This is a genomic window from Bartonella florencae (assembly GCF_000312525.1).
In the GTDB taxonomy this organism is placed as follows: Bacteria; Pseudomonadota; Alphaproteobacteria; order Rhizobiales; family Rhizobiaceae; genus Bartonella; species Bartonella florencae.
In genome coordinates this window covers 1-48,736 of sequence record NZ_HE997453.1, presented here as the reverse complement: position 1 = coordinate 48,736, position 48,736 = coordinate 1, and the positions used below count along the sequence as shown (strand labels likewise).

Sequence of the window (48,736 nt, the reverse complement as noted above, 5' to 3'; positions counted from 1 at the left end):
AGGCGTTGGTTTAAGCAGTTTAGTCAGTGATCAATTAAGGGTTTATGCACAAGCACATTATGTCAAGGGATGTAAGATGAAACAATCGCTTCAGGGCGTTTTAGGTATACGCTATAGTTTCTAAGTAGGTATTTGTTTTTTTTTAGCATACGAGGTATTTGGTAAGCGAGACAGTATTGTTGAGATTTGATTTGAGAGAGGTTTGGCTGTTTAGAAAGGCTATATATTCTCTTCTGCTGAGCATCTTTCTTGTACCTTTCCTCTCATTGAATTGGTAATTTTAAAGAAAAATATTTAAGGTTATGTAAGGTGTTTAGCATTATCAGAGGGGGCTATGATGGGGTGGTCAGATGCTGCAGGTGTTTTTATGCTTTATGGTAACTTGCACAATTCCAATGCACCTTTTTGAAATTTGCTATGGATTTTTCCACAATCTCTTGGCAAAAGGCTTCTTGCTCGCTATAGAACGGCCAGATAATGTTATATAAAGGTGATGATATGGCTATAGAACGTACTTTTTCGATGATAAAACCAGATGCGACGCGTCGTAATTTGACAGGAGCAATTACCAAAATGCTTGAAGATGCAGGGCTGCGTGTTGTTGCATCTAAACGTGTATGGATGAGTCGGCGTGAAGCTGAAGGATTTTATGCTGTTCATCGGGAGCGTCCATTTTTTGCTGAATTGGTTGAATTTATGTCTTCTGGTCCAACAATTGTGCAAGTTTTAGAAGGTGAAAATGCAATAGCTAAAAACCGTGAAGTAATGGGTGCTACAAATCCTATGGACGCACAAGAAGGGACAATTCGTAAAATCCATGCTCTGTCAATTGGCGAAAATTCCGTTCATGGTTCAGATAGTCCTGAAACCGCGAAAATAGAAATTGCTTTTTGGTTTTCAGAATTGGAAATTGTTGGTTAATAAAAGCATGTATAAAAGGAAGAAAATCTCCAAATAACATATTTGGGGATTTTCTTATGGGGCTCATAGATTTTTTAGAATATGTAAGGCGGATAATTTTTCATGTGATAACATGTTTTAAGCCTGCGCGAAAATAATCCCATCCTGTCCATAATGTGAGAAGAGCAGAAATCCATAGCATTGTGATGCCAAATTCTACTGTATAAGGGAAGACTTTATCACCAGCGGGCCCTGCTAAGAGAAGAACAATTGCGATCATTTGAACAAAAGTTTTCCATTTTGCAAGACGCGAAACAGGCACGCTGACTTTCAATTCAGCCAAATATTCACGTAATCCTGATACCAGAATTTCCCGACAAAGGATAATAATAGCTGCCCATAATGTCCATCCAGCAATTGTACTGTCTGCAGCAAGCAAGAGCAAACAGGCAGAGACGAGAAGCTTATCTGCTATGGGATCTAACATGCGACCAATATTAGAGGTTTGTTCCCAAATACGGGCAAGATAACCATCAAGAAAGTCCGTAATAGAAGCAATAACAAAAATAGAAACAGCAATCCAACGTGTAATATCACTTGATTGGAGTCGTCCTTCTAAAAAAAAGCAGGCAACAACCATTGGCACCGCGATGATCCGTGCATAAGTGAGAATATTTGGAAAAGAAAAAGTATGATTTTTCATAGAGCAATTTTCAATTCTTTGTAAGATATGATTTATTTTATTATAAAGGTAACAAGGCAAATATAATGAAACAAGCTTATTTTTCATTAAAATGGTTATGAATTTTTTGTGCAATGCTAACAGAAATTCCTATCACTTTTGTTAAATCTTCAAGTGAAGCATCGGCTACGGCTTTTGCGCTTCCAAAATGATGAAGCAATGCACGCTTTCTTGTTGGGCCGATATTTTCGATTTCATCAAGCGGATTTTTGAATGTTGCTTTTTTTCGTTTTGCTCTATGTGTTCCAATTGCAAAACGGTGTGCTTCATCCCGGAGACGTTGTAAAAAATAAAGGATAGGATCATGTGGGGAAAGTGTAAAGGGTATTTTGCCTTTGATAAAAAAACGTTCACGTCCCGCATTACGCTCTATGCCTTTAGCAATTCCAACGACCGTGATGAGATCATCTAATTTTAATTCAGAGAGTATTGTATGTACACTACTGATTTGTCCTTCGCCACCATCGATTAAGATAAGATCAGGCCAAAGGGGACAAGAATCATCGTTTTGATTTTTTATAGCATTGCTTTTATCAGGCAGGTCATATTCCTTAATGAGACGTGAAAATCTTCGTTTAATGACTTCCTTCATCATAGCAAAATCATCACCAGGTGTGATATTGTTGGAGCGAATATTGAATTTGCGATATTGATTTTTAACAAACCCTCGTTCATCTGCGACAATCATTGCCCCTACTGCATTGGTTCCCATAATATGTGAATTGTCATAGACCTCTATACGGCGCGGGATATGGGGCATTTGGAATATTTCAGCGAGGCCTTGCAGTAATTTTCTATGTGTAGCTGTTTCAGAAAGTTTGCGCCCAAGGGCTTCATGTGCATTGATAGAGGCATGATTGACAAGAGTTTTTCGTTCACCTTGCTTAGGTAAAGAGAGAAGGATTTTACGGTTTGCTTTTAGACTGAATGCTTCCATAAGTAGTGCTTTTTCTTCGATTGATTCAGATAAAAGGATAAGTTTTGGCAGTGGTTTGTCATCGTAAAATTGGGCAAGAAAGCTTGCTAAAATTTCACTACGAGAAAAAGATGGATCTGCTTTAGGGAAATAGGCACGATTTCCCCAATTTTGTCCCATGCGGAAAAAAAATACTTGAATGCAGGTTGCTCCTTCCTGTTGCGCAATTGCAAAGACATCTGCCTCTTGTATCGTTTGAGGATTAATGCCTTGATGGCTTTGTATGTGAGAGAGAGCTGATAAGCGGTCACGATAGGCAGCAGCCTGTTCAAAATCAAGGTTTTCTGCCGCTTTATGCATGGCTTGGACCATATCATTTTTAATAGATTGGCTTTTTCCTGAAAGGAAAGCTTTTGCTTCTTTTACCAATCTTGCGTAGTCACTAACACGAATTTCATCTGTACAGGGTGCAGAACATCGCTTAATTTGATAAAGCAAACAGGGGCGTGTACGATTTTCAAAAACGGAGTCGCTACAGGTTCGCAAGAGAAAGGCACGTTGTAAAACATTGATTGTTTGTGTTACCGCACTTGAAGAGGCAAAAGGACCAAAATAATGGGCTTTTCTTGTCCGAGCGCCCCGATGTTTGTAAAGTGCAGGTGCTTGGTGGTCATCAGTAATAATAATATAAGGGAAACTTTTATCATCACGCAATAACACATTAAAACGTGGATGTAATCTTTTAATGAGGTTAGCTTCTAGAAGGAGTGCTTCTGTTTCTGTATGGGTGACGACAAACTCCATATGATAGGTTTCACGAATCATACGAGTAATACGGTTATTGTGCCCTTGTTCACGTGTATAGTTTGAAACACGTTTTTTGAGATTACGTGCTTTGCCAACATAGAGAACTTCACCATTTTCATCCACCATTCGATAAACTCCCGGCTTATGCGGAAGATATTTGGCAAATTCTTGGATGAGTTTGGCACCTTTAAATTGATTTTTATCATTTTCTTGATTGCCATTATCCCATGTAATAGACGAAAGAAAAGAGAGCTTTTCTCTTTCATTCTGGCAATAAGCTATGTTATTTTTCAGGACCATTCATTTTATCCAAAAACATTTTATGTTTTGCATGTAAAATGCTCTTATTTATAAAATACTACTATTTATGTAATGAGAGTTATTTTTTTCCTATAAATGATGTATTGCTGTATAAAAGCATTCAATTTTAGAGTTATTACTTTACATCAAAAATAAGGATCATTTTTAAAAACATTTTTATGTGTTCGCCAATGCCATATATTGCTGATAAAGATTATTTTAAGAGCGGTTTTATTTAAAAAATAAAATTTGCACGACTAACGATGATGTGTATTCAAAGCTAATATGTTTCTAAAGTCAAGGAAACCAAGAGCTTTAGTAATGTTTTGAAGTACTTTAAAACCTTCGATTTTAATCAAAAAGATTTAAGCTTAAGGCAAATCTTAAATAAAAAAGTTAACATATTAAATGTTCCTTTTGTATCCATTTATGCGTTATTTGTGCATTTTCATCTTGTCCAAGACGATTGATAAGAAACGGTTCTAGTTTTTTCATTTCCTCTTCCAAAAGATAGGGAGGATTAATAAGAATCATCCCACTTCCACACATTGTAGGTGGTATTGAACTTTTCCGAACACGCATTTCGAGTTGTAAGATTTTCGGAATCTTTGTTTGGTAAAGTTTATGAAGAAAAATTTCAATTTCTTTGTCATATTTAACAGGATACCATAAAGCATAAATTCCTCTAGGAAAACGCTGATATGCTTTCATCAACCCTTCAATAAGGCGAGAAAATTCTCCAGTTTTTTCAAAGGGAGGATCAACGAGAATAAATCCACGTTTCTCCTTTGGTGGCAAATGCGCGTTTAAAGAAAGCCAACCATCCAAATGCAAGACTTTTGTTTGATAATCGCCGGTAAAATTTTTCGCTAAAATGTGATAATCTTCATCATGGAGTTCAATTGCGGTAAGCCGGTCTTGTTTACGCAATAATTGACGAACAACCATAGGAGAGCCAGGATAGAAGAGGATTTCTTTTTCTCCTTCATTGAGTGAGTTAATAATATTACACCAAGGAGAAAGGAGTGTTATTAAATCTTCTGGGATAGGAGCTGAAAAAAGCCGTTGAACGCCTTCACACCATTCTCCCGTTTTGTTTGCCTCAAAAGAAGAGAGGTCATATATGCCGATGCCAGCATGCGTATCTATAACACGAAAAGCTTTTTCCTTGCGTTTGAGATATTCGACAATACGAGTGACAATAATGTGTTTAAAAACATCAGCAAAATTGCCAGCATGATAAATATGCCGATAATTCATGGATAAATTCTACCGTATATAACTGCTTACGAAACTTCTTTACTTAACATAGAATAATGGTTTTATATCAACAAAAATCTTTTTTTAGAGATCAAACAATCAAAAAAGCATAGCCACTATTTAGAAAATACTAATGTGATAGCTTTGCAATGATTTGCTATACTTTGATCATTCATACAATGTGTATGAATGAGATAAATACCCAAGACTTTGAATCTTTTATCAGAATATGGATATGAAAAAAGAAAAGGTTTCAAGCATTTATTACTTATCTTTGTGAGAGATTTTTTTATTATTGCAGCCATAAACAAAGAAAATTATGGAGGATATAAGTTAGCTGAAGCAGCAGTAAAAACAACCGAAACTTTTAAGACACATTGATCAATGAACTTATCAACGATTTGAAGATTAATGCATTTTAAATGTCTGATAAAAAGACTACTAGCTTGCTTTAATAAAGTTTCTATAACACTTTGAGAAAAAAACAAAAACACGATTGAGATATGTAGAAAATTATCCCATATAGGCATTTAATTTAGTGAGAGTACAAATTTTATTTTTATGTATGATAAATAATGAGATTATATATGATATTGAGATATAGCTTTTAAAAAGGATCAATAAAATAAGAGATTGTTGATCAAAAGAGAGCAGCAAGATATTGCGATTATGTCAGAAATAAAAGCTATGATTGTTGGTATTTCCGGTATTGTTTTAAGCGATGTAGAAAAAACTTTTGGAACCTAAGCCTTAGGCTTTTATTTTTATTGATCAGGAGGGAGGAAGAGTACAATGTTTGCTTCCACCTCTAGCTCCCACTATACAGCTGCTGCAACATTGCGACAATTTTATAAGAGGGATTAAGAAAAGGGAAGTCTTCCTACATGGGTGATGTCTCGACTTGATGCGTTTGATTTAATAAAATTTGCCATTAATGCTAATTATCTTCCTGTTTTAGATATTCCTATAAGAGGAGCACATGATGTAATCGGAACACGTGCTTATGCAAGGGAGAAAGAAACAGTTATAGCTTTAAGACGAGAAGCGGCTCAAGGGCTGATTGATAGGGGTGTTCTACCAGTGATGAAACATATTCTAGGACACGGACGCGCATTTTCTGATACGCATTTTGAGTCAGCACATGTTAATGGACCGCTTGATATCTTAGAAAAATACGATTTTATGCCTTTTAAAAATTTGGTTGGTTTACCAGCTATAATAACTGCACATATTGCCTATGAAGCAATTGATGGTAAAGTTTCTGCAACATTGTCTAAAAAAGTGATTGAAAATGTTATTCGTAAGAAGAGAGGTTTTGATGGGCTTTTAATATTAGATGATGTATCAATGAAAGCTCTTTCAAAGTTCACTTTTTCGGAAAAATTTTCAGATTTAATATGTAAGATTTTTGCAACAGGTTGAGATATTGTTCTTCATTTGTAATAGTAATTTGCAAAAGATGCGCATGACTGCACAGATAACTCCATTTTCAAAGGGGAAAGCATTGGAGCACACATGTAGTGTTTACACAAAGATTTTGCAATCTAATAAATCGGATGAGATTGCTTTAAGGGAAGAATTTTCAAACCTTTTGAATTTTGTTTGAAGCGGCTTATTATTTAAACTTATCTAGGTTTGTTATAATACATTGAGCAAAAGAAAAGAGAGGCTAAAAAGTAGGTTTACAATAAAAAGTGTACGATTGCCTTTAACTGGAGAAGAAAATATACAAGTAAGATATGGTTATATTTGATTACATTTTTTCAGAATAAGCATAAAGAAGTGAATTTAAATTAAAAAGCAGTGAGAGAGAATGATGGGTAATATTTTATCACCAACGCATTTAATTGTCATTTTATTGGTTATTCTTGTTCTTTTCGGACGTGGCAAAGTTTCTGAATTAATGGGCGATGTTGCTAAGGGGATTAAAGCTTTCAAAAAGAATATGAAGGAAGAAGAGGATGGTATCGAGAATAAGTGTGAGATAGCTGATAGCCCTGAAACAATGGATGCTCAAGCTCAACAATCTGAACCATTATTGGTAAAACGTGCAGCAGTACGCCGAAAAACTTCTTCTTCCTCAACAAAAAGGAAAATGTCTACCACTAAAGAACAACAGATAAAATGACAAAGACGCCGTCATAATTGTACATTATTTTTAATGAGAAAGTTGAGTATAAGCGATGTTTGGGATTGATGGATCAGAGTTTTTCGTGATCTTACTTGTTTTCATCGTCGTTGTTGGACCAAAAGATTTACCTAAAATGTTAAAGACAATGGCAAGGGCAATCGCTTATGTACGTTCGACAGCGAATGAATTTCGTCACCAATTTGATGATGCAATAAAACAAGTTGAGCTTGATGATTTAAAAAAGACATTGTCAGACATTAATGATATTAATCTAAACAAGGAGCTGACAGAGACTTTTAATCCTCTTCATGAGTCAGGTAGAAGCTTCTGCGATCATTCTAATATAAAGACACCACATCATAAATCAGAAAAAAATAAAAAAAATTGGGGTGTACTCAATACAAAGCCAATGAAGATTTAACTGTATCCATTGATACTGAGAAATTGGGGAATATTTCTAAAGATAGAGACAGTATGTCATGAATGTTAAGAAAGATGACCTTGATGCCAATATGGCTCCACTTTTAGAACATTTGATTGAACTTCGTCAGCGAATTATTGCTGCTCTTGTCGCATTTTTGATAGCTTTTTTTCTCTGCTTTCTGATCAAAGATTATATCTTAAATTTTTTAATATGGCCTTATCAATGGGCAATGAAAATATCAGGTGGCAATCCTGAGAATGTTCGTTTGCAATCAACACAAGTATGGGAAACTTTTTTAACAAAAATGAAACTTGCTGCTTTTGGAGCAGCTATTTTATCTTTTCCCTATACAGCTTTTCAATTTTACAGTTTTATAGCACCAGGATTGTATAAAAATGAGCGTATGGCTTTTTTGCCATTCCTCATTGGTGGGCCGATTTTATTTTGTATGGGTGGAGCATTTGTTTATGCTCTTTTAGCGCCAATAATGCTTTGGTTTAGCCTTTCTCAGCAATTTCTTCCAGATGTTCATTTAAGAATAGAGTTTATTGTCCGTATTTCTGATTATTTGAGCTTTATGACATCATTTATTCTTATTTTTGGTTTGATTTTTCAATTACCTCTTGTAACCAGTCTTTTAACGAAGGTTGGACTTTTAACTTCTCATAGTTTAGTATCTAAACGAAAGTGGGCTATCCTCATTTCTTTTATAGTTGCGGCGATAGTAACTCCATCAGATTTTTTTACTATGTTTGCAGTGGCTTTACCAACAATAGTTCTTTACGAGATTTCAATTTTAATTGCTTACTGTATAGAAAAGAGAAAAAAGCCTTCTTAAAGAGAAATTTATATCTTCTCTTAAGAGGAAATGAATAGAAACGATGCAAATGAGGAATTTTGATGCTTGATATTAAGTGGATTCGTGAACATCCTGAAAAACTAGATAAAGCACTGGAGAATAGAGGTATTGAACCGCAAGCAGAAAGATTAATAAAACTTGATCTTGAACGCCGAGGCTATGTAGCAAAAGTGCAATCAGCACAAGAGCGTCGCAATGCAGCTTCAAAAGAAATAGGACAAGCTTTAGCAGCGTGTGATCAGGAAATGGCTGAAGGTCTTAAAGCTGAAGTCGAAGAGATCAAAGACTTTCTTTCTTCTGCTACAGCGGAAGAAAAGCGATTGACAGAAAGCATTGAGAAGGCTCTTTCAGCACTTCCGAACATTCCACTAGATGATGTTCCAAAAGGTAAAGATGAAAGCGATAATGTTGTTATTCGACATTTTGGTACACCGCCAACATTTGATTTCACACCAAAGGAACACTTTGATCTTGGTCAAAATCTTAAACAGATGGATTTTGAGCGCGCAAGCCGTTTGTCAGGAGCGCGTTTTACAGTACTTTCAGGAGCATTGGCACGGCTTGAACGCGCATTGGGTCAATTTATGTTGGATGTGCATGTTGAGGAGCATGGTTATACAGAAGTTTCAACACCTCTCCTTGTTCGTGATGAGATTGTTTACGGAGCAGCACAGCTGCCAAAGTTTGCTGAGGACCTTTTTCGCACAACAGATGGACGATGGCTTATTTCCACAGCAGAAGTACCATTAACCAATTTGGTAAACAATGAAATTCTTGAGATATCAGATTTGCCGCTGCGATTTTCCTCTTTAACGCCTTGTTTTCGCTCCGAGGCGGGATCTGCAGGCCGTGATACGCGCGGGATGTTACGTCAGCACCAATTTTGGAAGGTAGAAATGGTATCCATTACTACTGAAGAGCAGTCTTTAATGGAATTAGAACGTATGACAGAGTGTGCAGAAGATGTCTTGAAACGTCTTGGTTTGCCTTTTCGCACAGTCGTTCTTTCTACAGGTGATATGGGATTTGCGGCACGCAAAACCTATGACATTGAAGTTTGGCTTCCAGGTCAAGGATGTTATCGTGAAATTTCTAGCTGTTCAATTTGTGGAGATTTTCAAGGGCGACGCATGAATGCACGATATCGTAAAGAAGGTGATAAAACATTGCATTTTATTCATAGTCTTAACGGTTCTGGTACAGCTGTTGGGCGTTGTCTCATTGCTATTCTTGAGAATTATCAGCAAGCTGATGGATCAATTATTATTCCAGAGGTCTTACAGCCTTATATGAAGGGTGTAAGTTGTATTACTCCCTAATTTTATAAAAGGAGAGAAGCGATATATGTTTATTACTAAGTGGTGGTGACGTACAAACACAAAGCTTCGCCATTTTAAAAAATGCGTTGTATGTATGAGTAAGGAGGCCTCTTCATTGGAGAACAAATAACGCTATGGAGCAAAAGGGTATTTTACGATTTCGTGAGGAATTGGCTGGTCTTGTACTGAAAATGCGCAGCAAAGGGATTGATGATGTTCGCTTTTTTTCGGCATTCGAGAAAATTCCACGTCAACAATTTGTTGCATCTTCTTGGTTCAACAGTGCTTATGATAATAAAGTGATTCCCATTGAGTGTGGTGAATATATTGAACGTTTGGAAGAGCAGCTTTTGATTCTTTCTGCGTTATCGTTGAAAAAAAAACATCGTGTTTTAGAGATTGGTACAGGATCTGGTTTTTGTGCGGCTCTTATGGCGTGTCTGAGTGATCGTGTGACAACAGTTGATCGTTATAAAACACTTGTTGATTTGGCACGCCAGAAATTTCAGAGCTTGGGGCTTGAAAATATTGTTGTTCGGCAGATGGATGGCAGCAGTGCGGTTACGGGCTTGGGATCATTTGATCGTATTCTTATTTGGCCATCACGTTCTGATGAACCAAAAGAATTTTTAGATCTTTTAGCTGAAAATGGGATTCTCATTCAAGCTATAGGGCCTGATGAAGGGGTACAAACGGTGACGCGCTATACGAAAATTGGCAGTCAATTTGAGTGTTTAGAAATGTTTCAAGTGCGCTATCAACCTTTTATTAAAGGCATTGCAGAAATACTTTAATTTTTGAGATTAAGGTATGCTATTTTATGATAAATTCATTTTGGTCTCATTATAAAGATATTTATGAATAAAATACCTTATTTTAACTCTTAGGTAATATTAAAAAGCTTTAATAGAGCGAGTTTAGTATTGGTAAGTGAGCAAAACTATGTGTTTAAAAGTTTTGAGTAATATTTTTCTTTGTAAATTTCAGAGAATAGCTTTTTTAGCGATGATAACAATTTTTGCGGGGTGTAGTTCCGGTACACAACGCTTTACGAATATTTTTTCTCATCGTACGGCATCATCTCATTCCAATACATCTACAACTATGCCTGCAGATCCGCAAATGTTATCGTATGGTGGCGTAATACAAAGCACTGAATTGCCACCTATGGATTCGAATGATGATTCATGGACGAGCAATGACACTGCTTATAATTCTCCACAACAAGGTGGATCGTCTTATGATAGTCGCGTTATGGGAACACCACCACGCAATCTTGGAACGCTTTCCCGTTCACAAATGGATAATACCCCCATTTTTCGGCGGAATTCTTATATTGTCCAAAGTGGAGATACATTGTTAAGCATTGCACGGCAAATAGGAGTGAGTGTTGAAGCATTAAAATTAGCAAATGGTATAAGCAATAATTCCATTTATATTGGTCAGGTGCTTAGGATTCCTCAAAAGGGTACACTAACAGCTTCAAATAGTTATAATGGTAATAGGAAGACATCAGCGCCAGAACCTTCATTTCCATCTCAAGTTACGTCTTCCACAAGTTACAAGAAGACTCCACCTATATATAAAGCTCCTATAAAAACTCTTCCCTCTGCAAAGACGAACAGTTCAACTTTGGAGAAGAATTCTTCTAGACAGATGAAACAATTAAATCATGAAACTGGTTTGTCAGAGACTTTTACAAATACAGATAATATTGTTACTCCGCAAGCCACGGGAATTTCTAAGATGCGTTGGCCGGTGCGCGGGCGTTTATTAAGTTTGTTCGGCCAAAAAAAAGGAACAGCGACTAATCGAGGAATAGATATTGCTGTACCTGAAGGTTCATCAGTAAAGGCAGCGGAAAATGGTATCGTTATCTATGCAAGTGATGGATTAAAAGAGCTTGGCAATGTTGTTATGATTCGGCATGAAAACAATATTATTACTATTTATGGATGCAATAGTAAGCTTGTTGTCAGCAAGGGACAGAGGATAGGGCGTGGAGATGAGATTGCCAAATCTGGTGTTTCCGGAAATGTTAAAACACCACGCGTTTATTTTGAAGTGCGTAAGAATTCATTACCCGTCGATCCTATCAAATATTTAGAAAATTAATTCATGATAAACGTTTATTTTCAAAATTTATAATTTACATAAATTTCGAGCACAACAATCAATTTTTCTAAATGATGACATTCCAAAAAACTCATATACTTAAAAAGAGCAGTGGGTTTGGTTTGCTGGAAGGGAATAAAATGTCTTTTTATCCTTAATTTTCTAGTTAGTAAGATTTTTTATGTTTATGATGTAGAGAAAAAGAGAAGCAAAATGTTTTTTGAAAGTTTTTTCTCGTTGTCTTCTGCCTTTTAAGGATTTATTTCCTTTCTATGGAGTTATGATTACATTGTGTTTTTAGGGCTTTGTATGATAGGGCCTCTGGGGAGGTTTTTTCTAAGCAAAAAGTTTATTTTAGTAGAGTGAGAAATACCTGAAGTTTAATCGATAGGAGATAAAAATGTTTATTACGAACGCTTATGCTCAAGTTACAGGCGGTGTTTCCAATGGGAATACACTTGTTGGCTTTGTTCCGTTGATTTTGATTTTTGTAATTATGTATTTTTTTATAATCCGCCCACAGCGTGCGCAAATGAAAAAGCGGCAGGAGATGCTTAATGCTGTACGCCGTGGTGATACAGTTATAACAGGCGGTGGTGTTATCGGCAGAGTTACGAAAGTTTACGATGAGAGTGGCGAATTGGAGGTTGAAATTGGCGATGATATGCGTATTCGTGTGCTCCGTTCAACGTTAACCGATGTTCGCGTTAAAGGAGAGCCTATTGCGGAAAAAAAATCAAAAGTTCATACGAAACCAAAAGCACTACAAAAGTCTAAGTCTAAAATTAAAACAAAGGAAAATGTGAATATATCTGAAGAGAAAAAAGCTGTATCAAAGGAAAACAAATCTTAAAATATCATTGCATTATGTGATGTTATTTTCAGCGTATTTTGATAAAAATGGAGAGCTCTTTAAAAAATATCCAGTGTAGAGGCAGCTTCATAGTTGATAAACTAACATAATTTTTTGTTTTCTATGGATTATTAAAAAGTGCTTACTTTATTTCTGGCATATTGTAGCAAAGCCTTCACTTCTCTGAAGTGGCTCTTTTTTTCAAAGTATGAGGGGTTGCTTATTTTCGAGAACATAGGCTGAAATTTTTCAGCCAATAAATATGTTTAAATAAATGTGGCATTTGATGGCATCCTATCACAAATTCTTCCGCAATATTTAAAATAACTTTCCCTTATTAATTGCACTGTTAGGGTAGGATTACATAGAGGGCTTGGGATCAATATTGCTATCTGCATTATATTAATATATCAATCTTTATTATAGCTTTTTTGCTTTTTGGGGGGGAGAGGGACAATCCAATTGGGCTATCAAAAGTAAAGGATATTTATTGATGTCTCATGCAATTCAAATCCGTGAAGCACATTTTCCAAGGCGAGCCCCTATTGATGCTTATGGAAATGGTGGATTTCGTTTTGCTGATATGTCCCATAAAGGATCTATTATTTGTATACCATCAGGTATTTATGGTATTGATATGGTAGGGCCTATTCCCAATCAAGAGAATATATCTCGTATTTTAGAAGAGTCATCTGAGATTGAAGTTTTACTGATAGGGACTGGTGTTGAATTATTGCGATTACCTGAAGATTTACGAGTACTTTTATGGGAAAAGCATATTGCATCAGATACAATGAGTACTGGAGCAGCAGTACGTACATTTAATGTTTTGTTGGCTGAAGATCGCGCCGTTGCTGCGGTATTGTTTGCTGTAGAATGATTGATTCTCTTCCTTATTATCTTGATATTTTACGTGCTACAGATCGTGATCGCTATATATCGGTTTTATTCGCACCTAAAAAAAAGCGCAGAGCATTAGCGGCCCTTTATGCTTTTAATGTAGAACTTTCTCGTATTCGCGAAATTGTACATGATCCACTTATCGGTGAAATACGATTACGCTGGTGGTATGATTCTATCGCGCATGGTGAAATGCAAGAAAATAAAAATAATCCGATTTTGAATGATTTATTTTCCGCAATAACGCTTTTTAATCTACCTAAAACAGCTTTTTTACGTTATTGCGATGCACAGATTTTAGATCTTTATCACCATCCAATAGAAATGCTTCATGATCTTGAGTGCTATTGGAATGAAACAGCGAGTATAATTTTACAGCTTTCTTGTCAGATATTAAATCCTGATGGTGCACAAGATTTTACAGATGCCTGTAAACATGGGGGGATTGCTCAAGGATTAAGTGGTGTGTTGCGTCTTTTATCATTCATGCAATCACGATATCAATATTATTTGCCTACTGATATGCTAAAAGCTATCGGAGTGCATAGAGAGGATTTAGAGTCTCATCGTATCAATAACGAACAACAATGCCACATTATTGAAGCTATGCTTGCATTAGCACGAGATCATTATAGCAAATTTTACGAATGCTCCACTACTTTGCCTAGAATGCTTAAGCCAGCATTTCTTCCCTTAGCAATTATACCAGCATCTCTTCAAAGAGCACAACAGTTGGGAGCTGCAGTTTTTCAAGAAAATGCGACTTTATCACTGATTCATCGCTATTGGTTGATCACAAGGACAGCAATAGGCGGTAATTTTCCAAAGATATTATAAAAATAAAAGAATGTTCTCTAAGAACAACAGAGTGAGTAAATTTATTGATGGTAAACCTGTGTTATAGATTTAAATTTCTTTCTTATCATTTGGCAGATACTGCAAGTAACATGAATAAAGATGATCTTCAAACGTTTAGATATTAAATTTATAAAGTTAAAGATGTCGTTTATTCTTTTCAGTCGTGTTAATTTTATTTAGATTGTCTATCACTTGATGACGTAGAGAACAGTGTAAATTCGAATTTATGAAATAGATCAATTAAACTTTTCGTAAGATTGGAATTTTGATATGCGGCGCTTGAAATATATTGAACACGTATCATTTTTTGATGAGACAATATCAGGACTACAGAAAAATCTGACGTTGATGGTAGATATTGTATGTAAAAATTACAGAACTATAAATGATCATCATTTGCTATGAGAATATTTATAGAGCGATTTTTATAGATTATATTTTTATTGTACGGAAAAACTATCCTTAAAAATACATAGAATCCTTTTCTGCAAACTTGCGAGATTGCAGAAAATACTATTCTTTTACAGAAGTTACGCATTCTGATATTATAGAAAAAGAAATTTATCTCACTTTTTTAAAAAGAGAAGAGCTTTTGAATACAATTTCTTCACCTAAGTATTAAAAATCATTTGCAACCCTTTTATTGGAGAACATTGAAAATTTGATGATAGTTTGTACTATTAATTTTCAAAGGGTGTTCTTTATTGGCAACTTGGAGCATTTCCAACTTAAGATCTTCTCTCATGATCATATCAATGTTGGCACGGACATCAGGTGAAAGAGTCTGAGATGTGATGTCTTTAGGGATGGTTACAGCCTTTATTTGATAAACGATGCGGTTTGTTATAATCGGACCTTTTAGTATGCCGTAATGATCTTTAGGCACAGAAAATAACACTTTAACACCTTCATCTCCAAGAATTTCAGATGAGTCTTGGCGTCGTAGGGCTGGTGTGGTTTGTTTTGTGATACCAAGTGTATGGGCAAGAGAAATAAGGCTTTTTCCTTCATTGAGTTGTTTGAGAGTATTTTGGGCTTTTTCATCAAGAAGACGTTGAACTTCTTCACTTTTCCATTGAGAAAGTGCATCTTCCTTAGCTTCTTCAAGTGTTCTATCGCGGGCAGGAATAATTTTATCCACTTTATACCAGAGATATCCACCTTCTGGAAGAGAGAGGGGATCAAGATCAATGCCTTCATTTGCTTGATAAATAGCTTTCAATAAAATGTCTTTTTGGGGTAAATTCGTGAGTACTTCCCCTTCAATTGTCTTCCCTGTTTTATCAAGAGTGATTGCACGAAGAGGTAATTTATATTGGTCAGCAAGCTCTTTGAGAGATGCTCCCTCAAAACGAGCATTTTCGATTGCTGTATAGTTATTACGTAGAGCATCCATTGCACGACTTTGGGCGAGTTTTTGTCGAATATTTTTTTCTACCTTTTCAAAAGGGAGAGAGCCTGCAGGATCAATATGTGTTACGCGAATGATAACAGGACCTTGTAAATCATTGATTACATTACTTATTTGCCCTTGTTTGAGTTCGAAAATCTCGGATGCTAGATGATTAGGCAGTTCACTTTCTGTGAGAGGCCCTTTTGTTATGCTCTTAAGAGTTTTGTTTTCGGCTTTAACCAACGCATCAAAACTCAATCCATCAGCTATTTTTTTTGCAGCATTATCAGCAGCTTCGCGTGTAGAGAATCGCAATTCCTCAATCGTGCGCTTTTCAGGTATCATAAAATGTGAGGTGTTTTGGGTGTAATAGGCTTTCACCTCATCTGCTGAAATATCTTCGGTTTTTACAATTTCCCCAAGAGTCATAGATAATAAAGAAATGGTACGGTATTCAGGGGTCCGAAACTCGTTTCTATGCATTTCAAACCACTTTTGCAATGTTTCTTGATCGGGGTTAGAAATTGTTTCCTTTCCTTTTAAATCAATAACAAGATAATCGGCACTACGGGTTTCCCCTTGATAAAGCGCAAGCGCTTTATAAAAGAGATCTGGTGCTTTCATCCCCGATAGCGAAGCTGAAATGAGCTGATTACGCTTCTCTTTTTGGGTATAGTACTCAAAGAAATTACTTTCGCTAATATGTAAACGCTGAAGATAGTTATGAAACAAAGTTTGATCAAAGACACTGTTTACTTGAAACATATTATCAGAACTCAGAATATGAGCTATAGTATCTTTTGAAAGACTAATTTTCATTTTACGCGCTTGCTCATCAAATAGTGCGTCTTGTTGTAACTGATTAAATACAAAAGCGGGAATTTTATATTGCTGCATTTCATTTGCTGTGAACATTCGTCCAAGGTGAGATGCGAGTGCTAAACGTGCACTTTGATCGGCCAGTGCAAGGCGATAACCATCGACAGTTATGGTAGACTTTCCAGAAGAAATAAGATCTCTTTCACTCGTTGTTCGCAAATGGGGGATTCCCCATAAAAGGATGAAACATAAGAGCAAAATAGCAAGGAAAATCCTAGAAACCCAAGAATTTGTAGCATTTCTTATGATGTCAAGCATCGTTTAATTCCATTTTTATATATGAGTTATTATCAAAGCAGTAACAGAATTTGCAATAAAGAAGTAAAAGATGCAAGCTTAAAGACTTGCTTTCGTTTTATAATTTGATACCTAGAAAGCAAACAATGTGTTGTGATAGCTTTTGAGGTAAGATATGTCGCCAAATATTCGGCCTTTTATTGCTGGAAATTGGAAAATGAACGGAACCGGTGAATCACTTGGAGAGTTGCGTGCCATTGCCGCTGGCGTGAGTTCTGATTTAGGCCGTTTTTTTGAAGCACTGATTTGTGTTCCAGCAACACTTTTATCGCGTGCTTCTGATACATTGGGTGGTGGAAACCTTTTATTAGGAGGACAAAATTGTCATTTTGATGATCATGGCCCTTATACTGGAGAGATTTCAGCCTTTATGCTTAAAGAAGCAGGGGCAAGTCATGTCATTATTGGGCATTCAGAGCGCCGCACAATTTATCAAGAAAGTGATGCAATTGTTTGCGCTAAAGTGCAAGCAGCTTGGCGAGGAGGTCTTGTTACGATTGTTTGTATTGGCGAGACATTGGAAGAGCGCCAAAATAATAAAGTATTGGATGTGCTCACACGACAGCTTGAAAGATCTTTGCCAGATGATGCAACAGCAGAGAATGTTATTATCGCTTATGAACCTATATGGGCCATAGGCACAGGCAATATGGCGACTTTAGAAGATATTGCAAGGGTGCATAACTTTATTCGCGATGAAATTCGCTCTCGTTTTGGTAATGAAGGGAATAAGATGCGATTGCTTTATGGTGGATCAGTAAAGCCATCCAATGCCTTTGAACTTTTGAGTACGGACCATGTTAATGGTGCTCTGATAGGGGGAGCCAGCTTAAACGCAGTTGATTTTTTAACTATCTGCGATGTTTATCGTAACTTATAACAGGGGAATTTTGGTTTTTCCCTTGGATTATATGTTATTTACGTGTAAATAGCCATGAAAAGTTATTTAAAGAGCAGGTTTTATGCAAACAGTACTTATTATTATCCATTTTTTGGTCGTTATTACTTTGGTTGCTGTTATATTAATTCAACCTTCAGAAGGCGGCGGGCTTGGTGCAAGTAGTGGTTCTGGATTAATGAGAACGCGTGGGTCTAGAAATCCGTTAACACGTTTAACCGCTATTTTGGCATGTTGTTTTTTTGCGGTCTCCATTGGCCTTACCGTTGTGGCGAATATATCAAATTCTAGTTCTGACATTCTTAAGCGTATTCCAGTTAATTTAGAACAAAACTCTACAAATAAAGGGATACCAGAAGCAGCTCCGTCATCAGATGTTAAGTCTCAACCTTCGATTCTGGAACAGTTGAGAGGAGATTCAGTTTCACCTAAGGAGCAGAAACAGCCTACAAATCCTGCAACTGAAAGTCCTGTTCCACCGGCACTTGAAAATCCCGTTCCGGATAATGGTAAAAAATAGTTTCTTTAACAGAATATAGATTTTAAAAAAGGTGATTTTTTCACCTTTTTTATTTTATGGAAGAAAAAGAGCTCATTTTTGCATTTTTTACTGGAAAAATCATCATAAACTGCTTATCACCATAAGCCCATGGCACGTTATATTTTTATTACTGGTGGTGTGGTTTCTTCTCTTGGAAAGGGCATCGCTGCAGCAGCGTTAGCTGCGTTGTTACAAGCACGTGGTTACCGTGTACGGCTTCGCAAACTTGATCCTTATTTGAATGTTGACCCAGGTACGATGTCACCTTATCAACATGGTGAGGTCTTTGTAACCGATGATGGAGCAGAAACGGATCTTGATCTTGGCCATTATGAACGTTTTACGGGGCGTTCTGCAAATAGCCAAGATAATATCACAACAGGACGTATTTATCGCAATATCATTGAATGCGAACGACGTGGCGGTTATTTGGGAGCTACAGTTCAAGTCATTCCTCATGTTACCGATGAAATTAAGAGATTTATTACAACTGGAAACGAAGAATTTGATTTTGTTTTGTGTGAAATAGGTGGAACGGTTGGTGACATTGAAGCAATGCCTTTTCTAGAAGCGATTCGTCAGCTTCACAATGAGTTACCAAGGCATAATGTTGTTTATGTACATCTTACATTAATGCCTTATATTCCCTCTGCCGGTGAATTAAAAACCAAACCAACACAACATTCCGTTAAAGAATTACAATCAATTGGTATTGCTCCCGATATTTTGTTGGTGCGTGCAGATCGGCCTATTCCAGAAACAGAGCGAAGCAAACTTTCCCTTTTTTGTAATGTCCGCCGGAGTGCCGTTATTCAAGCATTGGATATGCCAACGATTTATGATGTTCCCGTAGCATATCATAAAGAGGGATTAGATTCAGAAGTTCTTTCTGCTTTTGGAATAGAATCGGTGCCTAAACCCAAAATGGAGCATTGGGAAGATATTACACATCGAATTCACCATCCAGAAGGGGAAGTCACAATTGCTGTTGTTGGGAAATATACGGGGTTAAAAGATGCTTATAAATCTCTTACCGAAGCGATAATCCATGGCGGTTTAGCCAATAAAGTAAAGGTTAATATTGAATGGATTGATGCAGAACTTTTTGAAAGAGAAGATCCTACGTCTACTTTACAGAAAGTGCATGGAGTTTTGGTTCCTGGTGCTTTTGGGGTACGTGGTGCAGAGGGTAAAATTCGAGCCATTCAATTTGCACGGGAGCATAAAATTCCATTTTTCGGCATTTGTTTTGGCATGCAATTGGCTTGTATAGAAGCTGCACGCAATATTGCGCAGATTGAGAATGCTTCATCAAGTGAATTTTGTGAAACCGAAAATCCTATTGTAGATTTGATGAAAGAATGGCGCAAAGGGGATATACTTGAGAAACGTACACAATTTAGCAATCTTGGTGGATCGATGCGTCTTGGTGCCTTTACTGCTGAATTAAAAGAAGAGAGTCATATTGCAAGAATTTATGGGATGACAAGGATTAGTGAACGACATCGTCATCGTTATGAGGTAAATATTGATTACAAAGACAAGTTAGAACAGTGTGGTTTAATTTTTTCTGGTATGTCTCCTGACGGTATTTTGCCAGAAGCAATAGAATATACAGATCATCCATGGTTTATCGGTGTTCAATATCATCCAGAACTGAAATCACGTCCATTTGATCCACATCCACTTTTTTCTTCTTTTATTGAAGCCACTGTAGAACAAAGTCGATTGGTTTAGTTGATAAATTGCGCTATTTGCTTTTTGAGGGATAAATGTCTGAACCAAATGCTGTTATAAAAGTTGGAAATGTTGTTTTTTCAAATGAAACACCTTTTTCATTAATCGCAGGGCCGTGTCAAATAGAAAGTAGGGATCACGCTTTTGAGATGGCTGGTCGAATTAAGGCAATTACCGATCAAGTTGGTATCGGGTTTGTCTATAAATCGAGTTACGATAAAGCTAACAGAACTTCTTTGAATGCAGCACGTGGTATTGGGCTTGAAAAAGCAATGGCTATTTTTTCTGATTTGAAGAAGGAATTTAGTTGCCCAGTGTTGACAGATGTACATACAGAAGAACAATGCGCGATTATTGCCTCCACTGTAGATATTTTGCAAATCCCTGCTTTTTTGTGTCGTCAAACGGATCTTTTGATAGCAGCAGCCAAAACGGGACGTATTATCAATATAAAAAAAGGTCAGTTTTTAGCTCCATGGGATATGAAGAATGTTTTAAAAAAGGTCACACAAAGCGGTAATCCGAATGTTATGCTTTGTGAGCGAGGAACTTCATTTGGTTACAACAGGCTTATTTCTGATATGCGTTCATTGCCTATTTTGCGTTCGTTTGGTGCTCCTGTTATCTTTGATGCAACGCATTCTGTTCAGGAGCCAGGTGGTCAAGGTAATTCATCTGGTGGCCAGCGTCAATTTGTTGAAGTTTTAGCACGTGCAGCTGTTGCTGTTGGGGTGGCAGGCATTTTTTTAGAAACACATCAAGACCCCGATAATGCGCCTTCTGATGGACCTAATATGGTTAAAATTGATCATTTACAGAAGTTACTTGATACTTTAATGGAGTTTGATTATTTATCCAAAAGGATTAATTGAATATAAAGTTATAAAGAATAATATATCATTATGGCGTTAAAAATAAATCAAGAATTTTGTTGGGTAAGGAAGCATATATGGCTATAATTGTTGATATAATTGGGCGTGAAGTGCTTGATAGCCGAGGAAATCCAACGGTAGAAGTTGATGTTCATTTAGAGAATGGAGCTTTTGGTCGTGCTCTTGTCCCCTCAGGGGCTTCAACAGGAGCTCATGAAGCTGTTGAACTTCGTGATGGTGGCATGCGCTATCAAGGAAAAGGTGTTGAAAAGGCAGTTGCTGCAATAAATGGCGAAATTCTTGAGGAGCTAGGTGGGCGAGATGCAAGAGATCAAATTGCTATTGATCAAGCAATGATTACTTTGGATGGAACAGCAAACAAAGCACGTCTTGGTGCCAATGCTATCTTGGGTGTTTCATTGGCTGTCGCAAAAGCAGCTGCAGATTCATTAGGTTTGCCTTTATACCGTTATATTGGTGGTACTCAAGCACATATTCTTCCCACACCTATGATGAATATTATTAATGGTGGTGTTCATGCTGATAACTCAATTGATTTTCAAGAATTTATGATTATTCCTGTAGGAGCATCTACAGTGAAAGAAGCGGTCCGCTATGGTGCTGAAATTTTTCATACGTTAAAAAAACGTTTAAAAGATTCAGGTTATAATACCAATATTGGTGACGAAGGTGGTTTTGCACCACAATTCAAAAGCGCGGATCAGGCGATTGATTTTATTATAGAATCTATCATAGCCTCTGGATATAAACCAGGTGAACAGATTGCACTTGGTTTAGATTGTGCTTCAACAGGACTTTATAAAAATGGTTCGTATTTTTATAAAGGTGAAGATAAATGTCGTGATATGGGGGAACAGGTAGATTATTTAGCGCGACTTGTTGAAACTTACCCCATTATTTCAATTGAAGATGGGATGGCTGAGGATGATTGGGAAGGCTGGAAGTTACTCACTGATTCGATTGGTAAAAAATGTCAGCTGGTTGGCGATGATTTGTTTGTAACAAATTCTGCGCGTTTGCACGATGGTATCAAAATGGGAGCAGCCAATTCTATTCTTATTAAAGTGAATCAAATTGGCACACTGAGTGAGACGCTTGATGCTGTAGAAACAGCGCACAAAGCAGGTTATCGTGCCATTATATCTCACCGTTCAGGTGAAACTGAAGATTCGTTTATTGCAGATCTTGCCGTTGCAACAAATTGTGGACAGATTAAAACAGGTTCTCTTGCGCGTTCGGATAGATTAGCAAAATATAATCAACTCATTCGTATTGAAGAAATGCTAGGAAATCAAGCATGTTACGCTGGTGATTTGCGCCGTTAGTAGTCATGAGTATAAAATTTTAGACTGTGGTGTCATTGATTGTATTTTAAACTGTAAGAGATAGGGGGGCAAAGATTTTATAGGTGTAGAAAAATGAGAGGTATAATTATTAATCAGGATCAGGGGGCTTATCTTGTCTCCGGTGATGATGGTAAGCGTTATCAATTTGCGACTTGGGATTGGTTAGGAAAAAATCCGCCAAGAGTGGGTGATTCTGTTGATTTTGTCTGTGAAGAGGATAGTGTTCATTCTGTTTATCCATTATTGCAACAGAATTCAGAGCCTTCAAAATCAATGTTAGCAATGATTTGTTGGTTTACTGGTGTATTTGGTGTGCACCGTTTTATGGTTGGAAAGACGAGAACTGGTGCTTTAATGCTTGCTCTCTCTTTATCGGTTGCTGGATTAATGATTACAGGGGTTTGGTCAATTGTTGATTTTATAGTTATTGCTGCGGGGAAGTTTACTGATAAAGATGGAAAACAAATTATACGTTGGTAAAAATCTTACATTACAAATAAAATATGAAGATTGTATAATATTATTTACTTTTTCTGCAGAAAACATATTAAGTGTGCAATAAAAAGCTGCGGGATTGTGTATATTTATTAAAATATTGAAAAATTCATGCACAGTTTTCTTAAGAGTAGAAAGAAACTGTGCATATTTTATGTGAACAAAGCAACCGTGCAAATCAGTGAGTATGTTTTGTATTGCTATTTATCGTGGTGGGGAATTTTAAATCATTGCGGAATTTCAAATTATTTTAATTATCAGATTTATTATGGTGAGTAGGGCTTGTATTCATGCTAGGCGCTTCATCGTCTTATAAAGAGAGCAAAATTTATTTTATAAAGAACAATTTTAGAGGAGGAAAAAATGAGAGGTAGAATTATTGGCCAAGATCAAAGTGCTTATTTCGTATCTGGTGATGATGGTAAGCGCTATCAATTTTCGAGTTGGGAGTGGTTAGGAAAAAATCCACCGAAGATTGGTGATTCCGTTGATTTTGTCTGTCAAGGAGATATCATAAAATCTGTTGTTCCTCTTTTGGATCAGCAGCCATCAGAACACTCACAAGTGATAGTAGCAATTGTTTGTTGGTTTTTGGGTCTTTTAGGAATTCATCGCTTTGTGGTTGGTAAAGTTGGAACGGGCATTCTAATGCTTCTTCTCTCTTTATCAGTTATTGGGTTGGTGGCGAGTCTGATTTGGCGCACCGTTGATCTTATATTTATTCTAACAGGAAAATTTACTGATAAAAATGGAAATAGAGTTACAAATTAGTAATTACCGAATATTTGAAAGTAGATAATATGGCATAGTTTTGTTACAGTATAGCTGTTCGGCATATAATAGCAAATTCTTTGCGTGTGTAGATTTGGTAATGAGGTATTAATCAAAATTATGCATAGTTGGCAAAATATTAAAATTATTATGTTGTAAAGACTGTGCTATTTTATGTGGACAAAGCAGAAACGCAGATCAATAAAAGTACGATTTGTGCTCCCACTTATGACGGTGGGAGTTTTGAGCTATTTCAGTTATCACATTTATCATGGTGAGTATGGATTGTATTCACGCGGTGAAGTTAATCAACATATTGTTGAATTAGAAGAGGAACTCCATAAAGTAGAATCTGAGCGGACATCCATTGAAAAGCGTATTTCTCTTTTACGTAGCGGGCATATTGAAAAAGATATGTTGGATGAGTACGTTCGAAGAAATTTGAATTTTTCCAAGCCAAATGAACTGACAATCCTAACGCCTTGTAAAGAATATTAAAAGTGAACAAGAGATCATTTAATTTCAAAGAATATTTTGAAACAACTGCTTGTGATAGCGTTTGAGCTGATTGATAATACTTGTAACTTTTGTGCGTAAAGGTTATTCCTAGACAATCAGAAAAGGGAGTTTAGTATGGCAGAAAGATCTAAAAAAGGTTCTGCATCGGTGCTGCACACTACATTATCGAATACCACAAAAAGGGCGCCAATAGCTGATTTTACAAAACAAGAAGAAATTGATGCTTATCGTGAGATGCTTTTAATTCGCCGTTTTGAAGAAAAAGCGGGACAACTTTATGGTATGGGGCTGATCGGTGGATTTTGTCATCTCTATATTGGACAGGAAGCTGTTGTTATTGGAACATTGCAGGCAGCAAAAGAGGGTGATCAAGTTATCACATCTTACCGTGATCATGGTCATATGTTGGCAGTTGGGATGAGTCCGCGTGGTGTTATGGCAGAATTAACGGGGCGTCAAGGCGGCTTTTCTAAAGGGAAAGGGGGCTCGATGCATATGTTTTCTAAAGAAAAAAATTTTTATGGTGGGCATGGCATTGTTGGAGCACAGGTTCCAATAGGTTCTGGTTTAGCATTTTCGAATCAGTATCTTGGTAAAGACAATGTGACATTAGTATATTTTGGTGATGGTGCTGCCAATCAGGGGCAAGTTTACGAAAGCTTTAATATGGCTTCGCTTTGGAAACTCCCTGTTATTTATATTATTGAAAATAATCAGTATGCAATGGGAACATCTGTTGCGCGTGCATCGGCAGAGACTGATTTTTCTCGTCGTGGTCTTTCTTTTGAGATTCCAGGCATTGTTGTTGATGGTATGGATGTTCGCGCAGTAAAAGGGGCTGCTGATGAGGCAATATCTTGGACTCGTTCGGGTAAAGGACCGATCATTCTAGATATGCAAACTTATCGCTATCGTGGCCACTCCATGTCTGATCCAGCAAAATATCGCTCAAAAGAAGAGGTTCAAAAAATAAAAGAGGAGCACGATCCCATTGATCAAGTCAAGAATCGAATCCTTCAACAAGGCTTTGCCAGTGAGGACGATTTAAAAGCTATTGATAAAGAGGTACGTGCAATCGTTGCGGATGCTGCAGATTTTGCACAACGTGATCAAGAGCCAGATGCTTCTGAGCTCTATACTGATGTTTTAGTTTGATACGAGGGAAGCGAGTATGTCTATTGATATTTTGATGCCTGCCCTTTCGCCAACAATGGAAGAGGGTAAATTGTCTAAATGGCTCAAAAAAGAAGGCGATAAAGTGAGCTCTGGTGATATTATTGCTGAAATTGAGACAGATAAAGCAATGATGGAAGTAGAGGCTATTGATGAAGGCACGCTTGGTAAAATTTGTGTGCTTGAAGGTTCTGAAGGTGTAAAGGTTAACAGGGTTATTGCGGTATTATTGGAGGATGGTGAAACTGTTGAAGATATTTCACAAACTACCGATTCTTTAAATATACATAAAAAAACTGAAAACAACACTTCCTCTTTTTCTTCATCAGTACCACAATCTCCTATTTTGAATACTCTTCCTGATTTTGATATTCCAGCGGAGACACAAATGGTTACGATGACGGTGCGCGAAGCGCTTAATCAGGCTATGTCTGAAGAGATGCGGCGTGATGAAATGGTTTTTCTCATGGGAGAAGAAGTAGCACAATATCAAGGTGCTTATAAAGTGAGTCAAGGTTTATTAGAAGAATTTGGTGCGCGTCGCGTTATTGATACACCAATTACAGAACATGGTTTTGCAGGATTGGCTGTTGGTGCAGCGTTTGGAGGGTTACGTCCCATTGTTGAATTTATGACATTTAATTTTGCTATGCAGGCCATTGATCAGATTATCAATTCTGCAGCGAAAACCCGTTACATGTCTGGTGGACAAATGACTGCTCCTATGGTTTTTCGTGGTCCTAATGGGGCCGCGGCACGTGTTGGCGCTCAGCATTCTCAGTGTTATGCTGCTTGGTATAGCCATATTCCAGGTCTTAAAGTCGTCATGCCTTATAGTGCTGCGGACGCAAAAGGTTTGCTAAAAGCGGCGATTCGTGATGAAAATCCTGTTATTTTTCTTGAAAATGAGATCTTATATGGTCATCAATTTGAGGTTCCTCAGATAGATGATTTTGTCTTACCTATAGGGAAAGCACGTATTCATAAATCTGGACAAGATGTCACAATTGTTGCCTTTGGGATTGGTATGCACTATGCAGTTCAAGCGTTGCCAGAAATTGAAAAACTTGGTATTGATGCTGAATTGATTGATTTACGGACTATTCGTCCGATGGATCTTCCAACGATTATTTCTTCAGTCAAAAAAACGGGTCGTTTGGTAACAATTGAGGAGGGGTATCCCCAGTCATCTGTTGGAACGGAAATAGCAACGCGTGTTATGCAGCAGGCTTTTGACTATCTTGATGCTCCGGTTGCAACAATTTCTGGTAAAGATGTTCCGATGCCTTATGCTGCTAATCTTGAAAAGTTGGCTTTGCCAAGTATTGCTGAGATTGTTGAAGCCATTAAGGCTGTGACTTATAAAGCATAACGGAGGAAAGCACTATGCCCATTAAAATTACAATGCCAGCGCTTTCCCCTACGATGGAAGAGGGAAATTTAACAAAATGGAATGTTAAAGTAGGCGATAAGGTTTCCTCTGGTGATGTTATTGCTGAAATTGAGACAGATAAGGCAACAATGGAAGTCGAGGCTGTTGATGAGGGAACTGTTGCTAAAATCGTTGTTCCTGCTGGAACGCAAGGCGTTAAAGTAAATAGTTTAATTGTCATTTTAGCAGAAGAAGGTGAAGATTTAGCTGAGGCTGCAGAGATTGCAGAAGAAACTCCATCCTCTTTTTCAAGCAAAGAATCAGAGGATGCAAAACAGACAGCCTCCAAGTCAGTATCAATATCTCACATCTCGTCAGTGCAGCAAGATAAAGAGAATAGTAGACGTTTTTTTGCTTCCCCCTTAGCACGGCGATTAGCAGCACAAGTTGGGCTTGATTTATCACTTGTTTCTGGTAGCGGTCCCCATGGACGTATCATCAAACGTGATGTCGAAAAAGCTATGAATGGTAGTGTTTTTACGGCTTCTCATTCATTACACATTGGACAGCAGGTAGCAGCAGGTGCGTCTGATAAACAAGTATTGCAACTCTTCAAAGAGGGTGAATATACATTCACACCTCATAATAATATGCGTAAAACAATTGCTAAGCGTTTGGTTGAATCGAAACAAACAATACCACATTTCTATGTAACGGTGGATTGTGAACTCAATGCTTTATTAGAGCTTCGTACACAATTGAATGCTGCGGCACCAATGGTTGAGACACAAGAAGGACCAAAGTCCGCTTATAAGCTTTCCGTTAATGATATGGTTATTAAAGCTGTAGCACTTTCTTTGAAAGCTGTTCCCGATGCTAATGTTTCTTGGTTGGAAGGTGGAATACTTCATCACAAACACTGTGATGTTGGAGTGGCTGTTTCTGTCCCAGATGGGTTAATTACCCCCATTGTTCGCCATGCAGAGGAAAAATCTTTATCGATTATTTCTAATGAGATGAAGGATTTTGCAAAGCGTGCACGTGAGCGCAAATTAAAAATGGAAGAATATCAGGGTGGAACAACAGCTGTATCAAATATGGGTATGTATGGAGTGAAAAATTTTTCTGCTATTCTTAATCCACCGCATGCAACTATTTTTGCTGTGGGTGCAGGTGAACAACGTGCCATTGTTAAAAACGGTGCATTAGCGGTTGCGACAGTTATGTCTATGACACTTTCTGTTGATCATCGTGCTGTTGATGGTGCACTAGCAGCAAAGCTTGCACTGACTTTTAAGAAGATGATTGAGAATCCATTAGGAATGCTTATTTGAGCTTTTTAAAAGTACTTTACGTAAATTATTTATGGGTATGGCGTGTTAATATGGAAAAAGCGACTAAGGGTTTGGATGGCGATATTTTTTCTCCATCTGATGTGGTTAACGCTGTTTATGTAAAAATGAGAATGAGAGACACAAAAAGTTCTACTCTATTTTTTCTGTCTTAAGTTCAAAAAGTACATATCTATTTTGTGTATGTCCATGGAGGGATTACTGTGGCGAATCTTTATGATGTAATTGTGATTGGATCTGGACCTGGCGGATATGTGACCGCAATTCGTGCAGCGCAATGTGGCTTCAAGACTGCGGTTGTTGAACGTGAACATTTGGGTGGGATTTGCTTGAATTGGGGATGTATTCCAACAAAGGCGCTTTTGCGTTCAGCAGAAATGAAGCATTTCGCGGAACATGCAAAAGATTATGGTTTAAAGCTTAATGGCTCAATTGAAGCAAATATAAAAGATATTGTGGCTCGTTCGCGCGCAGTTTCAGCGCGTTTGAATGCTGGTGTTGGTTTTTTGATGAAAAAAAATAAAATCGATATTATTTGGGGTGAAGCGAAGCTTACGAAGGCAGCAAAAGGAAGTCAACTTGCAGAAATTGTTGTTTCTGCATCATCCAAACCGGCCATTCAACCGCAGAATCCAGTGCCTAAAGGAACATTAGGAGAAGGAACTTATCAAGCAAAGCATATTATTATTGCAACGGGTGCACGTCCTCGTATCCTTCCCGGTATTGAGCCAGATGGAAAATGCATTTGGAGTTATTTTGAAGCTATGGTTCCTCCTACAATGCCAAAATCACTTGTGGTTATGGGATCTGGAGCAATTGGCATTGAATTTGCCTCTTTTTATCATGATATGGGAGCAAAGGTTACAGTTATTGAAATGATGCCTCACATTATGCCAGCTGAGGATGTTGAAATTTCGACATTTGCTCGTAAACAGTTAGAGAAAAAGGGTATCCGCATTCTTAACCAAGCAAAAGTAACAAAGGTGAAAAAAGCTGCCGATTCCATTATTGCTCATATTGATGTAAAGGGTAAGATAGAAATGATCACAGCTGATCGATTGATTTCTGCTGTTGGAGTTCAGGGCAATGTTGAGAATCTAGGATTAGAAGCATTAGGTATAAAAACGGAACGTGGATGCATTATAACCGATGAATGGAGTTGGACAGGTGTAGAGGGTATCTATGCTATTGGTGATGTTGCTGGTCCACCTATGTTGGCACATAAAGCAGAAGAAGAAGGTGTGATATGCGTTGAACGTCTCGCGGGGTTAGAGAATGTTCATCCGCTTGATAAGAGAAAAATTCCAGGTTGTACATATTGCACACCGCAAGTCGCCTCTGTAGGACTTTCAGAATCCGCAGCAAAGGAAGCAGGCTATGACATACGTATTGGCCGTTATTCTTTTTCAGCGAATGGCAAGGCTATTGCTTTGGGTGAAGATCAAGGATTGGTCAAAACCATTTTTGATAAAAAAACAGGACAGCTTCTTGGTGCACATATGGTAGGGGCGGAGGTCACCGAGCTGATTCAAGGTTTTGTCATTGCTATGAATCTTGAAACAACCGAAGAAGAATTGATGCACACTGTCTTTCCACATCCGACCTTATCGGAAATGATGAAAGAAAGTGTATTGGATGCTTATGGTCAAGTTTTAAATGCTTGATGACAGGAGTGTATGAAAAATTTATATTTCATTGGCATTCCATATTGATAAGGCAAAGGCTTAAATGGTTACGGTTGTTGATAGAGTTACGAATAGACGTTTGCGCCATCCTGAAAAAGCGTATCGTCCAGATACGAGCATTCAAAAAAAACCGGATTGGATTCGTGTCAAAGCACCAACATCACCGATCTATAAAGAAACCCATGGTATTGTTCGCGCTCATAAATTAGTAACCGTATGTGAAGAAGCAGGCTGCCCAAATATTGGTGAATGTTGGAGCAAGCGTCATGCCAGCTTTATGATTTTGGGTGAAATATGTACGCGGGCTTGTGCATTTTGCAATGTTACAACAGGTATTCCGCTTGCTGTTGATCGGAACGAGCCAGAACGTGTAGCAAATGCTGTTGCACGAATGGAATTAGAGCATGTCGTCATTACATCGGTTGATCGTGATGATCTTGCGGATGGTGGTGCTGAGCATTTTGCGAAAGTTATTTACGCTATTCGACAAAAAGCTCCCAAGACAACGATTGAAGTTCTCACACCTGATTTTCGCCATAAGGATGGAGCCTTAGAAATTGTTGTTGCTGCTAAACCTGATGTTTTTAATCATAATCTAGAAACCGTTCCTTCTAAATATTTAAAGGTTCGTCCAGGGGCGCGTTATTTTCATTCAATTCGTCTCTTACAACGCGTTAAAGAACTTGATCCGACAATCTTTACAAAATCGGGAATTATGGTTGGACTTGGGGAAGAACGAAATGAAATTCTTCAATTGATGGATGATTTGCGTTCTGCGGATGTTGACTTTATGACAATTGGGCAATATTTGCAGCCTACACGAAAGCATCATCCGGTTATTCGTTTTGTACCTCCTGAAGAATTTGAGTCTTTTGCCAAGATTGGTAAAGTGAAGGGCTTTTTACATATGGCTTCCAATCCTCTGACTCGTTCATCTCATCATGCCGGCGATGATTTTGCAATTTTGCGAAAGGCGCGTGATGAAAAATTTGCTTTACAGAGATAATTATGCCAACTTTTACAACACATCGGCAGATTGCTCACAGTGCCAGTGAAATGTTTGATCTGGTTTCAGATATTGAGCGTTATCCTGAATTTTTACCAATGTGTGAGGCTTTAATAGTTCTTTCTCGCAAAGAGTATGAAGAAAAGACATTACTTCTTGCTGACATGATTGTTGGTTATAAGTTTATTCGAGAAATTTTCACGACTCAAGTATTTCTTCAGCCGAAGAAAAATCTGATAGAGGTTAAATATATTGATGGCCCATTTAAGTATCTTGAAAATCGTTGGGCATTTCATGATATTGAGAACACTAATGCGTGTAATGTAGAGTTTTTTATTGATTATGAATTTAAAAGCAAAATGCTTAAACTAGTAATGGGATCAATGTTTGATATTGCTTTTCACAAATTTACCGATGCTTTTGAAATGCGTGCGCATCAAATTTATGGCTCTCCAGTAACATAATTTATTCATTAACATTTTTGCATAACACCCATTGTAAGTTATACAATATGGGCTGTGGTTACCGTTGATAAGCAGTCCCAAATCAGATATGAAAAATTTCATTGGAGAGATTTCAAGACCATTTTCAAAGCGTGTTCAACAGTTTTGTGACGTATGGTATCACGATCCAGGTTTCCAAAGCGCATCTCTTGGTGCAAAGTTTTATGATTTTTGTAAGCAACGGCAAAATGCACCAGCCCCACAGGTTTTTCAAAACATGCTCCTCTAGGGCCTGCAATTCCTGTTACAGAAACGGCAATTTCTGCCTGTGAATGTTTTAATCCACCCTCGGCCATCACAAGAGCAACTTCTTTTGAAACAGCTCCATAGTTTTTTATAAGTTCAGCGCATACGCCAACGAGGCGTGTCTTTGCTTCATTTGAATAAACAACAAACCCACAATCAAGTACATCGGATGATCCTGCAATATTGGTAAGATTTGCAGCAATGAGACCTCCTGTACAGGACTCAACAGTTGCTAAAAGTAAACTTTTTTGGCGACAAATTGTAAGGACTTCACGTGCTTGTTTTTCACAAAAATATGTCATTTGGGAACTTCTCCTGAGTAAAGGACGCTTGCTGTTGCAAAAGCCGCAATGCCCTCGCCACGACCAATAAATCCAAGCTTTTCGTTTGTTGTTGCTTTGATGGAGATTCGATCGGATGAAATTGTAAGAATATGCATAAGATTTTCTATCATTGTTTGACGATAAGGGCCGATTTTAGGTTCTTCAGCAATTAAGGTGATATCCACATTGGCGATACGACCACCTGCTTGTGTAACGATATCAAGAGCATGACGGAGAAAAATTTCTGATGATGCATTTTTCCATTGAGGATCAGAGGGAGGAAAATGTGTGCCAATATCTCCTGCTCCTCGGGTAGCGAGAAGGGCATCTGTTAATGCATGAAGAGCGACATCAGCATCAGAGTGTCCATTTAACTTTTTATGAAAAGGAATTTTTATACCACATAATGTAAGAAAAGTTCCCTTTTCAAAAGAATGAACATCATAACCATTGCCGGTGCGGATATCAGGATATATTTGCATTTTTTTCTGGAGATATAAATGTGCCATATTAAAATCTTCGTGCCATGTAATTTTTATGTTGTGAGGATCTCCAAGAACGGTACGCATAGGAATTCCAAACCATTCTGCAATTGCACAATCATCAGTGAAGTCTTCTTTACCATCTTGTTTTGCTTTTTCATGGGCAGCTAAGATGAGGTCAAAGGGAAAACACTGTGGAGTTTGTGCACTATAAAGATGGGTGCGTGGAATTGTTTCTAAAACATGGTGAAGGTTATTTACGCGTTTGAGGGTATCAGAGACAGCAAGAACGGGAAGAACACCTTCTTGATGGTTGATGCTGCTATGGATTCTTTCGAGGAGTTGCTTTTCAATAAAGGGGCGTGCACCATCATGAATATGCACATATTTTGGTTTAAAATTTTTAAGTGCATGAAGTCCGTGTAAGGTGGAGATTTGACGTGTCTCACCTCCCTCAATGATAATGAGGCGCTCTTTAAAATCGGCGAGTGCTTGTTCACAGATTTGATGGTCTTCTGGATGAACAACAAGAACAATTTTTGTAATAGCAGGGTGCTGTACAAAACAGCGCACAGTATGACAAATGACTGGCTCTTCTCCTAAAAGCCGATATTGTTTTGGAATTTTTTGTGGAGATCCTGCTCTTTTGCCGCGTCCAGCAGCTAATATAATTGCTGCAATAGAAATATTTAATCTCCTTTTAATTTTTTAGTTTCTTGTTTATGATAGTTAGTTTTTAATTGTTTTTGAAAAGTTGGTCGTTGCAGATCAGCAAGAGATATGACTGATAATACGTCAAAAAAAGCATTTAATGCTTTTTGGAGTGCAGTATTTAAGCCGCAAAAATTGATTAATGGACAAAGAGATTCTTCAGTGTCGAAACATTCTGCCATGGAAAAATTATCTTCTGTTACTTTCACAACATCAGCGATCGAGATTTCTGCTGCGGGTTTGGCCAATTTGACACCACCATTGCGTCCCCGTACTGTCTGTATAAACCCAGCTTCAACAAGAGGGTGAAGGATTTTGAATAAAAAAAGTTCGGAAACGGCATAGGTTTTTGAAATTTCTGAAATACGACTGAGTGATCCCTGATTATCTGCACAGTACATGAGCATTCGGAGTGCATAATTTGTTTGTTTAGTTAACCGCATCTTATCTCCTCTATAAACGATTACCGAACGCATTTTATTTTAAAGATATTTTGCGCAATATAGAAGCTCTTTCTCTCTTTGAGAGATTAGCTCTCTATTTTAAATGTACGAATGATCTTGTCAATTTTTGTTACAAGAGGTTATATGGGCAAATGGGATAAGGATATGTAAGCTAGTTATGAATACAGTATCTGTAACGAATCTCCAAGAGGGAGATAAAAATGCTTATAACGATGAGTTATATCGCTTAAGTAAGGTTTATGTTTTTTTAGGCATCACCATTATTCTGTTGGCTTTGCTCACAGCATCTGTTTCGTTTATCATTCTTATTGGATTAACGCCTGTTGTTCCCAGTAGAGCTGTAACCCTTGTTCTTATAGGGATTAATAGTGTTTGGGTTTTAGGACTTGTGATCATTGTTTTTTACGAGATGATTCCCATCATTCGTGCGTGGCGCTCTAGGCGTGCAGGGGCCCGACTTCATGTGCGTCTTATTTCATTGTTTGCACTTGTTGCAACAATGCCAGCTGTTGCTGTGGCTCTTGTATCAGGGCCTGCGCTGAATTTAGGACTCGACCGATGGTTTGATACGACAACACGGCAAATTGTTGGTTCTTCTATTGATTTAGCGAATGCTTATGCGGATGAAATGCTACAAAATTTGAAAAATTTGTCCTATGCTATGACCTTTGCACTTGATAACAAAAAGCTTTTAGAACGTAATCCAGCTGAATATAGGATGCAATTGACGCGTCATGCTATAGGGCGCAATCTGCGTGGTGCATTTTTGTTAAGTTCAAGCGGAACTGTTTTTATATCGAGCAATCTTGGTGATGAGGATAAACTGCCGATACCTCCTTCGCATCTTATCGAGCGTGCAACGAGTGCTAGACCTTTTTCTTTTCAACCGGGAGTTCATGATTATTTTGGCATTATTTTAAAATTTACCAATATTCCAAATACATTTTTGTATTTGGTCCGCGATGTTGATAAAGAAGTTTTATCTGCTTTGCGTTTGACAGAAGTCAATACAGATCGTTACCGCGATTTAAATGAAAATCGTCTACTAACGCAAATCGCATTTGGTATGCTTTATCTGTGCCTTTTTTTTAGTTTATTCTTATCAGCCATTTGGTCTGGTATTGCTGTTGCTGATCGTTTGGTGCGTCCTATTCGTCTTCTTATTAGCGCTGCTGATGAGGTAGCTTCTGGGGATATGGAAGTTTTTGTGCCGGTACGAGCAAAAGATGGAGATATTGGGCAGCTATCAAAAACATTTAATTACATGGTGAGTGAATTAAAAAGTCGGCGTAATGAGTTGATTGCAGTTCGCGATCAAATTGATGAAAGGCGACGTTTTTCTGAAGCTGTTTTGTCTGGTGTAACAGCGGGGGTGGCTGGCATTGATGATAATGGTGATATTACAATTATCAATCGCTCTATGGAAACAATGTTTGATATTTGTTCTCAACAAGTTATAGGGCACAGTTTGTTATCATTAAGTACTGAAATTTGGCAGGTTTTTCAATTTGCACGTTCGCTAGAACGTAAAAACCACCGTGAGCAAGTCACTTTAAGTGTGGCAGGACAAGAACGCGTTTGTAATGTGCAAATCACCATGGAAGAGGATGATGGACAGGGGCAATCTTGGGTTATAACGATTGATGATATTACAGATCTTGTTGCAGCGCAACGTACATCGGCGTGGGCAGATATTGCACGCCGTATTGCACATGAAATTAAAAATCCACTTACACCTATTCAGTTATCAGCTGAACGGATTCGTAAACGTTACAACAAAGTTATAACCCAAGATCGAGAGGTCTTTGAACGCTGTATTGATACGATTATTCGCCAAGTTGGAGATATTGGGCGTATGGTTGATGAGTTTTCTTCTTTTGCACGTATGCCAAAACCGCAAATGAATGTTTTAGATATACGCGGATTGTTGCGAGAAGCATGTTTCTTGATAGAAGTGACACGCCATGATATTCATTTTGAGCAAGATTTCGGTAATGTACCACTTTTGGGTGCATTTGATAATCGTCTCATTGTACAAGCTTTTTGCAATGTTATCAAAAATGCAAGCGAATCTATAGATTCTGTTATGCGAGAAGAAAATGTTCACGGACATATTCTTGTGCGTTCTTATTGTAAGAAAGGGTGTGTAGTTGTAGATGTTATTGATAACGGTAAAGGACTTCCTAAAGAGCAAAGGCAAAAATTACTAGAACCTTATATCACAACGCGAGAAAAAGGAACAGGGCTTGGGTTAGCTATTGTGCGCAAAGTTATTGAAGATCATGGTGGTACGATGGAGTTACATGATGCACCGAAGAGTTTTTATGATGGTCGTGGTGCAATGATCCGTTTGATATTTCCCTCAGATGGGGTTAAGCAGGGTAATATTACACAGGCCACAAGTCGTAAGATAGGGGAATAGAATGGTATCAGATATCTTAATTGTTGATGATGAAGCAGATATTCGTGAGCTTGTTGCTGGTATTTTAGACGATGAAGGTTATGAAACACGTGTTGCCTGTAACTCTGATGAAGCCTTAGCACAAATTAGTGAACGTATTCCAAAGCTTATTTTTTTAGATATTTGGTTACAAGGAAGTCGTCTTGATGGGTTAGCACTGCTTGATGAAATTAAAACGCGCTATCCTGCTCTTCCAGTGGTTATGATCTCTGGTCATGGTAATATTGAAACGGCTGTTTCTGCTATAAAACGAGGGGCATATGACTTCATTGAAAAACCTTTTAAAGCTGATCGACTTGTTTTGGTTGCGGAACGGACCCTTGAAAACTCAAGCTTAAAACGTGAGCTTTTAGAATTACGAAAGCGCTCAAACGATACATTGGAACTTCTCGGAACATCAACTGTTATAAAGAATTTGCGCCAAATCATAGAAAAAGTAGCACCAACAAATAGTCGCATTATGATTACAGGTCCCTCAGGTGCGGGCAAAGAGATGGTTGCACGTGCTATTCATGCACTTTCAACGCGTTCGAATGGGCCATTTGTTACAATAAATGCTGCAACGATTACTCCAGAAAGAATGGAAATAGAATTATTTGGTAACGAAATGGAAGGAGGAGAACGAAAGATAGGTGCATTAGAAGAAGCACATGGTGGGATACTCTATCTTGATGAAATTGCTGATATGCCACGTGAGACTCAAGGAAAGATACTTCGGGTTTTAACGGGGCAAACATTTGAAAGAGTTGGTGGTACAAAACGTGTTAAGGTGGATGTGCGTATCATATCTTCAACGGCACAAAACCTTGAAAACCTCATATCAGATGGGCGCTTTAGAGAGGATCTCTTTCATCGTCTTTCGGTTGTTCCTATTTCTGTTCCACCACTATCGGCGCGTCGTGAAGACATTCCAGAACTTGTACGCCATTTTGTGAAAACAATATCGCAACAAGTCGGTATTAAGCCGCGTGAGATTAGTGAAGATGTGATGACTATTTTACAAACACATTCTTGGCCAGGTAATGTAAGGCAATTACGCAATAATATTGAGCGTCTTCTCATTCTTGTGCGTGACGGTGATGGCCCGATAACAGCGGAGCTTCTCCCTAGCGAAGTAAGCGATTCTTTGCCACGTATTCAAATGGATACAGATGAGGGTATAATGGATTTACCGCTGCGTGAAGCACGAGAATTATTTGAAAAGAGGTATTTGGTCGCCCAAATTGGGCGTTTGGGTGGCAATATATCCCGTACAGCTGAATTTATAGGTATGGAGCGTTCAGCTTTGCACCGTAAGCTTAAAGCGCTTGGAGTTTCTTAAGGTTATGCGTATTATTATTTGTGGTGCAGGACAGGTTGGTTATGGGATAGCAGAGCGTCTTGCTGCTGAAAATCATGATATTACTGTTATTGATATTGAAACAAGACTGATTGAAAAAATTCGTGATACATTGGATGTAAGAGGTTTTGTTGGTCACGGTTCACGTCCTGAGGTTCTTTTGGCTGCTGATGCAGACAAAGCAGATATGTTGATTGCCGTGACTTTATTTGATGAAGTTAATATGGTGGCTTGCCAAGTGGCACATTCCTTATTTAATGTTCCGACAAAAATAGCCCGTATTCGTTCACAATCTTATTTAGAACCGCGTTATAAAACGCTTTTTTCTAGAGAGAATATTCCCATTGATGTGGTTATTTCCCCAGAAGTTGAAGTTGGAGAAATGGTTTTGCGTCGTATTGCTTTACCTGGGGCAATAGATGTTCTTTATTTTTGTAATGATGATATTGTTGCGTTAGCCTTGGAATGCATGGAAGATTGTCCAGTTATTAATACGCCTTTGCGTCAATTAACGGAGCTTTTTCCAGATCTTCATACGACAGTGACTGCGATTAAGCGTGGTTCAGAATTGTTGATTGCGCATTCAGAGACGCAATTGCGTGTTGGTGATATAACCTATCTCGTTGCTGCTCGTGATCAGATGCGCCGCGCGGTTGGTCTTTTTGGTCATAAAGAGCAAGATGCTCACCGCATGATTATTGCAGGAGGTGGTCACATTGGTCTTTATGTTGCACAGGCTATTGAAAAACGCCTTCATAAATTAAGATTGAAGATTATAGAATCGCATAGAGAGAGAGCACTTACAATTGCTGATCAACTCGAAAAAACAACTGTTTTATATGGGAACGTATTAGATCCAGTGATTCTTCAGGACGCTGGAATTGATCAGGCCGATTTAATGATTACATTGACCAATCAGGATCAGGTAAATCTCTTAAGTGCCATTATCGCTAAAAGATTAGGCTGCAGAGCCAATATGGTATTGATCAATAATGTTGCTTATCAAGAATTTAGCCGTGCCGTTGGTGTGGATGCCTATCTTAATCCACATAGTGTTACGATATCAAGAATTTTGCAGCAAATGCGTCGTGGTCGTATTCGTGCGGTTCACTCAGTTTTTAATGGGCAGGCAGAAATTATTGAGGCTGAGGTAATGCAAACCTCTTCATTGGTTGGTAAGTCATTGTCAGAGCTAGCTTTACCAGAGGGTTTGAGAATTGGTGCAATTTATCGCAATAAGAAAATAATACAGCTTTCAGCAGATACGCGTATTTTATCTGGCGATCGGATAGTGATTTTCGCTCTTGTCGAGTGTGTTCGTGATGTGGAACAACTTTTCCGCGTAAGTTTAGAATATTTTTGATATATTGCCTATGGATATTTGCACATTTTGGTATAGTGGAAAATTAAGACTTGTTGATAGGCTTTGTTTATCCTCCATGGTTAAAACTGGACAACGCGTTAAACTTTTCAGTTATGACAAAAAAATAGACAACCTCCCTGCCGGCGTTGAATTGCATGCTGCTGAATCGATTTTACCACGCTCAGCAATTTACCGCCTTGATCCCAATTTTTCTGATGATAATCAGGATTGTATAATCGTTCAGTTTTCGGATTTTTTTCGTGTTATGTTGATGAAGTATGAACAAGGTGTATGGTTAGATACAGATGTTTACTTGGTTAAACAATTTCATCCAGATGCACAGAAGGTTTGGCTTGCACGAGAAAATGCTGCAAGGGTAGGTGTTTCTGCACTTTATTTTCCGTCCGATAATCCTATTATAAAGGTGTTTGAAGATTATTGGAAAGACACAGAGATGGTTCCTCATTGGCTTGGGTTTAAACGCCGTGTTTGGAAACCATTTTGGTTAAAGAGGAAGAAGATGCCGATTTTACCAAGAAATCTTGGAATTACAATATTTGGCAATGATGGTATTTCACGATTAGCCAAACGATATGGTTTTTTTCATGAAGCAAAGGAAAAGGAAACTTTTTATTATTGGACTGGACGGAAAACTGAACGCATTTTTGATTCAGCTTTTGGTCTTAAACCTCTTAAAGATCCACGTTTTATAGGATTTCATATTCACAGAAAGATGAAGACGACTCAAAAACCTCAGAAAGGGAGCTTTTATCATTGGGCAGTGTCTTGTATTCCTGATGCAAATGATTTGTTCAGATAGAGTTATTATTGCTGTTTTAACCACTGTGATTTTAATCTTGCTTCAAAAGCATTGATTATGGCTTGCTTAACAGAGTAATTTTAGCCTAGGGAGAAAACTATTGAATACGCAAAGAGCGATTGTTATATGACAAGGGAAGTTAAAATATGAGTGATCCAATGAAAACAGCATTAAGCCTTGTGCCTATGGTTATTGAACAAACTAATCGTGGCGAGCGGGCCTATGATATTTTTTCTCGTCTTTTAAAAGAGCGGATTATTTTTATTAATGGTCCCGTTGAAGATGGTATGGCGATGCTTGTTTGTGCACAATTGCTTTTTTTAGAAGCGGAAAATCCTAAGAAAGAAATTAGCCTTTATATTAATTCTCCAGGGGGTGTTGTAACATCTGGTATGGCAATTTATGATACTATGCAGTTTATTCGTCCCCCTGTTTCTACGCTTTGCATGGGGCAGGCTGCGTCTATGGGGTCGTTACTTTTAACAGCTGGAGCAAAAGGTCACCGTTTTACATTGCCTAATGCACGTATTATGGTGCATCAACCATCTGGTGGTTTTCAAGGTCAGGCTTCAGATATTGAACGACATGCGCAAGATATTATAAAAATGAAACAGCGTTTAAATGAAATCTATGTTCAACATACAGGTCAGGACTATGAGGTGATTGAGAGAACACTTGATCGTGATCATTTTATGACTGCAGAGGAAGCTAAACAATTTGGCTTAGTTGATGATGTTATACAATATCGCGCAGAAACTGAAAATGATGAAAAAGATTAAGAGTTTTTATAGAAAAAAGAGCTACTTTAAGTGAAGAGTTTTTAAAAGTATCGCAAAAATAAGAGAAAAACATCTAAAGATATTGTGAAACGCAGGTTTTTTTATATGTCTTAATAGTTTCTTTATGAAAGGCTTCCTTTGGAAAGACGAAGTATTCATATATCGTGGTGAAAGGAAAGAGAAATGAGCAAAATTGGCAATAGCGGGAACGAATCAAAAAATACTCTCTATTGCTCGTTCTGCGGCAAAAGTCAGCATGAGGTGCGTAAGCTCATTGCAGGGCCCACTGTGTTCATTTGTGATGAATGTGTAGAGCTTTGCATGGATATTATTCGTGAAGAAAATAAATCTTCTGGGGTTAAGGCGCGTGACGGTGTTCCTACTCCACAGGAAATTATCACAGTTCTTGATGACTACGTTATTGGTCAACAACATGCAAAGCGTGTTCTGTCTGTTGCTGTCCATAATCATTATAAACGACTTGCGCATCAGTCTAAGAGCAATGATATTGAATTAGCGAAATCAAATATTCTTCTTGTTGGTCCAACGGGATGTGGTAAAACTTATCTAGCACAAACATTAGCACGTATTATTGATGTGCCTTTTACCATGGCAGATGCGACCACTTTGACTGAAGCGGGCTATGTGGGCGAAGATGTTGAAAATATTATTCTAAAACTTCTTCAAGCAGCTGACTATAATGTTGAACGTGCACAGCGTGGTATTGTTTATATCGATGAGGTTGATAAGATTTCTCGTAAAGCTGAAAATCCTTCTATTACAAGAGATGTTTCGGGAGAAGGTGTTCAACAAGCATTGTTAAAAATTATGGAAGGCACAATTGCTTCTGTTCCCCCTCAAGGAGGGCGTAAGCATCCGCAACAAGAATTTCTTCAAGTTGATACAACAAACATCTTGTTCATTTGTGGAGGGGCTTTTGCTGGTTTAGAACGGATTATTTCTGGGCGTGGTGAAAAAACATCTATTGGTTTTTCTGCTACTGTTAAAGCACCTGATGAGCGTTGTGTTGGTGAAATTTTTCGCGATTTAGAGCCTGAAGATCTTATAAAGTTTGGTTTGATACCAGAGTTCATTGGCCGTCTTCCTATTGTTGCTACCTTGGAGGATTTAGATGTTAATGCTCTTGTTAAAATTCTATCACAACCCAAGAATGCGTTGGTGAAGCAATATCAGCGTCTTTTTGAGATGGAGAATGTCGAGTTAGCATTTCATGAAGATGCGTTACGGGTTATTGCTAAAAAGGCAATTGAGCGTAAAACCGGTGCGCGTGGTTTACGTTCTATTATGGAGAAAATACTTCTTGAGACAATGTTTGAACTTCCAGCACTTGAAGGTGTTCAAAAAGTAGTTATTTCAAGTGACGTAGCAGATGGGAAAGCATGTCCTCTTTATATTTATTCAGAATGTACAGAAGATAAAGAAAATGTATCTGCATGATATTATGTGATATAAGAAGTAATAATGAGTGCCATTTGAGGATGAATGTTTTTGGATATTATAATCAGAGTGCTTGATTTATATGTTTCCAGTTACCACTTCATGTGTTGTGTAAAGCTGAAAGTTTTCTAAGGATGGGCTTGTGTATAGTGGATAGACCATAGGCTCCAGAAAGGAGAGTTATGCAATATATTGATGAAAAGACAGATGAAGTAAGAGAGGGGCTTTACGCTGTTTTGCCTCTTCGTGATATTGTTGTCTTCCCACATATGATTGTTCCGCTTTTTGTGGGCCGAGAAAAATCAATTCGTGCTCTTGAAGAAACAATGGCGGTGGATAAGCAAATACTGTTGGTTACACAAAAAAATGCTTCTGATGATGATCCAAAATCAGAAGATATTTATGATATTGGTACCTTTGCGAATATTCTTCAACTCCTAAAGCTTCCTGATGGAACAGTAAAGGTTTTGGTTGAGGGCACTGCGCGTGCAAAAATTAGCCAATTTGTTTTGAGTGATGATTATCATCAGGCTCTTGCAACTGTTACAGAGGAGCCTAGAGAGAATGATGTTGAGATTGAAGCTCTTTCAAGGTCAGTAATTGCTTATTTTGAAAATTATGTAAAACTGAATAAGAAAATTTCTCCTGAAGTTGTTAATGCTATTGGCCAGATTGATAATCCTTCTAAACTTGCCGATACGATTGCTTCTCATTTGATGATTAAGCTTTCAGAAAAGCAGAAGATATTAGAGCTCTTACCTATACGTGATCGCCTTGAACGTGTTCTTTCTTTCATGGAGGGAGAAATTTCTGTTTTGCAGGTTGAAAAGCGTATTCGTTCGCATGTTAAACGGCAAATGGAAAAGAACCAACGGGAATATTATCTCAATGAGCAGATGAAGGCTATTCAAAAGGAGTTAGGAGCGGGTGATGATAGCCGTGATGAGCTCTCTGAATTAGAGGAGCGTATCAAGAAAACAAAACTTTCTAAAGAAGCGCACGAAAAAGCTGGCGCAGAATTGAGAAAATTACGGAATATGTCTCCTATGTCTGCAGAGGCAACAGTTGTACGTAACTACCTTGATTGGCTATTGGCAATGCCTTGGGGCAAAAAATCGAAGATTAAAAACAATTTAGATTTTGCTGAAAAAGTTATGAATAATGAACATTTTGGTCTTGAAAAGGTTAAAGAGCGAATCATCGAATATTTAGCAGTACAAAGTCGAGCATCAAAAATAAAAGGTCCCATTATTTGTTTACTAGGTCCTCCTGGTGTAGGGAAAACATCATTAGCGCGTTCTATTGCAAAAGCGACGGGGCGTGAATACGTTCGTATTTCATTGGGGGGCGTGCGGGATGAAGCAGAAATTCGTGGACATCGCCGGACATATATTGGCTCTATGCCTGGAAAAATTATCCAGTCTATGAAAAAAGCAAAAAAATCTAATCCGCTCTTCTTGCTTGATGAAATTGATAAAATGGGGCAAGATTTTCGTGGAGATCCTTCTTCTGCCTTATTAGAAGTACTTGATCCTGAACAAAATGGTACATTCATTGATCACTATTTGGAAGTTGAATATGATCTTTCTGATGTTATGTTTATAACAACTGCAAATACGCTTAATATTCCAGGGCCATTAATGGACCGCATGGAAATTATTCGTATTGCGGGTTATACTGAATGTGAAAAAATAGAGATTGTTAAGCAGCATCTTTTACCAAAAGCATTAAAAGATCACTGCTTATCTAAAAAAGAGTTCAATGTTTCTGATGGTGCAATAAGGTCAATTGTTCAATTTTATACACGCGAAGCTGGTGTTCGTAACCTTGAGCGTGAATTAATGAAGATAGCACGTAAATCCGTTACAAAAATTCTTAAAACCCATCAAAAGTCTATAAAGATTACAGAAGATAATATTAGTGATTTCCTAGGTGTTAAACGTTACCACTATAATCAAATTGAAGGTGAAAATCAGATTGGTGTTGTGACGGGGCTTGCTTGGACAGAGGTTGGGGGAGAGCTATTGACCATTGAAGGTGTTATGATGTCTGGTAAAGGCAAGATGACTGTAACTGGAAATTTACGCGATATCATGAAAGAATCAATTTCGGCAGCTGCATCTTATGTACGGTTTCGTGCGGTTGATTTTGGTATTGAACCTCCGCTTTTTGAGAAACGTGATATTCATGTTCATGTTCCAGAAGGTGCGACACCAAAGGATGGTCCCTCAGCTGGGATTGCAATGGTAACGGCAATTGTTTCAGTATTAACAGGGATAGCCGTACATAAAGATATTGCTATGACTGGCGAAATTACTTTGCGAGGGCGTGTATTACCGATTGGTGGCTTAAAAGAAAAATTATTAGCAGCTCTTCGAGGAGGTATCAAAAAAGTACTTATTCCTCAAGAAAATGCAAAAGATTTGGTTGATATTCCTGATGATGTTAAAAATAATATGGAGATTATTCCAGTAAATCATGTGAGTGAAGTTCTAAAATATGCCCTAGTTCGTTTTCCTGAACCTATTGAATGGACAGAGCCTTCTACAGAAGCTGTACCTATGAGGACAGAGAACGATAATGAGGGGATACAGATTGCACACTGATTCATTAATTTCGTTTGTAATGACATTTTCCAAGCAATAAGGAGCATATTTGGGGCGTTTTTTTTATTTATTTTGAAAAAAAGTAAAAAATTCCGTGAATAACTGTGATTATTGCTAAAAAAACAATGTTTTGGATAAAAATAAAGCTTCTGTTTGTTGTACTTTTCAATAAACTGACGATAACACGGTTAAGTTGTGTTATCCGGTAATATAGGGAAAGGAAATATTTCAATGAATAAAAGTGAATTGGTTAGCTCTGTTGCTGAAAAGGCAGGAGTTTCGAAAGCACAAGCAGGTTCTGTTGTCGATGCTTTTATTGCTTCTGTAACGGAAGCTTTAGCTTCAGGAGGAGATGTTCGTCTTCCAGGGTTTGGTTCCTTTGAAGTTTCTCATCGTGCAGCCACAAAGGGACGTAATCCTTCAACTGGTGCTGAAATTAATATTCCAGCACGTTCTGTGCCAAAATTCTCTGCGGGGAAAACTCTTAAAGAAGCTGTTAATAACAAATAATTTAAACGATACTAAAGAAGACCCGATATATCTATAAGCGGTTTTTTTTTAATCCCTCTATCTGTACTTTTCATATGGAGAGTTACAGTGTTTGCTTTTTAAAAGGAACTTTTACGCTTTATGCAAATGCTTTTGCGATTTGCATAAAGTATCCTTTGGAGTATAATATATTTATTTCAATATTAAAATATAACGCTGTAGAGATGTGTTTGAATTATAAAGGTTATTTTAGTTTTGTTATGCGAGTATGTTATGTTGTTTTCGTATAGCAAAGTAATCAAAGGGCCGTTATATTGTGGGGAAGCTGATCTATGTTTGTTTCCCCTTAATTACTGTAGTATATTTTATGTTATTACTTACTTTAAATGATTGAAATATGTTTAATTTTTAAAAGTGCTGAAAGATTTTACGGATAAAAAGCTCTTTGTTAAATTCACGACTCTGCATAAAAAAGTATAACCTAACATACATATTTATTCATTGTGTCAGATCGGTATTATAAAAAGATCTAAAGGCGATTTTTTCATAAGAAAAAATAAGAAACACTGAGTTTTTTGCATATGCTGGAAGAGAAAAGTATATTTATAAAAGGAACTATTTTTCTTTTTCTGTTAACCATTGCATACAATCATTTAATGCTCTAGAGGTTAGTGCTTGTTTTTTTGTTAATTTTTTTTCTTTGCTTGGCAAGCGTTTCCTTAAGTGCTCTATAGAATCGATAGGGGGGAAAAGTCCAAAATTGATATTCATTGGTTGAAAAGATTGTTTTTTCATTTCGCGTGCTACAATATGCCCACCTGTAATATGATTCAAAAGAGCTCCAAATGCTGTAGTTAACGGCGGTAGACGAGGGACTTTATAATGGTATTCAGCAACAGCGAAACGTCCAGCAAGAAGCCCTATTGCTGCTGATTCTACATAACCTTCACATCCAGTAATTTGTCCTGCAAAACGTAGCTTTGGTTTTTGTTTCAACCGAAGAGTTTGATCAAGAATGATGGGTGAGTTAAGATAGGTATTGCGGTGAAGTCCACCAAGGCGCGCAAACTCTGCTTTTTCAAGACCAGGGATCATTTTAAAAATGCGAGTTTGTTCACCATATTTCAATTTTGTTTGAAAACCGACCATATTATAAAGGGTTCCAAGTTTATTATCTTGGCGTAATTGTACAACGGCATAAGGTTTTACTGTGGGATTATGAGCATTAGTTAATCCCATAGGTTTCATGGGTCCATGTCTGAGAGTTTCAAGTCCGCGTTCAGCCATGATTTCAATTGGTAGGCATCCATCAAAATAGGGGGTTTTTTCAAAGTCACGAAATTCGGTTTTTTCTGCACTTCTTAATGCTTGAACGAACGCCTCATATTGCTCTTTATTAAGGGGACAGTTAAGATAGTCCTTTCCTGTTCCCTCAGGTCCGATTTTATCATAGCGAGACTGATACCAGCAAATCTCCAAGTCGATACTATCAGTATAGACAATGGGTGCGATAGCATCAAAAAAAGAAAGAGATTCTGTTCCGGTTATTGCTTGTATTTTTTGAGCAAAAGCTGGTGAGGTGAGGGGCCCTGTTGCAATAATAATATGATGCCAATCTTCAGGAAATTCTTGAATCTCCTCACGTTCTATTGTTATAAGCGGATGGTTTTCTAGCGCTGATGTCACGGTTTTTGAAAATGCATTTCGGTCAACAGCAAGAGCGCTTCCTGCTGGTACTTTGTTGGCATCTGCAGCCTTCATAATCAGCGAGTTTGCCAATCGCATTTCACTGTGTAAAAGTCCTACGGCATTTGTTGATGAATCATCAGAACGGAATGAATTTGAACAGACTAACTCTGCAAGCTGATCAGTCTTATGAGCGTCAGATTTTTTTTGAGGCCGCATTTCATGCAAAATAACGGGGATTCCCGATTGAGCAATTTGCCAGCTTGCTTCACTGCCTGCAAGACCACCGCCGATGATATGGATTGGAGTATTGGATATATCTAACATAACTTGTGTTTAGCGAAAGTCGCTCTGTATGAAAAGGGTAGATTTTATTTTTGAATTTATAAAGAATGACATGTGTTTGGATTTTTAAATATATTTGTTTGCTTTTTTTCTCTAATTAATGGTATAGAGACGCCGCTTATATAAGGTTAATGGCTTGTAAGTTTAAGCGGATGTGGCGAAATTGGTAGACGCACCAGATTTAGGTTCTGGCGGGAGACCGTGGGGGTTCGAGTCCCTCCATCCGCACCATTTATAGGTTCTCTACAATATCACTTGGTGTCGTTGTTCATCTTGTTTCATTTATAAGTGATTGTTTTTCTTTACTTAATTGTTTTTTACATATGATTTTGATATCTGATGAATCCGCCGAAAGCGCAATTCAAAAGGTGGTTCAAAAGGTGGTTTAAAAAGTGGCTAGGGAAACAAGAACACGTGATAGATTGACAGCATTATCTGTAAAAAATTTGCCTAAAGGTAAATATGCGGACGGAGCTGGACTATGGCTTATCAAAACAGCACAGAATCAAGGACGTTGGGTTTTTCGATTCGATTTCAATAAAAAACGTCGTGAAATGGGATTAGGCTCTTGTAGCGTTGTGTCTTTGAAAGAAGCGAGGCTTAAAGCTATAGCTTGCCGTGATCTTTTGCACCAAGGGATTGATCCGATTCGTAAAAGGAACAATGAAAAATTACAGCGGTCGATTGACAGTATTTCTTTACGAGAAATTGTTTTAAGCGCCTTTGAAGCCAAAAAAAGCGAATTGAAAAATGAAGGAACAGCTGCAAGGTGGTTAACGCCTCTTACATTGCATGTTTTCCCCAAGCTTGGAGATATAGCAATTACTGAATTGACGCAGATTGACATAAAAGAGTGCTTATCGCCTATTTGGAAAACAAAAAATGAAACGGCAAGCAAAGCTTTATCGCGTTTAAATATTGCTATAAAACATGCCGCGGCACGTGGCATAGATGTGGATATGCAATTGGTACCGAAAGCAAAAGCTTTATTGGGGAAATTTATTCAAAATGTTCCGGCTATGCCATGGAAAGAAGTTCCTAATTTTTATCAATCTTTAAATGATAATATTGTCTCAAATTTAGCTTTAAAGCTTTTAATTTTAACGGGTGTTCGTTCAATGCCAATTCGGCATATCCGGTTGGAGGAAATTAATCAATCAATCTGGACGATTCCAAAAGAAAATATGAAGGGGATAGTTGGAAAGGTTTTTGATTTTCGTGTACCGCTTACATATGAAGCGCTTTCTATTATTGAAAAAGCAAAAACAATCGAAAAAAATGGATTTTTGTTTGTTGGGAATTCTGGACAGCCTATATCTGATATGACGCTTTCTAAATTTATGAAAGATAGAGGGATTATTTATCGTCCACACGGTTTCAGATCTAGTCTTCGTGATTGGATAGCAGAGACAACTTCAACACCATTTGAAATTGCGGAATTTACGTTGTCTCATTCAGTAGGGAATTCAGTCACAAAAGCCTATATGAGGACTGATTTTTTGGAACAGCGCCGTGTTCTTTTAGAACAATGGGCATCTTTTGTGACTGGCCGTTGATTGTTACGATAGTGATGGTAATTCTATAGAGTCTCTTTCGGCTTTTTTGCTTTCAATATAGCGGTCGATTTCAACGATATCCCATTTTAAGTATCGCCCTTCCTGTATTGGTTTAGGAAAAACTCCAGCTTTTACAAGCTCTCTAATAGAGGTCATGGACATTCCAAGATAAATCGAGAGGTCTTGTATATTGACGAGTCTTTGCAAGCGCATTGACAATAACTCTTTTTCAAACAAACTTATTTTTTCTATTGATGCTAATAATTTTTCTTCTTTCATTTCAATGGTCCTTCTTATTTAGATAATTATGAAAGGGTGGGGGTGCTAAGAGGCATATGAGAAGAAAAGAAGCACCCCCATAATG

44 protein-coding genes and 1 tRNA gene are annotated in these 48,736 nt (G+C 37.7%); 36 read left to right on the top strand and 9 right to left on the bottom strand.

What is annotated here, in order from left to right; translation table 11 throughout:
• Together BN202_RS10550 and ndk are read left to right on the top strand one after the other, a co-directional pair.
• The coding region (locus BN202_RS10550) for an autotransporter outer membrane beta-barrel domain-containing protein (protein WP_156792118.1) at positions 1-124 on the top strand (124 nt) is incomplete at its 5' end.
• Between the two features lie 374 nt (positions 125-498).
• Positions 499-921 (top strand): nucleoside-diphosphate kinase, encoded by a 423-nt coding sequence (gene ndk, locus BN202_RS05715; protein ID WP_034987662.1) that lies wholly within the window; start codon positions 499-501, stop codon positions 919-921.
• A gap of 100 nt (positions 922-1,021) precedes the next feature.
• On the opposite strand, the gene pgsA is transcribed toward ndk, so the two are convergent.
• The 3 genes from pgsA to BN202_RS05700 form a co-directional block, all read right to left on the bottom strand.
• The gene (gene pgsA, locus BN202_RS05710) at positions 1,022-1,603 is read right to left on the bottom strand and encodes a CDP-diacylglycerol--glycerol-3-phosphate 3-phosphatidyltransferase (RefSeq protein ID WP_034987660.1); all 582 of its coding nucleotides are present in this window, start codon (positions 1,601-1,603) and stop codon (positions 1,022-1,024) included.
• A 76-nt stretch (positions 1,604-1,679) separates the two neighbouring features.
• On the bottom strand, positions 1,680-3,665 hold the full coding sequence (gene uvrC / locus BN202_RS05705; protein ID WP_019219652.1) for an excinuclease ABC subunit UvrC: 1,986 nt from the start codon (positions 3,663-3,665) through the stop codon (positions 1,680-1,682).
• Between the two features lie 396 nt (positions 3,666-4,061).
• Positions 4,062-4,925 carry a 23S rRNA (adenine(2030)-N(6))-methyltransferase RlmJ gene (locus tag BN202_RS05700; protein WP_019219651.1) on the bottom strand — a complete coding sequence of 288 codons (864 nt, stop codon included), beginning with the start codon at positions 4,923-4,925 and terminating at the stop codon, positions 4,062-4,064.
• Between the two features lie 891 nt (positions 4,926-5,816).
• Between BN202_RS05700 and BN202_RS10335 the strand changes: the two genes are divergently transcribed.
• The 10 genes from BN202_RS10335 to BN202_RS05650 all read left to right on the top strand — a co-directional run bounded on the left by BN202_RS10335 (position 5,817) and on the right by BN202_RS05650 (position 14,363).
• Positions 5,817-6,347: a glycoside hydrolase family 3 N-terminal domain-containing protein gene (locus tag BN202_RS10335; protein WP_019219648.1), complete on the top strand. Its 531-nt coding sequence runs from the start codon at positions 5,817-5,819 to the stop codon at positions 6,345-6,347.
• A 394-nt stretch (positions 6,348-6,741) separates the two neighbouring features.
• A complete protein-coding gene (gene tatA, locus BN202_RS05690; RefSeq protein WP_034987657.1) occupies positions 6,742-7,053 on the top strand; it encodes a twin-arginine translocase TatA/TatE family subunit in 312 nt (103 codons plus the stop codon).
• Between the two features lie 55 nt (positions 7,054-7,108).
• A complete protein-coding gene (gene tatB / locus BN202_RS05685) occupies positions 7,109-7,477 on the top strand; it encodes a Sec-independent protein translocase protein TatB (protein WP_051013504.1) in 369 nt (122 codons plus the stop codon).
• Between the two features lie 58 nt (positions 7,478-7,535).
• Complete coding sequence (gene tatC, locus BN202_RS05680) at positions 7,536-8,318, top strand: twin-arginine translocase subunit TatC (protein WP_019219646.1); 783 nt, start codon at positions 7,536-7,538, stop codon at positions 8,316-8,318.
• A gap of 62 nt (positions 8,319-8,380) precedes the next feature.
• Positions 8,381-9,658, top strand: coding sequence for a serine--tRNA ligase (gene serS, locus BN202_RS05675; protein WP_019219645.1), 1,278 nt, complete (start codon positions 8,381-8,383; stop codon positions 9,656-9,658).
• Between the two features lie 134 nt (positions 9,659-9,792).
• Complete coding sequence (locus BN202_RS05670; protein WP_019219644.1) at positions 9,793-10,452, top strand: protein-L-isoaspartate(D-aspartate) O-methyltransferase; 660 nt, start codon at positions 9,793-9,795, stop codon at positions 10,450-10,452.
• A 148-nt stretch (positions 10,453-10,600) separates the two neighbouring features.
• On the top strand, positions 10,601-11,773 hold the full coding sequence (locus BN202_RS05665) for a M23 family metallopeptidase (RefSeq protein ID WP_019219643.1): 1,173 nt from the start codon (positions 10,601-10,603) through the stop codon (positions 11,771-11,773).
• A gap of 400 nt (positions 11,774-12,173) precedes the next feature.
• Complete coding sequence (gene yajC, locus BN202_RS05660) at positions 12,174-12,626, top strand: preprotein translocase subunit YajC (RefSeq protein WP_019219642.1); 453 nt, start codon at positions 12,174-12,176, stop codon at positions 12,624-12,626.
• A 493-nt stretch (positions 12,627-13,119) separates the two neighbouring features.
• On the top strand, positions 13,120-13,506 hold the full coding sequence (locus BN202_RS05655) for an Mth938-like domain-containing protein (RefSeq protein WP_019219641.1): 387 nt from the start codon (positions 13,120-13,122) through the stop codon (positions 13,504-13,506).
• Positions 13,503-14,363 (top strand): phytoene/squalene synthase family protein, encoded by an 861-nt coding sequence (locus BN202_RS05650; RefSeq protein ID WP_019219640.1) that lies wholly within the window; start codon positions 13,503-13,505, stop codon positions 14,361-14,363. Before BN202_RS05655 ends, BN202_RS05650 begins: the two co-directional genes overlap by 4 nt.
• Positions 14,364-15,024: 661 nt before the next feature.
• Here the strand turns inward: BN202_RS05650 and BN202_RS05645 are convergent.
• The gene (locus BN202_RS05645) at positions 15,025-16,914 is read right to left on the bottom strand and encodes a peptidyl-prolyl cis-trans isomerase (protein ID WP_019219639.1); all 1,890 of its coding nucleotides are present in this window, start codon (positions 16,912-16,914) and stop codon (positions 15,025-15,027) included.
• Between the two features lie 154 nt (positions 16,915-17,068).
• Here BN202_RS05645 and tpiA point away from each other — a divergent pair, with 154 nt between their 5' ends.
• From tpiA to BN202_RS05575, 14 genes are all read left to right on the top strand, one after another.
• Entirely contained in the window at positions 17,069-17,833 is a 765-nt protein-coding gene (gene tpiA, locus BN202_RS05640; RefSeq protein ID WP_019219638.1) for a triose-phosphate isomerase, read from the top strand.
• Positions 17,834-17,915: 82 nt separating this feature from the next.
• Complete coding sequence (gene secG, locus BN202_RS05635) at positions 17,916-18,371, top strand: preprotein translocase subunit SecG (RefSeq protein WP_019219637.1); 456 nt, start codon at positions 17,916-17,918, stop codon at positions 18,369-18,371.
• 129 nt (positions 18,372-18,500) lie between these two features.
• Positions 18,501-20,129 carry a CTP synthase gene (locus tag BN202_RS05630; RefSeq protein WP_019219636.1) on the top strand — a complete coding sequence of 543 codons (1,629 nt, stop codon included), beginning with the start codon at positions 18,501-18,503 and terminating at the stop codon, positions 20,127-20,129.
• Between the two features lie 35 nt (positions 20,130-20,164).
• Positions 20,165-21,001: a 3-deoxy-8-phosphooctulonate synthase gene (gene kdsA / locus BN202_RS05625; RefSeq protein ID WP_019219635.1), complete on the top strand. Its 837-nt coding sequence runs from the start codon at positions 20,165-20,167 to the stop codon at positions 20,999-21,001.
• 77 nt (positions 21,002-21,078) lie between these two features.
• Positions 21,079-22,347 carry a phosphopyruvate hydratase gene (eno, locus tag BN202_RS05620; protein ID WP_019219634.1) on the top strand — a complete coding sequence of 423 codons (1,269 nt, stop codon included), beginning with the start codon at positions 21,079-21,081 and terminating at the stop codon, positions 22,345-22,347.
• Between the two features lie 93 nt (positions 22,348-22,440).
• Positions 22,441-22,848, top strand: a complete 408-nt coding sequence (locus BN202_RS05615; protein WP_019219633.1) for an NINE protein — start codon at positions 22,441-22,443, stop codon at positions 22,846-22,848.
• A 378-nt stretch (positions 22,849-23,226) separates the two neighbouring features.
• Complete coding sequence (locus tag BN202_RS05610; protein ID WP_019219632.1) at positions 23,227-23,634, top strand: TM2 domain-containing protein; 408 nt, start codon at positions 23,227-23,229, stop codon at positions 23,632-23,634.
• Between the two features lie 174 nt (positions 23,635-23,808).
• Positions 23,809-24,132 carry an FtsB family cell division protein gene (locus BN202_RS05605; protein WP_019219631.1) on the top strand — a complete coding sequence of 108 codons (324 nt, stop codon included), beginning with the start codon at positions 23,809-23,811 and terminating at the stop codon, positions 24,130-24,132.
• Positions 24,133-24,267: 135 nt separating this feature from the next.
• Positions 24,268-25,308 (top strand): pyruvate dehydrogenase (acetyl-transferring) E1 component subunit alpha, encoded by a 1,041-nt coding sequence (gene pdhA / locus BN202_RS05600; protein WP_019219630.1) that lies wholly within the window; start codon positions 24,268-24,270, stop codon positions 25,306-25,308.
• Positions 25,309-25,324: 16 nt separating this feature from the next.
• On the top strand, positions 25,325-26,698 hold the full coding sequence (locus BN202_RS05595) for a pyruvate dehydrogenase complex E1 component subunit beta (protein WP_019219629.1): 1,374 nt from the start codon (positions 25,325-25,327) through the stop codon (positions 26,696-26,698).
• Between the two features lie 14 nt (positions 26,699-26,712).
• On the top strand, positions 26,713-28,032 hold the full coding sequence (locus tag BN202_RS05590) for a pyruvate dehydrogenase complex dihydrolipoamide acetyltransferase (protein ID WP_019219628.1): 1,320 nt from the start codon (positions 26,713-26,715) through the stop codon (positions 28,030-28,032).
• A gap of 221 nt (positions 28,033-28,253) precedes the next feature.
• Entirely contained in the window at positions 28,254-29,714 is a 1,461-nt protein-coding gene (lpdA, locus tag BN202_RS05585; protein WP_019219626.1) for a dihydrolipoyl dehydrogenase, read from the top strand.
• Positions 29,715-29,778: 64 nt separating this feature from the next.
• Complete coding sequence (gene lipA, locus BN202_RS05580; RefSeq protein WP_019219625.1) at positions 29,779-30,741, top strand: lipoyl synthase; 963 nt, start codon at positions 29,779-29,781, stop codon at positions 30,739-30,741.
• Between the two features lie 2 nt (positions 30,742-30,743).
• The gene (locus tag BN202_RS05575; RefSeq protein WP_019219624.1) at positions 30,744-31,205 is read left to right on the top strand and encodes a type II toxin-antitoxin system RatA family toxin; all 462 of its coding nucleotides are present in this window, start codon (positions 30,744-30,746) and stop codon (positions 31,203-31,205) included.
• 98 nt (positions 31,206-31,303) lie between these two features.
• Here the strand turns inward: BN202_RS05575 and BN202_RS05570 are convergent, their stop codons facing one another.
• The 3 genes from BN202_RS05570 to rirA are packed head-to-tail and all read right to left on the bottom strand — an operon-like array spanning position 31,304 to position 33,449.
• On the bottom strand, positions 31,304-31,792 hold the full coding sequence (locus tag BN202_RS05570; protein ID WP_019219623.1) for a CinA family protein: 489 nt from the start codon (positions 31,790-31,792) through the stop codon (positions 31,304-31,306).
• Positions 31,789-32,982, bottom strand: a complete 1,194-nt coding sequence (locus BN202_RS05565; protein ID WP_198005546.1) for a bifunctional 2-C-methyl-D-erythritol 4-phosphate cytidylyltransferase/2-C-methyl-D-erythritol 2,4-cyclodiphosphate synthase — start codon at positions 32,980-32,982, stop codon at positions 31,789-31,791. The genes BN202_RS05570 and BN202_RS05565 overlap by 4 nt, the downstream gene beginning before the upstream one ends.
• Positions 32,983-32,984: 2 nt before the next feature.
• Positions 32,985-33,449: an iron-responsive transcriptional regulator RirA gene (gene rirA / locus BN202_RS05560; protein ID WP_019219620.1), complete on the bottom strand. Its 465-nt coding sequence runs from the start codon at positions 33,447-33,449 to the stop codon at positions 32,985-32,987.
• Between the two features lie 178 nt (positions 33,450-33,627).
• Here rirA and BN202_RS05555 point away from each other — a divergent pair, with 178 nt between their 5' ends.
• The 8 genes from BN202_RS05555 to BN202_RS05520 all read left to right on the top strand — a co-directional run bounded on the left by BN202_RS05555 (position 33,628) and on the right by BN202_RS05520 (position 44,806).
• Positions 33,628-35,892, top strand: coding sequence for a sensor histidine kinase NtrY-like (locus tag BN202_RS05555; RefSeq protein WP_019219619.1), 2,265 nt, complete (start codon positions 33,628-33,630; stop codon positions 35,890-35,892).
• 1 nt (position 35,893) lies between these two features.
• On the top strand, positions 35,894-37,252 hold the full coding sequence (ntrX, locus tag BN202_RS05550) for a nitrogen assimilation response regulator NtrX (protein ID WP_019219618.1): 1,359 nt from the start codon (positions 35,894-35,896) through the stop codon (positions 37,250-37,252).
• A gap of 4 nt (positions 37,253-37,256) precedes the next feature.
• Entirely contained in the window at positions 37,257-38,633 is a 1,377-nt protein-coding gene (gene trkA / locus BN202_RS05545) for a Trk system potassium transporter TrkA (RefSeq protein WP_034987655.1), read from the top strand.
• Between the two features lie 10 nt (positions 38,634-38,643).
• Positions 38,644-39,453, top strand: coding sequence for a glycosyltransferase family 32 protein (locus tag BN202_RS05540; protein WP_019219616.1), 810 nt, complete (start codon positions 38,644-38,646; stop codon positions 39,451-39,453).
• Positions 39,454-39,599: 146 nt separating this feature from the next.
• Positions 39,600-40,232, top strand: coding sequence for an ATP-dependent Clp endopeptidase proteolytic subunit ClpP (gene clpP, locus BN202_RS05535; protein ID WP_019219615.1), 633 nt, complete (start codon positions 39,600-39,602; stop codon positions 40,230-40,232).
• 183 nt (positions 40,233-40,415) lie between these two features.
• On the top strand, positions 40,416-41,690 hold the full coding sequence (clpX, locus tag BN202_RS05530) for an ATP-dependent Clp protease ATP-binding subunit ClpX (protein ID WP_019219614.1): 1,275 nt from the start codon (positions 40,416-40,418) through the stop codon (positions 41,688-41,690).
• A gap of 182 nt (positions 41,691-41,872) precedes the next feature.
• Positions 41,873-44,296 carry an endopeptidase La gene (gene lon, locus BN202_RS05525; protein WP_019219613.1) on the top strand — a complete coding sequence of 808 codons (2,424 nt, stop codon included), beginning with the start codon at positions 41,873-41,875 and terminating at the stop codon, positions 44,294-44,296.
• 231 nt (positions 44,297-44,527) lie between these two features.
• The gene (locus BN202_RS05520; protein WP_019219612.1) at positions 44,528-44,806 is read left to right on the top strand and encodes an HU family DNA-binding protein; all 279 of its coding nucleotides are present in this window, start codon (positions 44,528-44,530) and stop codon (positions 44,804-44,806) included.
• A 594-nt stretch (positions 44,807-45,400) separates the two neighbouring features.
• Here BN202_RS05520 and trmFO read toward each other — a convergent pair.
• On the bottom strand, positions 45,401-46,798 hold the full coding sequence (gene trmFO / locus BN202_RS05515; protein ID WP_019219611.1) for a methylenetetrahydrofolate--tRNA-(uracil(54)-C(5))-methyltransferase (FADH(2)-oxidizing) TrmFO: 1,398 nt from the start codon (positions 46,796-46,798) through the stop codon (positions 45,401-45,403).
• A gap of 166 nt (positions 46,799-46,964) precedes the next feature.
• On the opposite strand from trmFO, the gene BN202_RS05510 reads away from it, so the two are divergent.
• Together BN202_RS05510 and BN202_RS05505 are read left to right on the top strand one after the other, a co-directional pair.
• Positions 46,965-47,047, top strand: a tRNA-Leu gene (locus tag BN202_RS05510).
• Positions 47,048-47,208: 161 nt separating this feature from the next.
• Positions 47,209-48,372: a tyrosine-type recombinase/integrase gene (locus BN202_RS05505; RefSeq protein WP_019219610.1), complete on the top strand. Its 1,164-nt coding sequence runs from the start codon at positions 47,209-47,211 to the stop codon at positions 48,370-48,372.
• 3 nt (positions 48,373-48,375) lie between these two features.
• Here BN202_RS05505 and BN202_RS05500 read toward each other — a convergent pair whose 3' ends face one another.
• Positions 48,376-48,651 (bottom strand): helix-turn-helix transcriptional regulator, encoded by a 276-nt coding sequence (locus tag BN202_RS05500; protein WP_019219609.1) that lies wholly within the window; start codon positions 48,649-48,651, stop codon positions 48,376-48,378.
• Between the last annotated feature and the right edge of the window lie 85 nt (positions 48,652-48,736).

Excerpts from the sequence above, each read along its gene's own strand:
- ndk (WP_034987662.1), top strand. The coding sequence starts at position 499 with ATGGCTATAGAACGTACTTTTTCGATGATAAAACCAGATGCGACGCGT.
- pgsA (WP_034987660.1), bottom strand. The coding sequence starts at position 1,603 with ATGAAAAATCATACTTTTTCTTTTCCAAATATTCTCACTTATGCACGG.
- uvrC (WP_019219652.1), bottom strand. The coding sequence starts at position 3,665 with ATGGTCCTGAAAAATAACATAGCTTATTGCCAGAATGAAAGAGAAAAG.
- BN202_RS05700 (WP_019219651.1), bottom strand. The coding sequence starts at position 4,925 with ATGAATTATCGGCATATTTATCATGCTGGCAATTTTGCTGATGTTTTT.
- BN202_RS10335 (WP_019219648.1), top strand. The coding sequence starts at position 5,817 with ATGTCTCGACTTGATGCGTTTGATTTAATAAAATTTGCCATTAATGCT.
- tatA (WP_034987657.1), top strand. The coding sequence starts at position 6,742 with ATGGGTAATATTTTATCACCAACGCATTTAATTGTCATTTTATTGGTT.
- tatB (WP_051013504.1), top strand. The coding sequence starts at position 7,109 with ATGTTTGGGATTGATGGATCAGAGTTTTTCGTGATCTTACTTGTTTTC.
- tatC (WP_019219646.1), top strand. The coding sequence starts at position 7,536 with ATGAATGTTAAGAAAGATGACCTTGATGCCAATATGGCTCCACTTTTA.
- serS (WP_019219645.1), top strand. The coding sequence starts at position 8,381 with ATGCTTGATATTAAGTGGATTCGTGAACATCCTGAAAAACTAGATAAA.
- BN202_RS05670 (WP_019219644.1), top strand. The coding sequence starts at position 9,793 with ATGGAGCAAAAGGGTATTTTACGATTTCGTGAGGAATTGGCTGGTCTT.
- BN202_RS05665 (WP_019219643.1), top strand. The coding sequence starts at position 10,601 with ATGTGTTTAAAAGTTTTGAGTAATATTTTTCTTTGTAAATTTCAGAGA.
- yajC (WP_019219642.1), top strand. The coding sequence starts at position 12,174 with ATGTTTATTACGAACGCTTATGCTCAAGTTACAGGCGGTGTTTCCAAT.
- BN202_RS05655 (WP_019219641.1), top strand. The coding sequence starts at position 13,120 with ATGTCTCATGCAATTCAAATCCGTGAAGCACATTTTCCAAGGCGAGCC.
- BN202_RS05650 (WP_019219640.1), top strand. The coding sequence starts at position 13,503 with ATGATTGATTCTCTTCCTTATTATCTTGATATTTTACGTGCTACAGAT.
- BN202_RS05645 (WP_019219639.1), bottom strand. The coding sequence starts at position 16,914 with ATGCTTGACATCATAAGAAATGCTACAAATTCTTGGGTTTCTAGGATT.
- tpiA (WP_019219638.1), top strand. The coding sequence starts at position 17,069 with ATGTCGCCAAATATTCGGCCTTTTATTGCTGGAAATTGGAAAATGAAC.
- secG (WP_019219637.1), top strand. The coding sequence starts at position 17,916 with ATGCAAACAGTACTTATTATTATCCATTTTTTGGTCGTTATTACTTTG.
- BN202_RS05630 (WP_019219636.1), top strand. The coding sequence starts at position 18,501 with ATGGCACGTTATATTTTTATTACTGGTGGTGTGGTTTCTTCTCTTGGA.
- kdsA (WP_019219635.1), top strand. The coding sequence starts at position 20,165 with ATGTCTGAACCAAATGCTGTTATAAAAGTTGGAAATGTTGTTTTTTCA.
- eno (WP_019219634.1), top strand. The coding sequence starts at position 21,079 with ATGGCTATAATTGTTGATATAATTGGGCGTGAAGTGCTTGATAGCCGA.
- BN202_RS05615 (WP_019219633.1), top strand. The coding sequence starts at position 22,441 with ATGAGAGGTATAATTATTAATCAGGATCAGGGGGCTTATCTTGTCTCC.
- BN202_RS05610 (WP_019219632.1), top strand. The coding sequence starts at position 23,227 with ATGAGAGGTAGAATTATTGGCCAAGATCAAAGTGCTTATTTCGTATCT.
- BN202_RS05605 (WP_019219631.1), top strand. The coding sequence starts at position 23,809 with ATGTGGACAAAGCAGAAACGCAGATCAATAAAAGTACGATTTGTGCTC.
- pdhA (WP_019219630.1), top strand. The coding sequence starts at position 24,268 with ATGGCAGAAAGATCTAAAAAAGGTTCTGCATCGGTGCTGCACACTACA.
- BN202_RS05595 (WP_019219629.1), top strand. The coding sequence starts at position 25,325 with ATGTCTATTGATATTTTGATGCCTGCCCTTTCGCCAACAATGGAAGAG.
- BN202_RS05590 (WP_019219628.1), top strand. The coding sequence starts at position 26,713 with ATGCCCATTAAAATTACAATGCCAGCGCTTTCCCCTACGATGGAAGAG.
- lipA (WP_019219625.1), top strand. The coding sequence starts at position 29,779 with ATGGTTACGGTTGTTGATAGAGTTACGAATAGACGTTTGCGCCATCCT.
- BN202_RS05575 (WP_019219624.1), top strand. The coding sequence starts at position 30,744 with ATGCCAACTTTTACAACACATCGGCAGATTGCTCACAGTGCCAGTGAA.
- BN202_RS05570 (WP_019219623.1), bottom strand. The coding sequence starts at position 31,792 with ATGACATATTTTTGTGAAAAACAAGCACGTGAAGTCCTTACAATTTGT.
- rirA (WP_019219620.1), bottom strand. The coding sequence starts at position 33,449 with ATGCGGTTAACTAAACAAACAAATTATGCACTCCGAATGCTCATGTAC.
- BN202_RS05555 (WP_019219619.1), top strand. The coding sequence starts at position 33,628 with ATGAATACAGTATCTGTAACGAATCTCCAAGAGGGAGATAAAAATGCT.
- ntrX (WP_019219618.1), top strand. The coding sequence starts at position 35,894 with ATGGTATCAGATATCTTAATTGTTGATGATGAAGCAGATATTCGTGAG.
- trkA (WP_034987655.1), top strand. The coding sequence starts at position 37,257 with ATGCGTATTATTATTTGTGGTGCAGGACAGGTTGGTTATGGGATAGCA.
- BN202_RS05540 (WP_019219616.1), top strand. The coding sequence starts at position 38,644 with ATGGATATTTGCACATTTTGGTATAGTGGAAAATTAAGACTTGTTGAT.
- clpP (WP_019219615.1), top strand. The coding sequence starts at position 39,600 with ATGAGTGATCCAATGAAAACAGCATTAAGCCTTGTGCCTATGGTTATT.
- clpX (WP_019219614.1), top strand. The coding sequence starts at position 40,416 with ATGAGCAAAATTGGCAATAGCGGGAACGAATCAAAAAATACTCTCTAT.
- lon (WP_019219613.1), top strand. The coding sequence starts at position 41,873 with ATGCAATATATTGATGAAAAGACAGATGAAGTAAGAGAGGGGCTTTAC.
- BN202_RS05520 (WP_019219612.1), top strand. The coding sequence starts at position 44,528 with ATGAATAAAAGTGAATTGGTTAGCTCTGTTGCTGAAAAGGCAGGAGTT.
- trmFO (WP_019219611.1), bottom strand. The coding sequence starts at position 46,798 with ATGTTAGATATATCCAATACTCCAATCCATATCATCGGCGGTGGTCTT.
- BN202_RS05500 (WP_019219609.1), bottom strand. The coding sequence starts at position 48,651 with ATGAAAGAAGAAAAATTATTAGCATCAATAGAAAAAATAAGTTTGTTT.